The 56,184-nt window shown below is 63.2% G+C and carries 52 protein-coding genes, 1 tRNA gene and 1 pseudogene (1 of these 54 only partly in view); 28 read left to right on the top strand and 26 right to left on the bottom strand.

The features are described 5' to 3' along the window. Positions 1–247: 247 nt before the first annotated feature. On the top strand, positions 248–598 hold the full coding sequence (locus tag QZY01_RS17710; protein ID WP_294539844.1) for a copper-binding protein: 351 nt from the start codon (positions 248–250) through the stop codon (positions 596–598). A 111-nt stretch (positions 599–709) separates the two neighbouring features. Here the strand turns inward: QZY01_RS17710 and QZY01_RS17715 are convergent, their stop codons facing one another. Beyond that, on the bottom strand, positions 710–1,144 hold the full coding sequence (locus tag QZY01_RS17715; RefSeq protein WP_294539846.1) for a four-helix bundle copper-binding protein: 435 nt from the start codon (positions 1,142–1,144) through the stop codon (positions 710–712). Positions 1,145–1,238: 94 nt separating this feature from the next. Then, positions 1,239–2,054: a DUF1295 domain-containing protein gene (locus tag QZY01_RS17720; RefSeq protein WP_294539848.1), complete on the bottom strand. Its 816-nt coding sequence runs from the start codon at positions 2,052–2,054 to the stop codon at positions 1,239–1,241. 136 nt (positions 2,055–2,190) lie between these two features. On the opposite strand from QZY01_RS17720, the gene QZY01_RS17725 reads away from it, so the two are divergent. The 4 genes from QZY01_RS17725 to QZY01_RS17740 are packed head-to-tail and all read left to right on the top strand — an operon-like array spanning position 2,191 to position 6,093. Beyond that, positions 2,191–3,564, top strand: a complete 1,374-nt coding sequence (locus tag QZY01_RS17725; protein WP_294539850.1) for an FAD-dependent oxidoreductase — start codon at positions 2,191–2,193, stop codon at positions 3,562–3,564. Beyond that, positions 3,561–4,457 carry a DUF1365 family protein gene (locus QZY01_RS17730; protein ID WP_294539852.1) on the top strand — a complete coding sequence of 299 codons (897 nt, stop codon included), beginning with the start codon at positions 3,561–3,563 and terminating at the stop codon, positions 4,455–4,457. Before QZY01_RS17725 ends, QZY01_RS17730 begins: the two co-directional genes overlap by 4 nt. Further along, on the top strand, positions 4,454–5,701 hold the full coding sequence (locus QZY01_RS17735) for a cyclopropane-fatty-acyl-phospholipid synthase family protein (protein ID WP_294539854.1): 1,248 nt from the start codon (positions 4,454–4,456) through the stop codon (positions 5,699–5,701). Before QZY01_RS17730 ends, QZY01_RS17735 begins: the two co-directional genes overlap by 4 nt. Next, a complete protein-coding gene (locus QZY01_RS17740) occupies positions 5,698–6,093 on the top strand; it encodes a DUF2177 family protein (RefSeq protein ID WP_294539856.1) in 396 nt (131 codons plus the stop codon). The genes QZY01_RS17735 and QZY01_RS17740 overlap by 4 nt, the downstream gene beginning before the upstream one ends. 56 nt (positions 6,094–6,149) lie before the next feature. Here the strand turns inward: QZY01_RS17740 and QZY01_RS17745 are convergent, their stop codons facing one another. From QZY01_RS17745 to QZY01_RS17755, 3 genes are all read right to left on the bottom strand, one after another. After that, positions 6,150–6,473 (bottom strand): hypothetical protein, encoded by a 324-nt coding sequence (locus QZY01_RS17745; RefSeq protein ID WP_294539858.1) that lies wholly within the window; start codon positions 6,471–6,473, stop codon positions 6,150–6,152. A gap of 337 nt (positions 6,474–6,810) precedes the next feature. After that, on the bottom strand, positions 6,811–7,470 hold the full coding sequence (locus tag QZY01_RS17750; protein ID WP_294539860.1) for a ChrR family anti-sigma-E factor: 660 nt from the start codon (positions 7,468–7,470) through the stop codon (positions 6,811–6,813). Continuing rightward, positions 7,467–8,213 carry a sigma-70 family RNA polymerase sigma factor gene (locus QZY01_RS17755; RefSeq protein WP_294539862.1) on the bottom strand — a complete coding sequence of 249 codons (747 nt, stop codon included), beginning with the start codon at positions 8,211–8,213 and terminating at the stop codon, positions 7,467–7,469. The genes QZY01_RS17750 and QZY01_RS17755 overlap by 4 nt, the downstream gene beginning before the upstream one ends. Positions 8,214–8,466: 253 nt before the next feature. Here QZY01_RS17755 and QZY01_RS17760 point away from each other — a divergent pair, with 253 nt between their 5' ends. Both QZY01_RS17760 and QZY01_RS17765 read left to right on the top strand, forming a co-directional pair. Next, entirely contained in the window at positions 8,467–9,609 is a 1,143-nt protein-coding gene (locus tag QZY01_RS17760; RefSeq protein ID WP_294539864.1) for an efflux RND transporter periplasmic adaptor subunit, read from the top strand. Positions 9,610–9,613: 4 nt separating this feature from the next. Further along, positions 9,614–12,781 (top strand): multidrug efflux RND transporter permease subunit, encoded by a 3,168-nt coding sequence (locus tag QZY01_RS17765; RefSeq protein WP_294539866.1) that lies wholly within the window; start codon positions 9,614–9,616, stop codon positions 12,779–12,781. A gap of 7 nt (positions 12,782–12,788) precedes the next feature. Here the strand turns inward: QZY01_RS17765 and QZY01_RS17770 are convergent, their stop codons facing one another. Together QZY01_RS17770 and QZY01_RS17775 are read right to left on the bottom strand one after the other, a co-directional pair. Beyond that, complete coding sequence (locus tag QZY01_RS17770) at positions 12,789–13,685, bottom strand: radical SAM protein (RefSeq protein ID WP_294539868.1); 897 nt, start codon at positions 13,683–13,685, stop codon at positions 12,789–12,791. Positions 13,686–13,773: 88 nt separating this feature from the next. Continuing rightward, on the bottom strand, positions 13,774–14,136 hold the full coding sequence (locus QZY01_RS17775) for a cupin domain-containing protein (RefSeq protein WP_294539870.1): 363 nt from the start codon (positions 14,134–14,136) through the stop codon (positions 13,774–13,776). Between the two features lie 143 nt (positions 14,137–14,279). Between QZY01_RS17775 and QZY01_RS17780 the strand changes: the two genes are divergently transcribed. The 3 genes from QZY01_RS17780 (at position 14,280) to QZY01_RS17790 (ending at position 18,882) form a co-directional block, all read left to right on the top strand. After that, positions 14,280–15,191: a transglutaminase family protein gene (locus tag QZY01_RS17780; RefSeq protein ID WP_294539872.1), complete on the top strand. Its 912-nt coding sequence runs from the start codon at positions 14,280–14,282 to the stop codon at positions 15,189–15,191. Between the two features lie 229 nt (positions 15,192–15,420). Further along, positions 15,421–16,305, top strand: a complete 885-nt coding sequence (locus QZY01_RS17785) for a transporter substrate-binding domain-containing protein (RefSeq protein WP_294539873.1) — start codon at positions 15,421–15,423, stop codon at positions 16,303–16,305. Positions 16,306–16,329: 24 nt separating this feature from the next. Beyond that, entirely contained in the window at positions 16,330–18,882 is a 2,553-nt protein-coding gene (locus QZY01_RS17790; protein WP_294539874.1) for an ATP-binding protein, read from the top strand. A gap of 752 nt (positions 18,883–19,634) precedes the next feature. Here QZY01_RS17790 and QZY01_RS17795 read toward each other — a convergent pair. The 3 genes from QZY01_RS17795 to QZY01_RS17805 all read right to left on the bottom strand — a co-directional run bounded on the left by QZY01_RS17795 (position 19,635) and on the right by QZY01_RS17805 (position 24,336). After that, positions 19,635–20,222, bottom strand: a complete 588-nt coding sequence (locus tag QZY01_RS17795; RefSeq protein ID WP_294539876.1) for a GNAT family N-acetyltransferase — start codon at positions 20,220–20,222, stop codon at positions 19,635–19,637. 440 nt (positions 20,223–20,662) lie between these two features. Next, positions 20,663–22,873 (bottom strand): hybrid sensor histidine kinase/response regulator, encoded by a 2,211-nt coding sequence (locus QZY01_RS17800; protein WP_294539878.1) that lies wholly within the window; start codon positions 22,871–22,873, stop codon positions 20,663–20,665. A gap of 884 nt (positions 22,874–23,757) precedes the next feature. Beyond that, positions 23,758–24,336 carry a hypothetical protein gene (locus QZY01_RS17805; protein WP_294539880.1) on the bottom strand — a complete coding sequence of 193 codons (579 nt, stop codon included), beginning with the start codon at positions 24,334–24,336 and terminating at the stop codon, positions 23,758–23,760. Positions 24,337–24,909: 573 nt separating this feature from the next. On the opposite strand from QZY01_RS17805, the gene QZY01_RS17810 reads away from it, so the two are divergent. From QZY01_RS17810 to QZY01_RS17820, 3 genes and pseudogenes are all read left to right on the top strand, one after another. Next, positions 24,910–25,071: a light-harvesting protein gene (locus QZY01_RS17810; RefSeq protein ID WP_294539882.1), complete on the top strand. Its 162-nt coding sequence runs from the start codon at positions 24,910–24,912 to the stop codon at positions 25,069–25,071. Between the two features lie 12 nt (positions 25,072–25,083). Further along, positions 25,084–25,248, top strand: a pseudogene (locus QZY01_RS17815) (light-harvesting protein); the annotation flags it as partial. Between the two features lie 403 nt (positions 25,249–25,651). Continuing rightward, a complete protein-coding gene (locus tag QZY01_RS17820; protein WP_294539884.1) occupies positions 25,652–27,058 on the top strand; it encodes a PucC family protein in 1,407 nt (468 codons plus the stop codon). 226 nt (positions 27,059–27,284) lie between these two features. Here the strand turns inward: QZY01_RS17820 and QZY01_RS17825 are convergent. Beyond that, positions 27,285–27,361: transfer RNA gene (locus QZY01_RS17825), tRNA-Arg, on the bottom strand. Positions 27,362–27,778: 417 nt separating this feature from the next. Between QZY01_RS17825 and rpmH the strand changes: the two genes are divergently transcribed. The 10 genes from rpmH (at position 27,779) to QZY01_RS17875 (ending at position 36,254) form a co-directional block, all read left to right on the top strand. Further along, on the top strand, positions 27,779–27,913 hold the full coding sequence (gene rpmH, locus QZY01_RS17830) for a 50S ribosomal protein L34 (protein WP_010300405.1): 135 nt from the start codon (positions 27,779–27,781) through the stop codon (positions 27,911–27,913). A 32-nt stretch (positions 27,914–27,945) separates the two neighbouring features. Continuing rightward, a complete protein-coding gene (gene rnpA, locus QZY01_RS17835) occupies positions 27,946–28,443 on the top strand; it encodes a ribonuclease P protein component (RefSeq protein ID WP_294539909.1) in 498 nt (165 codons plus the stop codon). 2 nt (positions 28,444–28,445) lie between these two features. Continuing rightward, positions 28,446–30,287, top strand: coding sequence for a membrane protein insertase YidC (gene yidC / locus QZY01_RS17840; RefSeq protein WP_294539911.1), 1,842 nt, complete (start codon positions 28,446–28,448; stop codon positions 30,285–30,287). A 64-nt stretch (positions 30,288–30,351) separates the two neighbouring features. After that, a complete protein-coding gene (gene yihA / locus QZY01_RS17845) occupies positions 30,352–31,035 on the top strand; it encodes a ribosome biogenesis GTP-binding protein YihA/YsxC (RefSeq protein WP_294539912.1) in 684 nt (227 codons plus the stop codon). A gap of 39 nt (positions 31,036–31,074) precedes the next feature. Beyond that, entirely contained in the window at positions 31,075–31,980 is a 906-nt protein-coding gene (gene argB, locus QZY01_RS17850; protein WP_294539914.1) for an acetylglutamate kinase, read from the top strand. After that, complete coding sequence (locus QZY01_RS17855) at positions 31,977–32,699, top strand: pyrimidine 5'-nucleotidase (protein WP_294539915.1); 723 nt, start codon at positions 31,977–31,979, stop codon at positions 32,697–32,699. Before argB ends, QZY01_RS17855 begins: the two co-directional genes overlap by 4 nt. Before the next feature lie 71 nt (positions 32,700–32,770). Further along, positions 32,771–33,625 (top strand): 2,3,4,5-tetrahydropyridine-2,6-dicarboxylate N-succinyltransferase, encoded by an 855-nt coding sequence (dapD, locus tag QZY01_RS17860; protein ID WP_294539918.1) that lies wholly within the window; start codon positions 32,771–32,773, stop codon positions 33,623–33,625. Beyond that, on the top strand, positions 33,622–34,083 hold the full coding sequence (locus QZY01_RS17865; protein WP_294539920.1) for a hypothetical protein: 462 nt from the start codon (positions 33,622–33,624) through the stop codon (positions 34,081–34,083). The genes dapD and QZY01_RS17865 overlap by 4 nt, the downstream gene beginning before the upstream one ends. A gap of 17 nt (positions 34,084–34,100) precedes the next feature. After that, positions 34,101–35,255 (top strand): succinyl-diaminopimelate desuccinylase, encoded by a 1,155-nt coding sequence (dapE, locus tag QZY01_RS17870; protein ID WP_294539921.1) that lies wholly within the window; start codon positions 34,101–34,103, stop codon positions 35,253–35,255. A 171-nt stretch (positions 35,256–35,426) separates the two neighbouring features. After that, on the top strand, positions 35,427–36,254 hold the full coding sequence (locus tag QZY01_RS17875; RefSeq protein ID WP_294539923.1) for a helix-turn-helix transcriptional regulator: 828 nt from the start codon (positions 35,427–35,429) through the stop codon (positions 36,252–36,254). A gap of 59 nt (positions 36,255–36,313) precedes the next feature. Here QZY01_RS17875 and QZY01_RS17880 read toward each other — a convergent pair whose 3' ends face one another. Further along, positions 36,314–37,051, bottom strand: a complete 738-nt coding sequence (locus tag QZY01_RS17880; RefSeq protein WP_294539977.1) for an SDR family NAD(P)-dependent oxidoreductase — start codon at positions 37,049–37,051, stop codon at positions 36,314–36,316. A 136-nt stretch (positions 37,052–37,187) separates the two neighbouring features. Here QZY01_RS17880 and rpiA point away from each other — a divergent pair, with 136 nt between their 5' ends. Genes rpiA through QZY01_RS17900 form a run of 4 tightly spaced genes read left to right on the top strand, consistent with a single transcriptional unit; the run spans position 37,188 to position 40,524 of the window. Further along, entirely contained in the window at positions 37,188–37,901 is a 714-nt protein-coding gene (rpiA, locus tag QZY01_RS17885) for a ribose-5-phosphate isomerase RpiA (RefSeq protein WP_294539925.1), read from the top strand. A gap of 13 nt (positions 37,902–37,914) precedes the next feature. Continuing rightward, entirely contained in the window at positions 37,915–38,427 is a 513-nt protein-coding gene (locus tag QZY01_RS17890; RefSeq protein ID WP_294539928.1) for a DUF2059 domain-containing protein, read from the top strand. Between the two features lie 25 nt (positions 38,428–38,452). Continuing rightward, entirely contained in the window at positions 38,453–39,838 is a 1,386-nt protein-coding gene (gene gorA / locus QZY01_RS17895) for a glutathione-disulfide reductase (RefSeq protein WP_294539930.1), read from the top strand. Positions 39,839–39,843: 5 nt separating this feature from the next. After that, positions 39,844–40,524 carry an SOS response-associated peptidase gene (locus QZY01_RS17900; RefSeq protein WP_294539980.1) on the top strand — a complete coding sequence of 227 codons (681 nt, stop codon included), beginning with the start codon at positions 39,844–39,846 and terminating at the stop codon, positions 40,522–40,524. Positions 40,525–40,633: 109 nt separating this feature from the next. On the opposite strand, the gene QZY01_RS17905 is transcribed toward QZY01_RS17900, so the two are convergent. From QZY01_RS17905 to QZY01_RS17925, 5 genes are all read right to left on the bottom strand, one after another. Continuing rightward, on the bottom strand, positions 40,634–40,966 hold the full coding sequence (locus QZY01_RS17905) for an SH3 domain-containing protein (protein ID WP_294539936.1): 333 nt from the start codon (positions 40,964–40,966) through the stop codon (positions 40,634–40,636). Between the two features lie 18 nt (positions 40,967–40,984). Continuing rightward, entirely contained in the window at positions 40,985–41,890 is a 906-nt protein-coding gene (locus QZY01_RS17910; RefSeq protein ID WP_294539938.1) for a PhzF family phenazine biosynthesis protein, read from the bottom strand. Between the two features lie 7 nt (positions 41,891–41,897). Beyond that, positions 41,898–42,701 carry a phosphatidylcholine/phosphatidylserine synthase gene (locus QZY01_RS17915; protein WP_294539982.1) on the bottom strand — a complete coding sequence of 268 codons (804 nt, stop codon included), beginning with the start codon at positions 42,699–42,701 and terminating at the stop codon, positions 41,898–41,900. 49 nt (positions 42,702–42,750) lie between these two features. Then, complete coding sequence (locus QZY01_RS17920) at positions 42,751–43,449, bottom strand: phosphatidylserine decarboxylase (protein ID WP_294539940.1); 699 nt, start codon at positions 43,447–43,449, stop codon at positions 42,751–42,753. A 110-nt stretch (positions 43,450–43,559) separates the two neighbouring features. Then, entirely contained in the window at positions 43,560–43,766 is a 207-nt protein-coding gene (locus QZY01_RS17925; RefSeq protein ID WP_294539942.1) for a SlyX family protein, read from the bottom strand. Between the two features lie 153 nt (positions 43,767–43,919). Here QZY01_RS17925 and QZY01_RS17930 point away from each other — a divergent pair, with 153 nt between their 5' ends. Continuing rightward, complete coding sequence (locus QZY01_RS17930; RefSeq protein WP_294539944.1) at positions 43,920–44,882, top strand: ATP-binding protein; 963 nt, start codon at positions 43,920–43,922, stop codon at positions 44,880–44,882. A gap of 27 nt (positions 44,883–44,909) precedes the next feature. Here QZY01_RS17930 and mutL read toward each other — a convergent pair whose 3' ends face one another. The 9 genes from mutL to QZY01_RS17975 all read right to left on the bottom strand — a co-directional run. Continuing rightward, positions 44,910–46,718 carry a DNA mismatch repair endonuclease MutL gene (mutL, locus tag QZY01_RS17935; protein WP_294539946.1) on the bottom strand — a complete coding sequence of 603 codons (1,809 nt, stop codon included), beginning with the start codon at positions 46,716–46,718 and terminating at the stop codon, positions 44,910–44,912. A 3-nt stretch (positions 46,719–46,721) separates the two neighbouring features. Further along, entirely contained in the window at positions 46,722–48,014 is a 1,293-nt protein-coding gene (locus tag QZY01_RS17940) for a pitrilysin family protein (protein WP_294539948.1), read from the bottom strand. 21 nt (positions 48,015–48,035) lie between these two features. Further along, positions 48,036–49,382: a pitrilysin family protein gene (locus tag QZY01_RS17945; protein WP_294539950.1), complete on the bottom strand. Its 1,347-nt coding sequence runs from the start codon at positions 49,380–49,382 to the stop codon at positions 48,036–48,038. Positions 49,383–49,492: 110 nt separating this feature from the next. Beyond that, positions 49,493–50,188 carry a hypothetical protein gene (locus QZY01_RS17950; protein ID WP_294539952.1) on the bottom strand — a complete coding sequence of 232 codons (696 nt, stop codon included), beginning with the start codon at positions 50,186–50,188 and terminating at the stop codon, positions 49,493–49,495. 77 nt (positions 50,189–50,265) lie between these two features. After that, positions 50,266–50,784 carry a signal peptidase II gene (gene lspA / locus QZY01_RS17955; RefSeq protein WP_294539954.1) on the bottom strand — a complete coding sequence of 173 codons (519 nt, stop codon included), beginning with the start codon at positions 50,782–50,784 and terminating at the stop codon, positions 50,266–50,268. After that, complete coding sequence (gene ileS, locus QZY01_RS17960) at positions 50,781–53,723, bottom strand: isoleucine--tRNA ligase (protein ID WP_294539956.1); 2,943 nt, start codon at positions 53,721–53,723, stop codon at positions 50,781–50,783. Before ileS ends, lspA begins: the two co-directional genes overlap by 4 nt. A gap of 346 nt (positions 53,724–54,069) precedes the next feature. Beyond that, positions 54,070–55,470, bottom strand: coding sequence for an NAD(P)(+) transhydrogenase (Re/Si-specific) subunit beta (locus QZY01_RS17965; protein ID WP_294539958.1), 1,401 nt, complete (start codon positions 55,468–55,470; stop codon positions 54,070–54,072). A gap of 5 nt (positions 55,471–55,475) precedes the next feature. Then, on the bottom strand, positions 55,476–55,943 hold the full coding sequence (locus tag QZY01_RS17970) for a proton-translocating transhydrogenase family protein (protein ID WP_294539960.1): 468 nt from the start codon (positions 55,941–55,943) through the stop codon (positions 55,476–55,478). 65 nt (positions 55,944–56,008) lie between these two features. Next, a protein-coding gene (locus tag QZY01_RS17975) for a Re/Si-specific NAD(P)(+) transhydrogenase subunit alpha (protein WP_294539962.1) crosses the window boundary here: on the bottom strand, positions 56,009–56,184 show its final stretch. Its footprint extends 961 nt past the window's final position; only the last 176 of its 1,137 coding nucleotides appear in the window; its start codon lies off the right edge, out of view; the stop codon is at positions 56,009–56,011.

Genomic DNA, 56,184 nt, shown 5'->3' on the forward strand with positions numbered 1-56,184 from the left:
TCACACGCTCACGCAGATCAAAGGAATAGCCTCGCGACATCCTGCGCCTCCCGATTCAGAGGGAAACCAAGATTCGCCCATTTCCACGCCCAAGGGAATCCCCCAAATCATTCCGATTCACGCCAAGCGGGGACTGCTCTAGCCCCCCAAACTGGCGTGAGGCCTGCGTCGAGGTTGCCGACAGGCCCGGCTTCGTGCGATGGGGTTCGCGGCTGGATTTTGCAATTCGCGGCAAGGGATCCGACGCATGGAATGGATGATTCGTCCCTCGGGACGCCGGGCTTTTCTCGGGCTTTCGCTGCTTTTCATCGCCGCATCCGGATTGCCGGCGCTGGCGCAGGCTGACAAGAGCCCGCAGGCCTCGCTCCCGAAAATCTTTCATGGCGTCGGCGCGATCACGGGAATTGACGCAGGCGCCGGCGAGGTCAGCATCGACCACGAGGAAATTCCGGGCCTGATGAGCGCCATGGAAATGGCATATCAGGCGCGTCCGCCCAAGGTCCTCGAAGGACTGAAGGCCGGCGACAGGGTCGAGTTCGACGTCGACGGCAAGACGCTGACGATTCTCGCGATCAGGAAACGCGATTCCGGCGGATAGGCTTGTCGCGCGCGGGCGAGCCGACCCGACGGCGCGCCCGCGCGCGCATTTCATTCGGAGGGACGGACTTCGGCTCGCCAGAACCCTCATCCGCTTTGCTTCGGCTAAGAATCATGCGCCGATCTTGCGGCATTCGTCGCCGCAGGCCTTGCAGGATTCGGCGCAGGCCTTGCACTCGGCGACTTCGGGATATTTTTCACATTCCCGCTGGCAGGCGGCGCAGATTTCGGCAGTGGCCTTCGCGAAAGCCGGCGTCTGGCGCGAATTGACTGCAGCGAGCGCCTGAAGCGCGCCGCAGGCGACGACGACCTGATAGGCGGTGTTGATGCATCCCGTCATCGAATGATCGTTCATCGCCAGCATCCCGATGCAATGGCGCAGGCAGTCGTTGGCTGTGCCGACGCAATGGCCGGACAATTCCTGGAGAGCCTTGTATTTTGGCGGATGCATCGTTCCCATGCGCATTTCGCCGGTTTGCGCGCGGGCGTCGGTCGTCGAGAGCAACGCGGCGGCGCCGGCGGCGGCGAGGAATGCACGGCGTTCCATGAAGCGGGTTCCTTGTCGGTCCATCCCGGCGGAAGGGTTCGGTCCCGCGGCCGCCGGCATTGCTCCCAGCATAATCCACTCCTGTCTTCGACGCCTATAAAATTTTTGTCTCGCGCGCCGGCCCAGGGAAGAACACATTGACCCTTCGACAATAGTCCTCGAAAGCCGCGCCGCGCGAGGCCTGCATGTGGCGCTCCAGCGGCGGCACGCCGCTGACATGGACCAGCAGGACATAGATCAGCGCCGGCGCTGCAAACGCGATCAGGCCCAACGGATAGGCGCCCGAGAAATCGAGAGCGATCAGCGGCCAGGCGCACCAGAACAGAAATTCGAAAAAATAATTCGGATGGCGCGAATGGGCCCAGAGTCCGATGTCGCAGATGCTTCCCCGCGACGCCGTGCGGCGGAATCGCGTCAACTGGGCGTCGGCGAGCCCTTCGCCGAACAGCGCGCCGATGGCGAGGAGCGCGCCCGCGACGTCGGTCGCGGCGGGAAAAGCCTGCGGCGCCCTCGCCGCGATGGCGACCGCCACGATCAGCGGCAGGGCCGCCGCCGCCTGAATCTGCAAAAAAATGAACAATTGCCTGCGGAAATCCGCACCCCATTCGCGCGCCAGCGCCGCATAGCGCGGATCGTCGCCGCCGCCGCGCGTGCGCGCGACGATATGGGTCGCAAGCCGTCCCGACCAGATCAGGACGAGCGTCGCCGCCAGAAGTTTTCGCCCGAAAGGCGTTTCGGAAGACGGGAAAAAAATCGCGGCAAGGCTCGCGAGGCCGGTGGCGGCCGACCAGATGGCGTCGATCCAGCCGCTGTTTCCGGTCCTGAGGCGCACGGCCCAGGCGAGGCTCATCGCCAAAACCATGAAAACAGCGGTAAAGGGGACAAGAACAGACATGGCGGGAATAGACATGACGCGATTCCGATGATGTATTGCTTCAACGCAAGCGGCGACGCTTTGGATTGCAACCGTCGAAGGCGGCGGGTGGTGAACCATTGCCGCAGCGGCAACGTAACAGCTATTCGACGCTTTTCATCAAGAGGATTGGATGGACCGTTTTTCTCCCCCGGGCCCGCTCCGCCAGAAAATTGCGGTGGTCGGCTCCGGCGTGTCCGGCCTCGCCTGCGCCTGGCTGTTGTCGGCTAACCATGATGTCGTTCTCTATGAGGCCGACGCGCGCCTCGGTGGCCATTCGAATACCGTCGAGGTATTGGCCAGAGCGGGCGCCGCCAAGGGCCGGACAATCCCCGTCGATACCGGCTTCATCGTCTATAACGAGCCGACCTATCCCAATCTGACCGCACTGTTCGCCCATATCGGCGTCAAGACGGCGGAAACCGAAATGTCCTTCGCGGTTTCTCTCGACCGGGGCGGGTTCGAATATGCCGGCAAGGATTTGCGCGGACTGTTCGCTCAGCCCGCCAATATTCTGAAAACCCGCTTCTGGTCGATGATCGTCGACCTGTTGCGCTTTTACCGGTCGGCGCCGCGCGACCTCGCCTCGCTCGGCGAAATGAGCCTCGACGATTATCTGAAGCGTGGAAATTACGGCGAGGCTTTCATCCGCGACCATCTCTATCCGATGGCCGCCGCGATCTGGTCGACTCCGGCGGCCAGCGTCGGCGATTATCCGGCCGCCTCCTTCATCCGCTTCTGTGAAAATCATGGCCTGTTGAAAATTTTGGGAAGGCCGGTCTGGCGGACCATTCCCGGCGGCTCCCGAACCTATGTCCAGCGTCTGGCTCAGGATATCGGCGAGATCCGGCGCGGCGCGCTGGTCGCGCAAATCCGGCGGCGCGCCGATGGCGTCGAAGTCGTCGATGCGCGCGGCGGCTCCGATCGTTTCGACCAGGTCGTCCTCGCCGCTCATGCCGACGACGCGCTCGCCCTGCTGGAACAGCCGAGCGAGGCGGAAAGCCGCATTCTCGGAGCCTTCCGCTATGCCGACAATCAGGCATGGCTGCACGACGACCCCGCTTTCATGCCGCGCCGCAAGGCCGCCTGGGCAAGCTGGAATTATCTTTCGGAGGGCGGCGCCGATCCTGCGCTATCGGTCACCTACTGGATGAACCGCCTGCAGCCGCTCGGCGCGGCGCCGGAACTTTTCGTCACCCTCAATCCCGCCCGCCCGCCGCGCGAAGAGAGGGTCTATCGCTGCGAGACCTATCGCCATCCGCAGTTCGACCTCGCCGCGATGCGGGCGCAGAAATTGCTTTGGTCGTTGCAGGGACAGGATCGGGTCTGGTATTGCGGCGCCTATTTCGGCGCCGGTTTTCATGAGGACGGCTTGCAGGCGGGGCTTGCAGTCGCCGAACAGCTCGGCGGCGTGAAGCGTCCCTGGCGCGTCGAAAACGAGAGCGGACGCATTTCCATCGGCCCCGCCCCGGAAACGGCGGCGAGGGAGAAATTGCTGACGCCATGACGACGATAGCCGAAAATGCGACCGCCAAGAACACGGGGACGACGGAGACGAAGGCCACGGAGTTCTCGTCCCTCGGCGCGCCCGCACTTTATGTCGGCGCCGTCACCCATCGCCGTCTGCGGCCGCGCGAGCACAAGCTCGCCTATCGCATCTATTCGCTGCTGCTGGATCTCGACCGTCTGGACGAGCTCGACGCCCGGCTGAAACTGTTTTCGCTCGACCGTTTCAACCTGTTTTCCTTCTACCGCGCCGATCGCGGCGACAAATCGGCGCCTCCCAAATCCTCGGCTAAACTGCGCCAAAGGATCGAGACCTCGATGCGCGGCGCCGGAATCGAGCCCGACGGCGGCCCGATCTGGCTGCTCACCATGCCGCGCCTGCTGGGCTGGGCCTTCAATCCGATCAGCGTGTTCTATTGCTTCGCCCGGTCGGGCAAGCTGGCGGCGGTGCTGTGGGAAGTCGACAATACGTTCGGCGAGCGCCACGCCTACATGATTCCGGTGGACGGCGACCCGGAGGACGAAATCCGGCAGGCCTGCCCGAAGGATTTCCATGTCTCGCCCTTCATGAACATGACGCTCGACTACGCCTTCCGGCTGCGGGTTCCCGGCGAGCGGCTCAACCTCGCCATCGACGTGTCGGACCTTTCCGGCCTGCTGCTCACCACCCATTATCGCGCCCATCGCCATGAGCTGACCGACGCCAATCTGCTGCGGGTGTTCTTCAGCGTGCCCCTTTTGACCCTGCGGGTGGTCGGGGGCATCCATTGGGAGGCGCTCAAGCTCTGGCGCAAGGGCATCGGGCTGCGGCCCAAGCCACCGCCGCCTCTGGCTCCTGTCACTTTCATCAAAACCGCCAGCCCTCATGCGATCCGCAAAGGCCTTTCCGAATGAGCAGCCTCGATTCTTCCTCGCAGCGAACACTGGAACGGACGCGAAAGGGCCGGTTCCTCGTCAGTCCCGGCGCCCATGTGCTGCGGCGGCTGCTGAGCCGCCTGCACGTCGGCCGGTTGGTCGTGCAATTGCCGTCGGGAGAAAGCTGCGAAGGGCGCGGACCGGTTCCGGGGCCGGAGGCCTCGCTGCGCATCGTCCATCACCGGGCGTTGCGGCGGCTGTTTTCGCGCGGCGACGTCGGTCTGGCCGAAGGCTTCATCGAGGGCGACTGGACCAGTCCCGACCTCGTCGCGCTGATGCGCCTGGCCGCCGCCAATTCGCCGCATATCGGAGCCTTCGTCTCGGGCTCGCCGATCTTCCGCCTGCTCAACCGGATGCAGCTGCGTTTCAAGTCCAATTCCCGGCGCGGCAGCCGCAGCAACATCATGAGCCATTACGACCTCGGCAATGAATTCTTCCAGCTCTGGCTCGATCCGACCCTGCTCTATTCCTCGGCCGTCTGGCATGAGGACACGCCGGATCTCGAAAGCGCGCAGCAGAACAAGCTGGCGCGCATCGTCGAAAGCCTCGGAATTCGCGGCGGCGAGCATGTGCTCGAAATCGGTTGCGGCTGGGGCGCTTTGGCGCGGCGTCTCGTCGAAGCGGGAGCGGGACGCGTAACCGGCCTCACCCTGTCGCCGTCGCAACTGGCCTTCGCGCAAAAATCCCTTGCCGGCGTCGAGGCCGGTGAAAAAGTCGATCTGCGGCTGCAGGATTATCGCGACGTGTCCGGACAGTTCGACCGCGTCGTCTCCATCGAGATGATCGAGGCGGTGGGAGAGGCCTATTGGCCGGCCTATTTCGGCAAGATCGCGCAGGTGCTCAAATCCGGTGGGCGGGCGCTGATCCAGGCCATCACCATCGAGGACGAGCGTTTCGACGATTACCGCGCCCGGCCGGACTTCATCCAGCGCCACATTTTCCCCGGCGGCTTCCTGCCCTGCCCCACGGCGATGGCGCAACAGGCCGAGCGCGCCGGGCTGCGCCTCGTGTCCGTGGAGAATTTCGGCCTGTCCTATGCGAAAACCCTGGCCGAATGGCGCCGGCGTTTCGAGGCGCGCCGCGACGAGGTCGCGGCGCAGGGCTTCGATGAGCGCTTCCAGCGCCTGTGGACCTATTACCTGTGCTATTGCGAAGCCGCCTTCCGCGAAAAGGCGACCGACGTCGGCTTCTACCTGCTTGAAAAAACCGGAGCGAGCGCATGAAAATCCTGGCTGTCTATGTCGCGACCCTCGTGGTTTTTCTCGGCGTGGATTTCATCTGGCTCGGCCGCATGGGCGACGCCTTCTATCGTCCGGCCATGGGCGACATGGCGCTGACCGACTTCCGGCTCGCGCCGGCGATCGTCTTCTATCTGCTCTATGCCTTTGGCGTGGTGTTTTTCGCGGTCAATCCCGCCTTGGCCTCGGGCGACTGGAAGACCGCGCTGCTGAACGGCTTTTTGCTCGGCCTCGTCGGCTATGGCGTCTACGATCTGACCAATCAGGCGACGCTCAAGTCCTGGCCGGTGGCGCTGACCCTCGTCGATATGACCTGGGGCGCTTTTCTCACCGGAATCGCAGCGCTGGGCGGCTATGGCGCCGGACGGCTGGTGTAAGAAAAACCGGGCCGCGCAGCGGCCCGGGCAAGATCGAAAAAAACCGCTCGGGGCGGTCAGCGCCAGCGGCAGATGCGTCGTCCATGGCTCCACCAGCAAACCTGGTGGCGGCGATGGTGGTGATGGACGACCACCGGGCGACGATGGTGATGGTGATGAACGACGACCGGACGGCGATGGTGGTGGCGGACAGCCGGACGGCGATGGTGGACGACGACCTGGGCCTTTTCGATCGGCGCTTCGATCGGTCCGGACCGGATTGACGCCGGCGCGATGGGCGCGGCGTCGGCGGCGCCCGCGATCAGGCCGACCGTCAGCGCGAAGGCGACGGCGGCCCTTTGCAGACCCGTCAGTATGCTGTTGTTATCGACCAATGCCATGGCGAAGCTCCTTGCGTCCCGCTTCATTGCTACATCCCGCTTCGGCGGCGGTCAAACCCGCATTGGCCGCGCGGCGGCCGGGCGTCTCCGGCTGCCGCGCCCGATCCCGCGGTCTTTGCCGGTTTGCACGTCCGGCTTCGCGCGAGAGACCCGGCTGAGGCGCTATAGTCCATTGCACGCGGGACGAGGAGCGTCAGGGTCAAGGGGCTTGCAAGCTTTGGAAAAATGCGGGCGCCCGGCTCCCGTGGTTCGAGACGCGCCTGTCCATGGCACAGGGAACGAATTTCATGAGGGCGGCCTCCCGGCGAGGAGGCCCGGCACAGGCGCCGAAAACCGGCTAAATCCCCATCAGCGGCTGAAACATCCGCCCCATCAGGGAATTGATGAGCAGGGGCTGTTCGACCGCGGCGATGCACAGACATTCTCCCCCGTCGGTCACCCGGGGTTCGTGGTCGCAAAGCTCCTCGTCCGCCTCGATCAGGTCGCCGGGACCGTAAAGGCCTCGCGAGTCGCTGAATCGACCGTAGAGCACCTGCGTCAGTTCGAGCCCGCGATGGGCATGGGCCGGCGCCTTGTGACCGGCGGCGATCTTGAGCAGCACCACGCGTTCGTCGGGCGCGTCGGCCAGACGCACGCGCGCCCAGCGTAGATTGGGGTTGATGAAGCGCCACGGGCCGATCTCGCTGCCCGCAAGCGCCGCCGGCAGGGCGAAGCCATTCGGCAGGACGGGCGCCTGTTTTCGCCATCGCCGTCTTTCGGGCGGGACGGGACCAGCGTCGATAGTCAGGAAAATCCTTTCCAGTTGCGACGACGAAACCGGGGCCGGCGGGAGGTTTTCGAGCAGCGCGCCGCCCATGGCCTCGAACAACTTGACCCGGTCGCGGCAATGAGGACAGGATTCGAGATGAATGGAGACCACAAGGCGCGGTCCCGCCCCGAGATTTCCTGCGGCGAGTCGCATCAGGGTTTGGTCGCTTGGATGCCGGAAAGCGGTCACGGCGCTTCCTCCATCAGGGTTTTGAGCCGCGCCAGCGCCAGCCGCACCCGCGACTTGACAGTGCCAAGCGGCACGCCGAGGTCGCGCGCGATGGCCGATTGCGGCTTCTCGGCGAAATAGGCCTGTTCGAGAACCATCGCCTGTTCGCGGCTCAGTTGCGACAGGGCCCTGCGCAGCTTCGTCTCGCGTTCGGCGGTCAGCAGGAGGTCCTCCGCTGTCGGACTGTCGTCGATTTTATCCCAGTCTTCGAGCGGCGACAGCTCGCGATTGGCCTTGCGGCGCTGGTAATCGGTGCGCAGGTTGCGCGCGATGACGAAAATCCAGGTGGAGGCGCCGCCAAGCGCCGGACTGTAAAGTCCCGCCTTGCGCCAGACCGAGACCATGGTTTCCTGCACGACGTCCTCCGCCTGCGCCGGGGTCATGCCGGAACGCGTCAGCCAGGCGGCGAGGCGCGGCGCGAAATAGGTGTGCAGGCGGGCGAAGGCGTCGCGATCCTGCCTTTGCGCCACGGCCTGCAGCCATGCCGCCAGATTTTCGGGAGTCGAACCCGTTTCGACGCTATCGACCTTCACCCGCAGCGCTTGGCTTTCCTTCGGACCTGTTTGCTCATTCGCATCGACGCGAAACGATGGTCCGAAAGGATCGCCGCGCCGCCGATGCGGCATGAGTAGCCCGAATCGCGCCTCGGGGTCCAGCGGAACCCCGGCGGGACCGATCGACGAAACGGCGAAAGCTATGGTCATGCGCTCCCTTCCTTTCAAGCGGCCCTCATAGCGCGCCTGATTTTTACGAAGGAAAGCGATCGACGGTTCACCCATCGAGCGAGGGTGCGAATTGGCTCGGGGCGCCGGGCGCCTCGCAGCCCTCCGGCTTTGTCGGAGCGCTTGCGGCGGATCCCATATAGAGCCGCAGCGCGGGCTTGGGCTTTGTGATGCTGGACAACAGCCGGCAAAGCATGGAAGGTTATGACAAGATTTGGAGGTGGGGGGGATTTCGGTGCGCATCTCGATTCTCGCCGCTCTGGTTTTCGGCGGTCTCGCCGTTCCCGCTGTCGCCCAGAAGCAGGCGCCGGCCACCCAGCAGCAGGCGCAGCCCGCCTTCCCCGTCGGCATTGTCCTCGCCAAACGCGCCCCCATCGCGAAAACCGCCGAATTCGTCGGGCGCGTCGAGGCCATCGAGCGGGTCGAGATCCGGGCGCGCGTCACCGGCTTTCTCGAATCGGTCAATTTCAGGGAAGGCGAAGACGTCAAGCAGGGCGCGCCGCTCTATAGCATCGAAAAGGACCAGTTCAAGGCGGCGGTCGAACAGGCGCGCGGCGCGCTGGAGCGCGACAAGGCGGCGAAAACCCTGGCGGAAATCGATCTGAAGCGCGCCCAGGAATTGATGAACAAGGGCAGCGGCACGGTGGTGGCGCGCGACAAGGCGCGCGCGGCGGACGAACAGTCGCAGGGCTCGCTGACCGCCGATCTGGCCAATCTGGAGACCGCGCAGATCAACCTGCGCTATACCGACATCATCGCCCCGATTGCCGGAAAAGTCGGCAAGACCAATGTCACCAAAGGCAATGTCGTCGGGCCGGACAGCGGCGTCCTGACCACGATCGTCAGCCAGGACCCGATGCGGGTCGCCTTCCCGGTCAGCCAGCGCGAATTTTTGCGCGCCAAGTCCGGAGCAGCCAAGTCCGGAGAAAACGGCGGAAAGCGGGAGACGGTCAAGGTCCAGCTGCGTTTCTCCGACGGCCAGGCCTATGACCAGTCTGGAACCGTCGATTTCATCGATGTCACCGTGGACCGCAAGACCGACACCGTGCTGGTGCGCGCCACGTTCCCCAATCCGGACGAAATTCTCGTCGACGGCCAGCTGGTGCGCGTCAATCTGGAAAGCGACCGGCCCGAAGAAAAAGTAATCGTCCCGCAGGCGTCGATCATCGCCGATCAGGAAGGCGTCTATGTCTTCATCGTCGAGGACGGCAAGGCTGCGGTCCGGCGCGTCACGGTGGGCGCCGAGATCGGCGCCGGCGTCGTCATCGAACAGGGACTTTCCGGCGGCGAACAGGTGATCGTGCAGGGCCTGCAGGGCGTGCGCCCCGGCGTCGCGGTGCGCGCCAATCCCTTGCCGCAGACGCTGGTGGGAGACTGACAACATGTTCTCCGCGCTTTTCGTCGACCGGCCCCGGCTGGCGATCGTCATCGCCATCGTCACCACCATCGCCGGCGTGCTGGCGCTGCTGGCGATTCCGATCGCCCAATATCCCGACATTGTGCCGCCGCAGGTTTCCGTCACCACCTTCTATCCCGGCGCCAACGCCAAGGTCGTCGAGGAATCGATCGCCCAGCCGATCGAGGCGCAGGTGGTCGGCGTCGACAAGATGATCTACATGAAGAGCGTCAGCGGCGACGACGGCTCCTACACGCTCACCGCCTCGTTCGAACTGGGCACGAACCCCGACATCAACACCGTCAATATCAACAATCGCGTCCAGACCGCCATGGCCAGCCTGCCGCCCGACGTGCAGCGCCAGGGCGTGACGGTGAAGAACAAGTCCTCCGCCCTGCTCGGCGTCATCGCGGTCTTTGCCCCCAAGGGCACGCATGATCCTCTGTTCCTGTCGAATTACGCCACCATCAACCTCATCGACCGGATCAAGAGCACGCCCGGCGTCGGCGACGCCTCGCTGTGGGGCCCACAGGATTACGCCATGCGCGCCTGGGTGCGCACCGACCGGCTGACCGGCCTCGGCCTGACCACCGGCGACATCATCGACGCCATCAAGGCGCAGAACGTGCAGGCGGCGGTCGGCCGCATCGGCGCGCGCCCGGCCTCCAACGATCAGCAATTGCAGCTCAACATCCAGACGACGGGCCGCCTCCACACGGTCAAGGAATTCGAAGAGATCATCATCCGCTCCAATCCCGACGGCTCGATGTTGCGGCTTGGCGACGTGGCGCGGCTGGAGCTCGGCGCCGCCAATCTCGACCGCGACACAAGGTTCAACGGCGGGCCGGCCTCGGTGGTGGCGATCTTCCAGTCGCCGGGCGCCAATGCCATCTCGACGTTCGAAGAAGTGCGCCGGCGGATGGCCGAGGCGCAGCAGCGCTTTCCCGACGATCTCGAATGGAAGGTGGTCTACGACCCGACCTTGTTCGTCACCGACACCATCCATGAGGTGCAGAAGACGCTGATCGAGGCGTTTGTCCTCGTGGTTCTCGTGGTCTTTCTGTTTCTGGGGAGTTTGCGCGCCACGTTGATCCCGACTCTGGCGGTGCCGGTCAGCCTGATCGGCACGTTCGTCGCCTTGCTCGCCGTCGGCTATTCGGCCAATACGGTGTCGCTGCTGGCCATCGTGCTGGCCATCGGCATCGTCGTCGACGACGCCATCGTCGTGGTCGAGAATGTCGAGCGCGTGATGGAGGAACATCCCGAACTGACGCCCGCCGAGGCGACCAAGAAGGCGATGGCCGAAATCACCGCGCCGATCATCGCCATCACCCTCGTCTTGCTCTCGGTGTTCGTGCCGGTCGCCTTCATTCCCGGCATTTCCGGCGAATTGTTCCGCCAATTCGCGGTGACGGTGGCGGTCGCCATGCTGTTGTCGGCGATCAACGCCCTGACCCTGTCGCCGGCCCTGTGCAGCATCCTGCTCAAGCCCCATCACGGCCCGAGGAAAGGCCCGATCGGCTGGGTCATGAACGGAATCGACAAGGTGCGCGATTCCTATGGCGCCGTTGTCGCCCGTCTCGTGCGCATCGCCGTCATCGGCCTCGTCATGGTCGGCGTCGCCATGCTCGGCATCGTCGGCCTGTCGAAAATCACCCCTACGGGGTTTTTGCCGGAGGACGACCAGGGCGCTTTTTTCGTCATCGTGCAATTGCCGGGCGGCGCTTCGGTGGCGCGCACCACCGACGCCATCGCGCAAGCCGAGGCGATCCTCAAGGACGAGCCCGCGGTCGAGGACGTCACCTCCGTCGTCGGCCTCAATTTCATCGATTCCTATTCCGAGCCCAACGCCGCCTTCATCGTCGTCACGCTCAAGGAATTCGAACATCGCAAGGCGGCTTCGCTCGGCGCCAAGCAGGTCATCGCGCGGGTCGGTGAAAAATTCCGGCAGATTCAGGGCGCCAATGTGCTGCCGCTGGCGCCGCCGCCGGTCATCGGGCTCGGCACGGGGGGAGGATTCACCTATGTGCTGGAGGATCTGCGCGGCGGCGACAGCAAGGCCATGGCGCAGGCCCTGCGCGGCCTGCTCGTCGCGGCCAACCAGGACCCGCAGCTCGCCCGCGTGTTCAGCACGTTTTCCGCGACCAACCCCTCGATCTTCCTCGATATCGACCGCGAAAAGGCGCAAATCCTCGGCGTCGGCCTGAGCAATGTGTTCCAGGCCCTGCAGGCGTCGCTCGGCGGCTATTTCGTCAACAACATGAACCTCTATGGACGCACCTGGCAGGTGCAGGTGCAGGCCGAGGCCGCCGACCGCGCAAGACTGGACGACATCTACCGCATCAATGTGCGCAGCAAGGATGGCGCGATGATCCCGCTGCGCAGCCTCGTCGAGACCAAGGTCGTCGTCGGCCCCTCGGCGCTGATCCGCTACAATAACCTGCGCGCGGTGACGATCCAGGGCGCGCCCGCCCCCGGCGTTTCCTCCGGACAGGCGCTCAACGCCATGGCGGCGGTGGCGGCGCGCACCCTGCCGCCGGGCTATGCCGGAGAATGGACCGACACCGCTTTTCAGGAGAAGAAGGCGGAAGGCAAGACCGCGATCATTCTCGGATTCGCGCTGCTGTTCGCCTATCTGTTCCTCGTCGCGCTTTACGAAAGCTGGTCGATCCCGGTTCCGGTCCTGCTGTCGGTCGCCATCGGCGTGCTCGGCTCCTACGCGGCAATCGCGCTGGCGGGCCTGACGCTCGATCTCTATGCCCAGATCGGCATGGTCGTGCTGATCGGCCTCGCCGCCAAGAACGGGATTCTGATCGTGGAATTCGCCAAGGAGAAACGCGAACAGGGCGTTCCGCTGCTGGAGGCGGCGGCGGAGGGCGCGCGGTTGCGCTTCCGGCCGGTGATGATGACCTCTTTCGCCTTCATCCTCGGGCTTTATCCGCTCGTCGTCGCCACCGGCGCCTCGCAACTGGCGCGGCGCAATGTCGGCACCCCCGTGTTCGGCGGCATGATTCTGGCGTCTTTCATCGGCATTTTCGCCATCCCGCCGCTTTATGTCACCTTCCAGGCGATCCGCGAAAAGCTTCGGCCCGGCGCGCGTCCGAAGCCCAAGGGCGATCCCGATAAGCCCGAGCGCGGCGCGCCCGCCGAATGAACAGGTTCTAAAGCCCGCGCGCCCAGGCCGGCCGCAGCGGGGCTGCCTCGGGCGCCGCGATGGCGGCGCGCAATTCCCGCAACAATCGCGGCTTGTCCGCCCCGAGCGTCCCTCTTAGAACCAGCCAGTTCGAGGCGTGGTCGCTGCGAAACACCGTCCTTTCCAGTTCCAGCGCCGAAAGCAACAGTTCCATTTCCTGCATCAGGCCCGGCACGTCGAGCGGCTCCCAGCCGGGGAATTTTTCGAGGAAGCGCGTCTCGCCTTGTGGAAAGCTGACCACCAGCGTCGAAAGAAATTCGGGCTGTGTGGCGTTCATCAGCGCCGCCGAATTCAAGGCATGCTGGCGCGACAGGGCGCGGCCGCCGAGGCCGTTCAAAATCATCACCGAGCGCTTGATCCCGGCCTCGCCCAGTTTTTCCAGCGCCTCGCGGCTGCTCTCGAAGGTCTCGCCCTTGTCCACCGCCGCCAGCACTTCGTCGTCGCCCGATTCCGCGCCGACATAGACCAGCGACAGCCCAAGCTCGGCCAGTTCGCGCAATTCGGCGGCGGTTTTCTTGCGCAGATTGCGCGGCAGGCAATAGCTCGACACCCGCCTTACGCCGGGCAGGTCGCGGCGGATGGCTTCGAGAATGGCGGCGAGACGGCGCACCGAAAGCGTCATCGCGTCGCCGTCGGACAAGAAAACGCGACGCACGCTCTGGCCCATTTGCTCGCCGCAGCGCCGGATGCTGTCGAAGACCTCTTCCTCGCCGCGCGGACGGAAGCGCTTCTGCGGCGCCGTGTACATTTCGCAGAACGTACACTTGTTCCAGGAGCAGCCGTCGGTCACCGGCAGAATCAGCGATTCCGCCTCGCTTGGCGGACGATAAACGGGTTCGACATAACGGATCGGGGCGATGGTCATGCGCGGGCGGCCTGTCCTGTAGTGAAAACGCTTCGTAGTTTAGCGCAAAGGCGGCGACGGACGAAATTTTTAACCGGCGAGGGACCTGTCATTTCGGCGCGTAACCTGCCGGCGCCAGATGCACCGCAAGCCAGACGGTCGCCCGGTCCGGATCGGTCCAGGCGACCCGATGGCGGCGATGCGCGGGGATTTCGACGTAATCGCCCGGGGCCAGCACTTTCGGCTCCGCGTCGCCCTCGAACAGCAGACCCGCCGAACCCGCGACCAGAAAAACCCATTCGGTCGCGTCCTGATCGTACCAGAAACCCGGCGGGCTCGCCTGTCCGGTCGAGACGATGCGCTCGATCCGCGCGCCGGACAGGTTCGCGAGCACGCAAACTTCCTCCGCGTCGCGTTCCTGCTCAAGTCCGGCGAAGAGATTGCCCGCCAGAATATCGCCAGAATGACTCATCGACATTCTCCCGGTCGTCGCGCCGGAAACCACCCTGACGCCTTGCGACACGAATCCGGCTTTTGTTGTGATAGGATAAAAACCGACCGGAACAACCCATCCGTTCGCGCCGCCAGCAGCGCCCGCGGTGGGGAGGAAGATAAATGCCACGCATCCGCATCGTCCACACCACCGAATATGCCTACCGCAACCCGGTGGCACTGACCCGGCACCGCATGATGATCCGGCCGGACGACAGCCATGATCTGCGCCTGCATCGCGCGAAGCTGAACGTCGATCCGGCGCCCGCCAGAATTCTCTGGAAACATGATGTTTTCAACAACTCGATCTGCTTTCTCGAATGGCCCGAAACGTTGCGCACGCAGCATCTGCGCATCGTCTCGACGCTCGACCTGACGCATCATCCCGCCGGCGCGACCTTGCCTGCCTGCACGCTGGAGCCCTGGGCCGAACTTTTCCCCTTTGCCTATGCGGCGGAAGAGATCCCGGAACTTGCCGGTCTCGTCGAGCGCCAGTCGCCCGATCCGGACGGGCTGGTGGAGATCTGGGCGCGTCGCTTCCTCGCGACCGAGGGACCGACAGACACATTGAAAATGCTGGCGGCGATGACCCATGCGATCAAGGCCGATTTCCGCTATGGGGCGCGGCACGAGGAAGGCACGCAGACCCCCGTCGAGACGCTGAACCTCCGGTCGGGGACGTGCCGCGATTTCGCGGTGCTGATGATGGAAGCCCTGCGCAGCCTCGGCCTCGCCGCGCGTTTCGTCACCGGATATCTTTACGACGACAGCACGGGGACGACCCAGGGCGGCGGCAGCACCCATGCCTGGTGCAGTGTTTACCTGCCCGGGGCGGGCTGGACGGAATATGATCCGACCAATGGGCTCGTCGCCGGCGCCAATCTCGTTCGCGTCGGCGTCACGCGCACCGCAGGGCAAGCGCTCCCGATCTCCGGCGGTTTTGTCGGCGCCGCCGATGATTCCCTTGGTCTCAACGTCTGCGTCGCGGTAACCGCCGCGCCAATCGAGAAACGCACCGCGCGTGTTGCGGTTTAGTCGTCTATTCGTGTTGTGGACAAGCTTGAAGACAACAGAGCGGAACATCCTCTTTCCAGTCGATTCGAGCGAACAAACCTTCAGGCACGCTTCTTGTTAGTAAAGGGAGTGGTTTTGCAAAATGCAAAAATTTTGCGTGCAAGCCACGAGGACGGACCATGTCCTGAGTTTGGCGGCCCGGACGGCGGCGCCGCCTTTCGGCGGGCGATCAATGCGAGGTTTTCTAGAAATGTCGATCAGCAAATTCTTCGTCGCCTCGGCATTGCTCGCCGCCGCGATTTTGACGGCGCCGGCGAGAGCAGACGATCTCGACGAAATTCGGGCGCGCGGCGAACTGCGGCACCTCGGGATTCATTACGCCAATTTCGTCACCGGCGCCGGCGACGGCTTCGATGTTGAACTGGCTCGGGGTTTCGCCAAGGATCTGGGCGTGGCTTACAAATTCGTGCAGACCGATTTCTATTCGGTCATGCGCGATCTGCTGGGCAAGAACGTCGTGCGTCACGGCGACGAAGTGACGCTCGAAGGCGACTTTCCGATCCGTGGCGACATTATCGCGACCGGCTTCACCATGCTGGGCTGGCGCGAAAAGGCCGTTCTCTACTCCAAGCCGACCTTCCCTTCGCAGGTCTGGCTCGTCGCCCGCGCCGACGCGCCCTATTCGCCGATCAAGGAAAGCGGCTCGCTCGCCAGCGATATCGACGAAACCAAGGCGCTGATCGGCGGCAAAAGCCTCCTCGTCATGGAAAAAACCTGCCTCGACCCCGCCAATTACGGGCTCAAAGGCAAGGGAATCGACCTTCGCGCCTTTACCAAAAACACCAATCTGAACGAAATGGTCCCCGCCCTGTTGAACGGAGACGCCGAATTCACCCTGCTCGACGTGCCAGACGCGCTGCTCGACCTGCAAAAATGGGCGGGCAAAATCAAAGTGATCGGTCCAATTTCCGAAGAGCAGAAGCTGGCCGCCGCCTTCCGCCAATCCGGCGGCAGGTTGCGCGACGCCTTTGACGACTACCTCCGCAAGATCAGGGCGGACGGCTCCTATGACGCCCTGGTGGACAAATATTATCCCGGCATTCGCAAATATCTTCCGGACTTTTTTGCAAATTAGGAATCGCGAAAGGCGAAATGCAAAATGCGAAAGTCGATCCGGCGAAATGTCGGTTGGCCGCTGATCGGCGCGATCGCCTTCTGCCTTTACGCTGCGGCATTGCTTTGGATCGGCTTTAATTCCGAGCGCCAGCTCCGGTCGGCGGCCGACGTGCGCCTGTTGCTCGAAAGCGAACGGCGCGCGGCGGCGGTCGGCGACTTTTTCACGCTCTTGCGCGAGGACGCCAGCGCCTTCGCCGAACTCCCGCCTATTGCCGGGTACAACGCCAACAAGGCGTTGGGCATGTCGCAGCGCTATGGGCTCGGCGCCAACCTCGACGCCATCGCCGAAGCCTTCCGGATCAGGCTTGGGCAAATCACGATTCGCGGCCAGGCCGTTTTCGATCGCGTAACGCTTTTCGATGAAACCGGCGCCGTGCTGGCGGAAGCCGCGACCGCCGCCGATACTCCCCAGCCAGGGCCAAAGTCCGCGCCGGAAAGCGCCGAAGTCGTCCTCAACATGGCGGATGGCGTTCTGACGTCGCGCGCGCCGGTGTTCTTTCGCGGCCGTCCCGCCGGATGGATCGCCGCGCAGGCGCCGATGGCGCAGTTGTCGCGTTATCTGATCCAGGCCGACGCCGGTTCCGGCTTTTTCGAGGTTCTCTTGACCTCGGACGGACGCCCCCTTCCCACCGGCGGGAACGTGCCGCAAACCTTCGCGGACGCGCTGGCCGCCGGCTTGCGGCAGGCGCCGGGAATTGTCGAGCCGCACCCCGCGCCCGGCGAGAAAGAGGTCTGGCTCTCGGTGCGCACACCCATTGCGGATTCGGGGATCGAACTGATCACGCTGATGTCGCAAAAGGCCGCCTATGGCCATATCGCCTCGAATCTCGTTCTTTACACCGCCAGCATTTTTCCGCCGCTCGTCCTGCTGGCGGCGATCCTGTTTCAGCGCATGCGCCGCAAAGCCGAGGCGCTTCAGGCGTCGGTGGCGGAATCGAACCGGCGCCGGTTCGAGCTACAGAACCGCAACGACTCCTTGCTGCGCGAGATAGCCCGCCGCGAGGAAGTGGAGCGGGAGTTGCTGGAAAAAGGCGAGCAGCTCGAGACCATGGCCCGCGACCGGAAGGCCAGCCTGCTGCGCGCGGAGGAAGGAAGCCGCGCCAAATCGGAATTTCTGGCGACGATGAGCCATGAAATCCGCACGCCGATGAATGGCGTGATCGGCATGATCTCGCTGCTCGAAGACACGACGCTGACGGGTGAACAGAAACATTACGTCCATACCATCAACCAGTCGGGCAAGGCGCTGCTCAGCCTGATCGACGACATACTCGACTTTTCCAAACTCGAAGCGGGGCGAATCGAAATCGAACGGCGCGTGTTTTCCCCGGTGACGATCGTCGAGAATGTTCTGGACATTCTGGAGCCCATCGCGACCGGCAAGGGCCTGCGCATGGAGATGGACCTGGGTGGCGACCTTTCCGGAACTTGCCTGGGCGACCCGACGCGCCTGCGCCAGATCCTGCTCAATCTCGTTGGCAATGCGATCAAGTTCACCGAAAGCGGCCGGGTTCTGATCCGGCTGGCCGCCCTTTCCCATGAGCGTTTGCGGTTCGAGGTCCATGACACCGGCATAGGCGTCGCGGCGAACAATCGCGATCGATTGTTCCAGGTGTTCGGCCAGGTCGATGCGTCCATCACCCGCAAATACGGTGGCGCCGGCCTCGGACTGGCGATCTGCAAGCGCATGGTCGAGGCGATGGGCGGCCAGATCGATTTCGAGAGCCCGGAAGGAGGCGGCAGCCTGTTCTGGTTCGAGACGCCCGTAGGCGCCGGCGCCCCGGCGGCGCCCGCGACCCAATGCCGGAAGGCCGCCTTGATCTGCGCCCCCGAACGCGGGCGTGCTTGCGCCGAACACGTCCTCGCGCAATGCGGGTTCGAATCGGTCGATCCGTCGGCGGCGGAGATCGTCTTCGTCGAGGCCGAACAGGCGGGCGCGGCCTCGGTCCGAACGCTCAGGGAAAACGGCAAGACCCTGTTTGTCTTCGGAATTCATGACTCGGCCAATGAGGCCGCTTTCGCATTCGCCGTCGCGGGCGCGCTGACGCCGGGCCGAATCGCCCGGACCCTCGACGCCGAAGATCCCGCGACGAAGCCGCCAAAGGACGGCTCTCCGGCCTGCGCCCCCGCCCTGCCGCCCCTCGTCATCCTGATCGTCGAGGACACGCCGGCCAACCAGGCGGTTCTTGGCGGCCTGTTGCGCCGCCTCGGGCATCGAGTCGAAATTGCCGAAAACGGCCTGCAGGCTTTGCAAATGATCGAGGCGCGCGATTACGACCTCGTCTTCATGGATGTTCAGATGCCGGTGATGGATGGACTTGAAGCCACAAGGCGCATCCGCGCGCTGAATTCGCCGCGCGCGGCGCTGCCAATCGTCGCCATGACCGCCAGCGCTTTTCCGTCCGATATCGAGGCCTGTCTCAATGCGGGCATGGACGAGTATTTGTCCAAACCGGTCGACCGCAGGAAGCTGGCGGCGGTATTGGGCAAGATCCCCACCCGAGGTAGCGACGCCCTCGTTCGCGCGCGGCAGTGACGGCGATATCGCGATAGATTCGCGCCCGGATTTTTGGGACGCACGATGCGATCGGTTGCGCCGAAGGCTTTGCATGCCGCATCTTCCGCCGACGGCGTTTAAGATAAACTATCTAAAAATCATATAGTTAGATTGAAATCTACCAAATCCCGCGCACCGCGCCCGGCTTGCTCAATGAAAATCGCGACGTCGTTTCGCGCTCCTCTGCTTTCTCGGGGTTGAGTCGCATCGGGGTTGGTCAATCGGGGCGCGACGGGAGGCGTTGGCCAAGCGCGAAAGAAATCGACGGATTTTTCGGTTTTTGCTGGTTCCGGGGCTCAGGGCCGGTCTCGCCGGACAGGCCGCTCGGCCTGAAAAGCTCATCGTCCGGACTAAAAAGGCGCGACCTATCCCGGCCGTCCGGGTGAGAGCGATCGAAAGCGCGGCTGCGGAGCACTGTCTGACGGCCATGCGCGACAACGGCGGGTCCGCCAAAACGCAATTCGCCTGCGGCCGATTCTTGCCGTCGCGCGAATCGCGTCATCGGAAGCCCGGTTCTGTCGCCACAACCGCTCCGACGAGCGGTTGAAGCAAAAAAACGGCGCGCCGTTGTTCCCGGCGCGCCACGTTCGAGTTTTGAGGCAAGGCCGCCGGAGCGGACGGGGAATTTCCTGGAGTCGATTGCGATTCGGCTGAATCGCGATCGACTCCATATTTATTTGTTTTCGCGATGTTTTTGCGAAAAACCGGCGTCCACTTTTTCGCACATTGCTCTAAGCGCGGGGCTGGAGGGAGAACACCCGGGTCTGCAAGTCCAGCATGGCCGTGGCGAAACTCGTCGCATTATCGGCGAATTCGCCCCAGAACGAGGCGGCAGAGGGTCCGCGCGCCACAAACCGGCCGGTCAGGTCGTCGGTCTCGAAAAGCAGGTCGGCCTCGAACTTGCGCGCCAGCGCCTGCATGGCGACATTGCGCGCAAGGCACGACATGTAGAGCCCGTCGGCGCGACGGTTGCGGGCCGCCCGCACGATGCGGTCCATCAACTCCGTGCCGACGCCGCGACGCCTCCAGGCCAGTTCGACGCTGAACGCCGCTTCGACCGAACCGCCGATGATGTTGTTGCCCACCGCCCGCAATTCGCCGGCGCCACGCATCGTCCCATCGACATAATAACCATAGATGACGTCGTCTATGCCGAAACAACGTTCCGCGTAGCGAATTAGAAAGGCGTCATTGACCGCCATCGCAAAGCGGTCGAACCGGCTTTGAGTGTCGAGTCGGAGCAGATGCTCCCGAAAGGCGGGAAGATCGGCCGGCCATAATCTGCGGATGACGCCGCCATGGATCATTGAATGTTCCATGAAGATATTCCCTGTCTTTCCGCGGCGCGACGCCGCTGTTGAACTCTGCCTCCCGAACGTTTCTCCACTACCTGTATATATTGCACCGCAGCGAAATTTTGAGCCCTGATTTTGCACTGCGAAATCAATTTTTCGGTTGCTCCGAAAAGCGACCTGCGCGGGATAAGGCGACTCGAAAACCCGTCTTCTCGCTGTTGCAGCAAGTCATGGGCCAACTAACATGAATGTCATTAATTATCAATGAATTAGCTTGTTGTTCAGGCAGGTTCCGCTTCCTTCGGCCGCGGAAATTTCCCAAAATGCAATGCCGCATCCAGGCGACTCGCCTTACGCAAAGGAAACCTTGCCAGATTGCAAAGCCATTGCGCCGTCGGCGCGCGGACGCCGGGTCGAGACCGGCGTCGCGCGATATTTTTCAATTCAGATCGCGGCGACTGGCGTTAATGGCGTTCCGGCGAAACCGTCTCGTGACGAAGCCAGGGCGTCAGTGTCGCAACCATTTCTCTGAGTCGGAACGGCTTGGCGATGAAACTGTTCATCCCCGCCGCCATGGCCTGCTGGCGCTGACTTTCCATCGCGCCCGCCGTGAGCGCGATCACCGGCAACTCGCTGAGCCCGAGATCGTGGCGGATCGCCCGCGTCGCCTCAAGGCCATCCATTTCCGGCATCTGGACGTCCATCAACACGAGATCGAACCCTTGCGGATTCGCGCGGAGCCGTTCGACCGCGGCGCGGCCATTCTCGACCGCTTCGCAAATCGCGCCTTCCGACGTCAGCAGCTTGGTTACGATGTCCCGGTTGGTCACGATATCGTCCACGATCAGGATGCGAACCCCGAAAAGTTGTTTTTCGGGCAGGCGTACCGCCGTGCGCGGGTTCGGCGCCTCAGCCGGCGGCGCGACCTTGAACGGAACGACGAACCAGAACTCGCTGCCCCGACCCAGAACGCTGGTCACGCCGACCTCGCCGCCCATCAACTCGATGAGCCGTTTGCTGATGGCCAGTCCGAGCCCGGTCCCGCCAAACTCGCGATAGGTCGATCTCTCGGCCTGAACGAAAGATTCGAACAGTTTTCCGAGATTCTCCGGGGCAATGCCGATCCCGGAGTCGCGCACCGCGAATCGGAGGCGAAGCGCTCCGTCTGAGCGTTCGAGCGTCTCCACCGAGATGACGACGGCGCCCTGCGAGGTGAACTTGATCGCATTTCCCACGAAATTGTTCAGCACCTGCCCCAGTCTCATGACGTCGCCGACAAGCGCGGGGAGCTCGCCGGGCGGCAGATCGACCCGCAGGGCCAGGCCCTTGCTTTTCGCCGGCGCCGCAAACGTGTCCGCGACATTCTCGACGACCTCGCGGAGATCGAACGCGGAAATGTTCAGTTCGAGCTGTCCCGCTTCGATCTTGGACAGGTCCAGCACGTCGCTGAGCAGGACGAGCATGTTCTGTCCCGCCGAATCGAGGGTCCGGACACATTCCTTTTGCTCTGCGTCCAGCGCGCTGCGCGCAAGCAACTGGGTCGTTCCCATGATGGCGTTCAGAGGCGTGCGGATTTCATGGCTCATGGTCGCGAGGAATTCGGACTTGGCCTTGTTGGCGGCTTCGGCCAGCGCCTCGCTGGCGACGAGGTCGCGATTCTTCAGTTCAAGTTCCTTCGTCCGTTCCGCGACGCGCCGCGCCAGAAGTCCCTTTTCCTCGATCAGCGATACGGCCGAGGTATGAAGACGACGGGCGATCCATAGCGAAGCGAGGATCGTCCCGAGCGAAAACAGCAAGAATTCGAATGCCAGCGGCCGCCAGGATCGATCGAGAACGTCCGTCGGCTGCCCGACCAACATGAAAAACGGAGCGCGGCTGAGCCTTTGATAGGCGTAAAGCCGCTCGACCCCGTCTTGCGGCGCAATCGTCTCGTAAAAGTCGTGGTCCCGTGCGGGATTCGCCTGCAGAATGGCCTTCAGCTTCGCGGAAATCACCCCGTCGCCGGTCGGGCTGCGCTCGGAGGGGTCCAGGGAATAGCGCGCAATCAGCACACCTTTGGCGTTCCTGAAGACAAGGACTCCATGGAGGAAGAGATCGACCGTCGAGAGCCGCTGTTCGAACGACTCCACCGGGATGCTGGCGACCGCGACGCCAACGAACTCGCCGTTCTTGTTCTCCAGCCTTCTCGACAGGACGACGATCCACCCATCGCCGAATTTGGCCTTCAGCGGGCCTTCGAAAATCAATCCGCGTTCGCCTTCGGCCGCCCGCGTGAAATAGGGACGCTCCGATATTTCCGCCCCCTGTAGCCCCCCTTTGAACGTGCCGCCGCCGACCCGGATCCGTCCGGCCGCATCCGCGATATAGAGGCGTGCGAGGAAAGGATAGTCAGCGATATCCCGTTCCACGTGGCTGGCCAGCAGCGATTTTTTATCTTGGCCGCCGTCAATGCCCTCGACATATAGCCGCCCGATCGACACGAGCTGAGCATCGACCTGATCGAAGGTGTTCTCGAAATTGCTGGCGATGAGTTTCGCCATATTGAGCGCCGTCGTGCGGCCGGTCGCGTAATCCGTCGTCCGGACCTGCCAGACCAGATAGCCGGAAAGCAGAGCAGGCAGAAGCGAGGCCGCAAGCGCCGTCAGGTAAAATATCGAGGCGCGAGGGCGATCCATCTGACATTCGTTCTCCTGATGTCAGCTCCGATGGCTCGAAGTCTGCATCCTGTGGCTGAATTTTTTCGAGCCGCAAGCCTTGCCTTCGGCCCGGACCATGTCTGCGTCGTTGCGACCCGTCGCCCGGCCAAGATACCGGGGGCAAGATACCGGCGCCAAGACCCGCGCGACAATGCGCCCCGGTTGACGCCCGCGCATCGCGTGGCAGAGTGGAAGGCCGCGCATCGCCCGAATAACACGACTGACCTCTATATTATTGAATTATTTATCGATTTCCAGCCTTTCCAGCTTATGCCGGCTTTTTTGTTTCAGCGGCGCCTTGTTCGCCGCCGGCTGGCGCGAATGGCCGGGCTTTGGCGAAAGGCCGGGCTTTAGCTCCGAATCTGGAAATTCGCGTGAACGGGATGAGGAGCGATATGGCCTCAGTCGAAGGCTTGCCCGTCCTGTCGAACGAGCGGCGGGTGCGCGCTCCAGAAAATAAACGGCGCCAATTCATCGACCGGACGAGGCGAGCTTGCTGCAGCGCGCCGGCGGTAGACAGAGGCCCGCTCGCCGCGCGGGAGGCGCCCGTTTTCCCTGCCGGCAAGCGCCCGCCGCCATGCGTCGGATCGGCCCTCGTCACGCAATCGGGCGCTGCGCGCCAGTGGGGGCTGCGCTCGGGATCACGCCGCTCATGCCGCCCTTCCGGGCAAATTCAACGCCCGGCGGCAACTTTGACCCGTTCAGCAGCCGGGAACGAGCAAGCCGGGCCTGACCTTCATGGCCAGCCCGGCACTTCGGCAAAGCCGCAAATTTGCGGCCTGAATCGGCGAATTGCTGCGCCCCCGCTTCGAAATCCAGCCGTCGGGAAGACCCGACGGATGAAGAAGCCGAAGGGTCGCGCCCTAAACCAGAGTGACGCCGGACCTATCGTCCGCCACCAGGGAAGAAAACGGCTTCGCCCGGCTGATCGTCGGCAGACCCGCAAGCGCGGACAAGGGCGCCGCGTTGTCCTGAAGCGGGGTGCGCGATTTCGAATTCGAAAGCGTGGGGAACCCGAAAGAGGACGTCAAAGACTTGTTTTCCGGCAATTTGATGGAAGATTTCGACTTTGCCAGCACCGTCTGTTTGATGAGATCCGAGAACGGCGACGGGTCGCGCGTAGAAGCCGTAGTATAATGAAAGTCAGGGTTTTTGATGCCGGAGTCGACCGGTCCATGACTGTTGAGCGCATGCAAGGCGCTTTTCCCAAAACCCCATGGCGCGCTAACGCTCACAAGCGCATGTCCCTGGCGAATTTTGTCGGCATAGATGGCGGCGTGGGACGGGTGGACGCCGCCCTTGATGACTTGAGCTGCGGGGTCCTGACCGCTTGATCGCGTGACCAGGTTGATATGCTCCGAACGGAATCTTTCCTTGAGCGCGTTCGCAGCGGCGACAGCGTGTTCTTCTGCGGCATAAAGCCGCGTAATGATCGTGGTCATGACTTCATTCCTTCGTTGCTCAACATGCTCATTAGGCATCTCGCGAACAGGCGCGTCCTTTTGTCACACCCCTTACTATTCAGGCGGTTGCGCTATCCAGAACGGTCTGACCACCCCCCCTTATACCACAGGCTTTTGCTTCAGACACCTTGGAAGCCTCAACACCCGCCACTCAAAAACCCACCGTGACGGTCTCCGTCCGCTTGCGCCGCCTTGACCGTCCTAAATGGGCATCCCTCTTGAAATCAGATACTTGCCTCGGCCCAATCCGATGCCTTGCCCGTCTCCGCCTCCGAACCCGGCGCACTGGCGGGCCTGCGAATCCAGCGCACCAACCGAAAGCCGCTGAAGCGACGCGCCTTTAGCCTCGCGCAGGCGGTTTCGAAGTGACGCCCTATTCCGAGCAAATTTATGTCACATCGAATTGACAGTTTCAAGCGTAAATGCAAAGTTACAGATGGTTCCACGCTGAATGGCTTTGGCGATGCCGGGGGGCCCGTCCAAATTGGGCGATCGCTACCTGCGTGCAGGTGGAGCACGAGAGCAATCTGCTGAAATCAATGAGGTTGGCAAATGGCTGATCAAGACGACCCGAACAGGGTATGGCCGACAGGCTTGACGTTGCCGGAATCGGAAGAACTGCACAGGCACGTGATCGACGGAGCGAGGGTTTTCTTCGTCATCGCGCTGTTCGCGCATATCCTCGCCTATTCCTTTTCACCTTGGCTGCATTAGGGAGGTCCGACCATGAACCAAGCTAGAATATGGCTGGTGGTCAATCCCACCGTCGGTCTGCCGCTGTTTTTGGGCTCGGTAGCCACAATCGCCTTGCTGGTGCACTACTCGGTGCTCAGCCACACGACGTGGTTCTCCGGCTATTGGCAGGGTGGCAAGGGCGTCAAGGCCGCCGCCGAGACCGCTCCGCTTCCGCAAGTCGGCGAAGTTGTCTTGCCGAACGGCGCGAAGGTCACGTTCTCGGTCGACAACTCGACGACCTGGCAGCCCGGAACGGCTGTTCTCGCCGCCAATGTCGTACATGATTCGGCGCCACCAGCGACGAAATGAGCTTTTCGAAGCCCTCTTGGCGGCCGGCGTCCTCGGATGTCGACCGCCATGTTATCGCAGGAGCGGGAATCGGCGGTTACGCGCGCTGAAAGACCCTTGCGCATACAGCCGCCTCGCAGGGCGCCTGTTCGATCGAACCGGAACTCCGGATCGCCCAAAACCTTAGATCGCTCGCGAACTTTGGATCGCCCGAGAAACTTGGATCGCCCAAGAACTTTGGATCGCCCAAGAACTTTGGATCGCCAATGTCATGAATCGATTTAGCCAGAAAGCGATGCGGGCATGGGCGGGCCTCGGAACCCGCTTTCTTCCATTCGCCGATTCGGCCACTCCGGAATTGCCGCTCCCGAGGCTGTTGCGGCTGTCGCTGTTTCAGGTTTCGGTCGGGATGGCGCTGGTCCTGCTCGTCGGCACGCTCAACCGCGTGATGATCGTCGAGCTTGGGGTTCCCGCCTCGCTGGTCGGGATCATGATTTCGCTGCCGCTCATTTTCGCGCCGTTGCGCGCCGTGATTGGTTTCCGCTCCGACAACCATCATTCGGCGCTGGGCTGGAGGCGCGTGCCCTTCATCTGGAAGGGCGCGCTGTTGCAATTTGGCGGGCTCTCGATCATGCCTTTCGCGCTGCTGGTGCTGGCAGGCGCGGGTAATGCGAGCCAGGCGCCGGCATGGCTCGGCTATGCCGGAGCAGGCGCGGCGTTTTTGCTCGTCGGCGCCGGCCTGCACACGATTCAGACCGTGGGTCTCGCCCTCGCCACCGATCTGGCGCCGACCCAGGCCCAGCCTAAAGTCGTCGGCTTGATGTATGTGATGCTGCTTGTCGGCATGATCGTCTGCGCGCAGCTGTTTGGCGCCCTGCTGGCGGATTTCACGCCCGGGCGCCTCGTCCAGGTGATCCAGGGCGCGGCCGTGGCGACCATGGTTCTCAATTCCATCGCGCTGTGGAAGCAGGAGGCGCGAAAGCCCTCGCGAGCTCAGAACACGGTCCGCCCGCCTTCGTTCCGGGAATCCTGGGCGAGCTTCACCTCGGGCGAGAACGCCATCCGCCGGCTGGTCGCCATTGGCCTTGGAACCATGGCCTTCAGCATGGAGGATATCCTGCTGGAGCCCTATGGCGGACAGGTTCTGGGCCTTACCGTCGGCCAGACGACAAGATTGACGGCGGCGCTCGCCATCGGCGGCCTGTTCGGCTTCGCTCTCGCCTCCCGCGTGCTGAGCCGCGGGGCCGATCCCTTCCGCATGGCCTGCTATGGCGCCCTGGCCGGAATTCCGGCTTTCGCCGCCGTCATTCTCGCGGCGCCGTTCGATTCGACCCTGCTGTTTGGCTTCGGCACGATGATGATCGGGTTCGGGGCGGGCCTGTTCGGCCATGGCACCTTGACGGCGACGATGAATCTGGCGCCCGAGAACCAGACGGGCCTGGCGCTCGGCGCCTGGGGCGCGGTGCAGGCCTCGGCGGCGGGACTGGCGATCGCCATGGGCGGCGTCATCCGCGATGTCGTCGCCGGACTGCCGATCCAGCAGCCATTCGGACCCGCGACCTCCTACGACGCCGTTTACGGCCTCGAAATGCTGCTGCTGCTGGCGGCCATCGCCGTCATGGCCCCGCTGCTTCGCCGCTCTCCGGAATCAGCCCCGGCGGCTCAGACTTCCGCCTGAAGCGGCTTTTGCGCCGGCTGTCGTCAGTTTGACACAAGCGCGGGCTATCAATCTCGCAATTCCAGGGCGCGCTCGGATGAACAGCCGCCAGGGATCAAGGCCCCGCACGGTGAAAACCGGATGCGGGGTCTTTCGTTCAAGCGCGGATTGTTATCCGGAAGCTTGACCCCGAGAACAGCCGGAAGCGAGACGCTCCGGCTTTTTCGTCTTGAGTTTTTGATTTTGATGGCGCGCCCGAAAGGATTCGAACCTCTGACCCCTAGATTCGTAGTCTAGTGCTCTATCCAGCTGAGCTACGGGCGCCTTTTGCGGCGCTTCACTCGGCGCCGCAGGTGTGGCGCGGTGTTTAGCCGCTCCCTTCCGCCTTGGCAATAGGGACAGGCGCACAAAATCTCCCACGCCGGCGGGCGCCCGCCGGCGCGGGAACGGGCGGCGCGGCTCAACCTTGGCGCGCCGCCGGTTCCTGCGCGGGAGATAAGGTTTCGCGGCGCCGCGATCGCGTTGACTTTTCGTCGCCCTTGCCCTTATAAGGCCGCTCGCTATTTCGGCTTCGCGCCGACGTGGTTTCCGGCTGTTGGCGTCTCTTGATATTGCCGTCTCTTGATATTGCCGTCTCTTGGCCGCAGGCGGGAAACCAAAAAACGAAGCGCGAAGCCTTTTGCATTCAGACCGCGTCCAGTCCTGTTTGGCCGACGCGCCCAGATAAACCGGAGCAGACCCGTGAAGCGGACCTATCAACCTTCCAAACTCGTGCGCAAGCGCCGTCACGGCTTTCGCGCCCGCATGGCCACCGTGGGAGGCCGCAAGGTGATCGCCGCCCGCCGGGCGCGCGGCCGCAAGCGCCTTTCGGCCTGAAGACACCAACGCGCCGCGCGCGCGGCCCCGCCATGACCCGTCCATCCGACGGCGAAACTTTTTCTCCCCGCGAGGCTGACGCCCAGCGGCCCCTTTGTTTGCGACTGAAGAAACGCGCCGATTTCCTTGGCGCCGCCAAGGGCCGGCGGCAGCATCAACGCTGTTTCGTGTTGCAGGCCCGTCGGCGGCAAGGGGCTGGTCCGGAGTCCGGCGAACGGGTCGGCGAAATGGCGCTGGAGTCCGAAATCGCGCAGAGCCCACGTTTCGGCTTCACCGTCACCAAGAAAGTTGGCAACGCCGTCATCCGCAACCGCATTCGCCGCCGCCTGCGCGAAGCCGTGCGGCTGGCGGATTTTTCGCTGTCGAAAGCCGGACACGATTATGTGCTGGTGGCGCGGATCGAGGCGCTCACCGCCCCCTTCGAAGAATTGCGCGGCGAAATCGCCCGCGCCCTGACCCGAATTCACCAGACCGGCCCAGATCGCCGGCCTCCCGCCTCCCCGGCCGCCGATCGCAAGCAAGACGTTTGAACATGCAGGATCAAAAAAATCTCATCCTCGCCATGGCCTTGTCGCTCCTGGTCATCATTGGCTGGAATCATTTTTTCGGCGCGCCGAAAATGCAGGCTGCGCGCCAGACGCAAGAGCAGCTTCAGCAGCTTGACGCCTCGGGCCAGCCCAAGGCGGCCAATGCCGAGGCCAACAACCCCGCCGCAGGGCCGTCAAGCGCCCTGGGGCCGTCAAGCGCTTTCCCGCCGGAAGCCGCCCAGCCGCTGACCCGCGCCGAGGCGCTGGCGCAAAGCCCGCGCATCGCCATCGACACTGCCAACATGTTCGGCACCCTCGCCCTCAAGGGCGCGCGTTTCGACGACATCGCCTTGAAGAAATACCGCGAGACCGTGGACCCGCGCAGCCCGAACATCGTGCTGCTGTCGCCCTCGGGCGCGCCCGACGGCTATTTCATCGATCTCAATTATGTCGCCCCGCGCGGCGTCGCCCTCGATGTCCCCAAGGCCGACACATTGTGGAAGGCCGATGGCGACCGGCTGACCGAGGCGACGCCCGTCACCCTGAGCTGGGACAATGGCAAGGGGCTGGTTTTCAGGCGCAAGATTACGGTGGACCAATTCTATATGTTCACCGTCGCCGACAGCGTCGAAAACCAGGGCAAGGAGCCGGTCACGCTCTATCCCAATGCTTCGGCGACGCGCCAGGGCATGCCGACGACGTCCGGCTTCGCCGTGCTGCACGAAGGGTTCATCGGCGTCGTCGGCGCCGACGCGCCCTCGACCGAAATCACCTATGCCGCCATCGCCAAGGAGCCCAACGGCGCCAAGGTCCTGCCGGGCGAGGGCTACGCCCAGGGCGGATGGCTCGGCTTCACCGACAAATATTGGGCGGCGGCGATCGTGCCCGACCAGACCCAGAATTTCAAAGGCTGGTTTCGCGAGTTTCCCGGCCTGAAGCCGCAGTTCCAGGCCGATGTCTTCGCCGAGGCGCAAACCATCCAGCCCGGCGCCCGGTTCGAAACCAGCGCCCGCGTGTTCGCCGGCGCCAAGGAGAGCCGCGTTCTGGATTATTATCAGAACGTCCAGGGCATCCGAAAATTCGACATGCTGATCGACTGGGGCTATTTCCATTTCATCACCCGGCCGATGTTCTGGCTCTTGGAGACGATCTACGGCATCGTCGGCAATTTCGGCGTCGCCATCCTGGTCATCACGCTGTTGGTCAAGGGCCTGTTTTTCCCGCTGGCCAACAAATCTTATTTGTCCATGGCCAAGATGAAGATGGTCCAGCCCAAGCTCAAGGCGCTGCAAGAGCAATATCCCGACGACAAGGCCAAGCAGCAACAGGAAATCATGGAGCTTTACAAGCGGGAGAAGATCAATCCCGTCTCCGGCTGCTTGCCGGTGCTGTTGCAGATCCCGGTGTTTTTCTCGCTCTACAAGGTGCTGTTCGTGGCCATCGAAATGCGCCATGCGCCGTTCTTCGGCTGGATCAGGGATCTGTCCTCGCCCGACCCAACCAATGTCTTCACCCTGTTCGGGCTGCTGCATTTCGATCCGACCCAGGCGCCGATGATCGGGCACCTGCTGCATCTCGGCGTCTGGCCGCTGATCATGGGCGTCTCGATGTGGGTTCAGATGAAGATGAACCCAGAGCCGGCCGATCCGGTCCAGAAAACCATGTTCGCCTGGATGCCGGTGATCTTCACCTTCATGCTCGGCTCATTCCCGGCCGGCCTCGTCATCTACTGGACCTGGAACAACACGCTGTCGGTGGCGCAGCAGATGCTGATCATGAAAAAAGCCGGCGTTAAGGTCGAATTATTCGACAATCTGAAAAAGACTTTTTCACGCAAGCCGGCGTGAGGGCGGCCCCGCCGCGCTTCCCCGTCGTCATTGCGCAGGCTGCAGATAACAAAAGGCTGTACCCTTGACCGACGCCGACATCGAACCGGATTTCGCGGAAATCGGGCGAAAGCTGTTCGCCCAGAACTGCGATTTCATCTGGGCGGCGGACAGGATCGACGGCCTGCCGCCGATGGGGCCGCTCGAAATCGCCTTCGCCGGGCGCTCCAATGTCGGCAAGTCCTCGCTGCTCAACGCCCTGACCGGACGCAAGGCGCTGGCGCGCACCTCGCATACGCCGGGCCGCACCCAGCAGCTCAACTTCTTCAACCTCGGTCCCAACCCCGACGCGCCTCTGCTGCGCCTCGTCGATATGCCCGGCTATGGCTATGCTGCGGTGTCCAAGGAAAAAATCGCCAACTGGACCCGGCTGATGACGGACTTTTTACGCGGCCGGGCGACGCTTGCCCGCGTTTTCGTACTCATCGACGGACGTCACGGCCTCAAGCCGCTCGATCACGACATGCTCGACCAGCTCGACCAGGCCGCGCTGTCCTATCAATTGGTGCTGACCAAGCGCGACGAAGTCAAAGCGTCACAGATCGAACATACGATTCTTGAGGCGAAGGCTGGCCTGCGCCGTCACTCGGCGGCGCATCCGGAGGTCATCTTTTTGTCCTCGCACGAGGACGAAGGGGTTGGCGAACTGCGCGCGGCCATCGCCCTGTTGATGTTCGAGCGCGACAGACACGTTTTCGACCGGGCCTGAACAGGCTAAACAAGCCCATCCCCAAGAGAGGCGCCCGCAATGACCGACACGCCGGCCACCCGCCCCCCGATCGACCAGGCCGCCGCCATAGATCAGGCCAAGATCCTGATGCAGGCGCTGCCGCACATGCTGCGCTACGACGAAGCCATCATCGTGGTGAAATATGGCGGCCACGCCATGGGCGACGAGGAGGGGGCCCGCGATTTCGCCCGCGACATGGTGCTGCTCGAACAGTCGGGCGTCAATCCGGTGGTCGTACATGGCGGCGGACCGCAGATCGGCGCCATGCTGACCAAGCTCGGCATCAAGTCCGAATTCGCCGACGGATTGCGCGTCACCGACAAGGCCACGGTCGAAGTGGTCGAAATGGTGCTGGCCGGCGCGATCAACAAACAGATCGTCGGCCTGATCAACAGCGAGGGCGGACGCGCCATCGGCCTGTGCGGCAAGGACGGCAACATGGTCACCGCGCAAAAGGTGGTCAAGGTCGAGCAGCCGGGCAAGCCGCCTGTCGATCTCGGCTTTGTCGGCGAACCCTCGAAAGTCGATTCGACCGTGCTCGAACAGATTCTGGGCCGCGAACTGATTCCGGTCCTCGCCCCGATCGCGCAAGGGTCCGAAGGCGAGACCTTCAACGTCAATGCCGACACTTTCGCCGGCGCCATCGCCGGGGCGCTGGGCGCCAAGCGCCTGTTGCTGCTGACCGACGTGCCCGGCGTGCTCGACAAGGACAAGAACCTGATCAAGCAATTGCGGATCGGCGAAATCCCCGGCCTGATCGCCGATGGCACGATCACTGGCGGCATGATCCCGAAAGTCGAGACCTGCATCTACGCCATCGAGAAAGGCGTCGAGGGCGTGGTCATTCTCGACGGCAAGATTCCCCATGCGGTGCTGATCGAACTCCTGACCGATCACGGCGCCGGGACGCTGATCACCCGGTGAACGCCCCGAGCGGAAAAATAACCCACGATCTCGCGGCCTTTCGCCGGGTCGATACCTGGGTGTTCGACCTCGACAACACGCTTTATCCGCCCGACAGCGATCTGTGGCCGCGCATCGACGCGCGCATCACCGCCTACATGATCGGGCTGTTCGGCATGGACGGCCTTTCGGCGCGGGCGCTGCAAAAACATTATTACCGCGCCTATGGCACGACGCTCGCCGGCCTGATCCGCGAGCATGACATCAAGCCGGAAGAATTCCTGCATTTCGTCCATGACATCGACCGCACTTCGCTCAAGCCCAATCCGGAGCTCGAACAGGCGATCGAAGCCTTGCCGGGACGCAAGCTCGTGCTGACCAACGGCTCCCACGCCCATGCGCTGGCGACCGTCAAACAGCTCGGCATCGAGCGCCTGTTCGAGGATTTCTTCGCCATCGAACAGGCCGATTACCTGCCAAAGCCCGCGCTTTCGACCTACCAGCGGTTTTTCGAGCGTCATGCCGTCGATCCGGCAAAAAGCGCGATGTTCGAGGACATGGTGCATAATCTCGAAGCGCCGCACGCGAGCGGCATGTTGACGGTGCTGGTGCGCCAGAAGCACGGCGCCCTCGATCACCGCGAGGATTGGGAAAAGACCAGCGGCAAACCGCCGCATGTCGATTTCGTCACCGACGATCTGGAGGGGTTTCTGCGGACGGTGATGACGCCGTCACCTTGACTTCTCCGCCTCAAAACCCGAAACCAGCGCCAAGAATAGCCAGCCTCAAGAACTGCAAACAGGAAACGCCCATGCCGCACGCGCTCGCGACCATCATCGACGCCGCTTTCGAGGACCGCGCCAATATCACCCCGAAAACCACCGGCGACATTCGCCAGGCGGTCGAGTCGGCGCTGCATCTGCTCGACTCCGGCAAGCTGCGCGTGGCCGAAAAAATCCCCGGCAAGACCGGCCCGGAAAGCTGGAGAGTCAATGAATGGCTCAAAAAGGCCGTGCTGCTGTCGTTCCGGCTCAATGACATGCATGTCATTCCCGGCGGCGCATATGGCGCGACCTGGTTCGACAAGGTCGCTTCCAAGTTCGATGGCTGGGGCTCCAAGGATCACCTCGCCGCCGGCTTCCGCTCAGTTCCCGGCAGCATCGTGCGCCAGTCCGCCTATATCGCCCCCGGCGTCATACTGATGCCGTCCTTCGTCAATCTCGGCGCCTATGTCGATACCGGAACCATGGTGGACACCTGGGCCACCGTCGGCTCCTGCGCCCAGATCGGCAAGAACGTCCATCTGTCCGGCGGCGTCGGCATTGGCGGCGTTTTGGAGCCCCTGCAGGCCAGCCCGACCGTCATCGAGGATAATTGCTTTATTGGCGCGCGTTCGGAAGTGGTCGAGGGCGTGGTGGTCGGCGAAGGCGCGGTGCTCGCCATGGGCGTATTCATCGGCGCCTCGACCAAAATCGTCGATCGCGCCACCGGCAAGATTCACGTCGGCTATGTGCCGCCCTTCTCGGTGGTGGTTTCCGGCAACCTGCCCGGCAAACCCCTGCCCGACGGCCAGCCCGGCCCATCGACCTATTGCGCCGTCATCGTCAAAACCGTGGACGCCCAGACGCGCTCCAAGACCGCCATCAACGAATTATTGCGCGAATGATGCAAAACGGCGAGTTCCGCTTCCTCTTCCGCCAGAGCGACGGAACCATTTCCGCCCCGCTCTGGCGGCGCTGGACGCTCGCCCTCACCGGCCTCTGCCTTGCGCTGGCCTTGCTGTGGCGGCTCGTAAGTCCCTGGACCGAGCGCGACCTTTCGACGCAGGGTCTGTTCGACCTCAAGGCTTTTCTCGCCTTCGTCTATCTTCTGGTGTTCGCCGGCGTCCTGCTGCTGGCGCAGGTCAGCCAGTATAATCTCTCGGCCAAGCGCTTTCGCGCCAAAAGCCTCGACCCCGGCTGGGCCGCCGTCTGGCCGCTCTCGGGCTTCGTCGCCGGGGCCGCTTTTTGGGCGCAACCCAATTTCTTCGGGCTGCTGCCGGAGTTTCTGCCATGGCTGTTCCTGCTGGCGGCGGTCGCGGTCTTCCTGGTGCAATTTTTCGAACTGGGCCTGCGAGCCGAATAGACGAGGATGGCACGACAATGGCGCCGAGTCCCGCCGTGGCGCTGACGCGCGAATTGATCAAGAAACCGTCCGTCACCCCCGCCGACGCCGGGGCGCTCGACCTTCTGGAAACGCGCCTGCGCGACGCGGGTTTTGTCACCCATCGCCTGCCGTTTTCGCAAGTAGGCACGCCGGATATCGACAATCTTTACGCGCGCATCGGCGATAGCGCGCCGTTCCTGCTGTTTGCCGGCCATACCGATGTCGTGCCGCCGGGCGACAGGGCCAAATGGCGCGTCGATCCCTTCGCCGGCGACATCATCGACGGCGAAATTTTCGGACGCGGCGCCGCCGACATGAAGGGCGCCATCGCCGCTTTCGCCGCCGCCGTCTTTGCCTATCTCGCAAAGCATGGGCGCCCGAAGGGCTCGATCGGCTTTCTGATCACCGGCGACGAGGAAGGCCCGGCAATCAACGGCACGGTCAAGATGCTCGAATGGCTGGCGCAAAGGGGTGAGCGTTTCGATCACGCCATCGTCGGCGAGCCGACCAATGCGCAGGAACTCGGCGACATGATCAAGATCGGCCGGCGCGGCTCGCTCAATGGCCGGCTGCTGGTGCGCGGCGTTCAGGGGCACGTGGCCTATCCGCAGCGCGCCGATAATCCGGTCGCGCATCTGCTGGCCTTATGCGCGGCGCTCAAGGACCAGCCGCTCGATGCCGGAACCGACTGGTTCGACGCCTCCAATCTCGAAATCACCTCGATCGACATCGGCAACGAGGCGACCAATGTCATCCCCGGCGAGGCGCGGCTGCGCTTCAACATCCGCTTCAACGATCTATGGACGCCGGACAGCCTGAAGGCGGAAATCCGGAGCCGGCTGCTGTCGGCGCGCGGGCCGGAAAATTTCGAGCTGGAATTCGATCCCTGCAACGCCGTGTCCTTCATCACCGAGCCCGGCCCCTTCACCGAACTGGCGGCGCAGGCGATAGAGGCCGAGACCGGACGGCGGCCGGAATTTTCCACCTCCGGCGGCACGTCGGACGCGCGTTTCATCGCCCAATATGGCCCGGCGGTGGAATTCGGGCTGGTCGGCAAGACCATGCACCAGATCGACGAGCGCGTCGCGGTCGCCGACATCGACAGGCTGACGGCGATTTACGCGCGGATTCTGGAAAGCTATTTCGCCTAAACGCTACCATTTTCGTGGATGGTCCGTGGCCGCAAAAGTGGTCATCGAATGCAAAAATTAATCAGCGGTGAGCAGTTTTAAAACTCTATTTTCTACATTGTAGTGCAACAAATAGAGCTTGTAACAGGGCAGCATTTCGAACAAACTCTGGCTATCGAAAGGATTACATCGATGGCAAAGACAATGCTCACTCCTGAAATTGGTGCTCTGGACAAGGTGCTGAAGGCGCACAACAAAAGCCGAGTGGACTTGGCAGGCGCTTTGGGTATGTCGCGTGGTACGCTGAAAAAGATCGCCGATGGCGTGTCAACGAAAGATCAAACTCTAAAAAGAGTTGCGATGCATCTCAAAATTCCAGTGGATCATTTGATTATGACTCCCAAGTTGGAAGTCGTTCCCTCCGAAAACCCCAGCGGTATTCAGTGCGGTATCAATGATTCCGGGTTCGAGCAACTCGAAATGAGGCAGCTTGATGCATTTCAATTCGCAATTTTACTGGATTCAGGGCCAGAACTTATATGGAATCTAAACGTAAACAATATCGATGCAACGGTCTCCGACCTTTTGAAAAAACTTGAAGAAAACGTAAATATTGTTAATTGCCGACAAAGAGATAATTTCCAATCTGAAAAAAATAAATGCGAGGCTATGCCGCCGCTCGCATTACAGATAGAAGAAAAACAATCTCTAAATAAAATTGAAATCATCATAAATGAATTAAAATTGAAAGGCATATATATCTATGGTAACAACTATATGTATTGGAGCCGAGACCAGGAACGCGAATTTTCCTGTCTCGGCGAAGGAGCAATGGTTTATAAGTTCCATTCAGATTACAAATTTTTGATATTTATAGATAATCGAAATGTTAATGTGTTTCACAGGGAAGTATATATTGGAAGCGCTCCCCCAAAAAAGGTCCCCTGGGACGGTGGTCGTGTAATGATAAACGGAAAGCATGCGGAACTAGTTGAACAAGATGATAACTTCCCGTTTTGATGCCGTTGTGATATTTGGTCAAAAAAGCCGGGCGCGCCGGGCGCAAGGGGGGAAGAAAATCAATACGCCAGCCTGTCGTTGAATTCCTCGACGAAGGCCCATTCGTTCGGGCCGGGATTGTCGCGCAAGGCCTTCACCCTTTCGACCAGAACCTCATCGGAGCCGCTGGCGAAGCTGCGCAGGGTCTCGTCGATGAAATCCTGCAAGGGCATGGCGCGGGGCTCGTCGCGGGCGCCCATCAGATCGGTCTGCACCCAGGGCGGCGCCACTTCGAGCACCCGCACCGACGTTCCGCGCAGCCGGTAGCGCAGCGACAAGGTCCATGAATGCAGCGCCGCCTTGGTCGCCGAATAGACCGCCGCATGGGCGAGCGGCGTGAAGGCCAGCCCCGAGGTCACATTGGCCAGAACCGCGTCGGGACGGGTTTTGAGATGTTCGATCAGGGCCGAGGTCAGGCGCATCGGGCCGAGCAGGTTGGTTTCGATGGTGGCCACCGTCAGGTCGTCGTCCATGAAGCCGCCGGTCTTGTCGCCGGCCATGATGCCCGCGTTGTTGATCAGCACATTGACTTCCGGGTGGGTCATCACCAACCAGTCGGCGACCTCGACGATGTTTTGCGCGTCGCGCATGTCGATGATGCGAAAATCAATGCCGGGAAAGGCTTTCGCCATTTCTTCGAGCGGCCCCCGGCGACGCCCGGCGACGATCACCTTGTTGCCCATGGTGTGGAAGGCGATGGCGAGCGCCCGGCCAATCCCCGAGCCGCCGCCGGTGATGAACATCGTGTTGCCAATCATTTTCAAGGTGAAACTCCCGGGCCATTTCGATCCCTTCAACATTGGGAGGGACGCGACCACTGGCAAGCGGCGAAGACGACATTGCCTTTCCGCGCCAATGCGGCTATCGCCGAAGTGGATACTTGCGGAGCGCGACATGAATCTGACGCCCATCGAATTGCTGAAACGCCAGGCCGCCGAACAGGCCGCCGATCTGGTGCGTTCGGGCATGCGGCTTGGGCTCGGCACCGGCTCGACCGCCGCCCATTTCGTCCAGTGCCTTGGCGAGCGCGCGCGCGAAGGGCTTACCGTGATCTGCGTGCCGACGTCCGAGCGCACCCGCCTGCAGGCCGAGGGCTGCGGCCTGCGGCTCTCGACGCTCGACGAGACGCCGCAACTCGACCTGACCGTGGACGGCGCCGACGAATTCGACGATCAACTGCGTCTGATCAAGGGCGGCGGCGGCGCCCTGCTGCGCGAAAAGATCGTCGCGGCGGCCTCGCAGCGCATGGTGGTCATCACGGATTCGAGCAAGCAGGTTTCGCGGCTCGGCAAATTCAAACTGCCGGTCGAGGCGGATCGTTTCGGTCTGGTCGCGACCCGCCGCCATATCGAGGACGCCGCGCGCGTCAGCGGCTGCTTCGGCCCGGTGACCTTGCGCAAGGACTTGGAGAACAAGGATTTCCTGACCGATGGCGGCCATGCCATCTTCGATTGCGATTTCGGCGCGATTCCCGATCCGGAGGCGCTCGCGGCGGCGCTCAACGCCATTCCCGGCGTGGTCGAACATGGGCTGTTCATCGGCCTCGCCAGCGCGGTGATCGTCGCCGATCCCGAAGGCATCCGAATCTTGGGCGATCTCGACGGCTGAAGGAGGGTTTCAAATGCTCCGCCCGGTGGCGCGCCTCTTCTTTTGCGGCCTTTTTTTCGCGGCCGCCGGTCCCGCCCGCGCGCAGGAGACGCAAGCTTCGCAAGCGCCGGAACCCGACAGCCTCAGGCTGGCGCGGCTGGTGGTCGTCGATTCCGGCCTCGCCCGCTCGTTTCGCGGGCTGGTCGAACAGATGAGCCAGGATTTGCGCAACCGGGCGGCGGCGACGCGGCCCGAAGCCGTCGCCGATCTGAACGCGGCGCTGGCTGAATTGCAGCCGGAATTCGACGCCCTCGCGGAGACGATGACAGACCGCGCGGCGGCGCTTTACGCGGCCCGCCTGTCGCGGCGGGAACTGGCCGATGTCGCGGTGTTTTTCGCCGGTCCCTCGGGCAAGGCCTATGTCGCGGCGCAACCGGCGCTGATCGGCGATCTCGCCGCCGCACTGGCCGAATGGCGCCGGGACGCCTCGGTCACGACGATGACGCGGGTGCGCGAGAAGATGCGCGAAAAGGGCCGCGAATTCTAACCCCCTTAAAAGGAGCGCCGCTTCGATGACCGACTATCAAGCCGACCTGTTCGTCATCGGCGCCGGTTCGGGCGGCGTGCGCGCCGCGCGCATCGCCGCAAACCTTGGCGCGCGCAGCATGATCGCCGAGGAGTTCCGCATCGGCGGAACCTGCGTCATTCGCGGCTGCGTGCCGAAAAAACTCTATGTCTACGCCTCGCGCTTCGCCGAAGAATTCGAACAGGCGCGGGCCTTCGGCTGGAAACTTCCGCAACAGCCGGAATTCGACTGGCCCAAACTCGTCGCCGCCAAGGAGGCGGAGATTTCGCGGCTGTCGAACATCTACGAGACCAATCTGCGCAAGGCCGGCGTCGAGATTTTCGAGGAGCGCGCCGAAATTCTCGGTCCGCATGAAGTGCGGCTCATCCGCTCGGGCCGCGTCATTTCGGCAAGGCATATTCTCGTCGCCACCGGCGGCGGTCCGACTTTTTTGCGCGATATTGAGGGAATCGAACACGCCATCGGCTCCAACGAGATTTTCGACCTCGAAACCTTTCCCCGTCGACTCGCCGTCGTCGGCTCCGGCTATATCGCGGTGGAATTCGCCAGCATTTTCGCGCGGCTCGGCGCCCAGGTCACGCTGCTGTTTCGCGCCAGCAACGTGCTGCGCGGCTTCGACGGGGCTTTGCGCGAGGGCCTGCGCGAGGCTTTTGTCGCCGCCGGGATCGACCAGCGGCCCGGCGTGCTGCCGACCGCGATCGCCCGGACCGGATCGTCCTTTCGCCTGCGGCTCTCGGATGGCGGCGATCTCGATGTGGACCGGGTGTTGTTCGCCACCGGCCGCGCGCCGCACACCCAGGGGCTTGGGCTGGAACAGGCGGGCGTCGCGCTCGACGCCGCCGGCGCGGTGAAGGTGGATGGGTATGGGGCCAGCACGGTCGCCTCGATCCATGCGGTCGGCGACGTCACCAATCGCGTCAATCTCACCCCGGTCGCCATCCGCGAGGGTCACCTGCTCGCCGAAAGACTTTTTGGCGGCGGCGTGGCGCAGGTCGATTACGATCTCATTCCCACCGCCGTCTTCACCACGCCGGAACTCGGCACGGTCGGGCTCGGCGAGGCGCAGGCGCGCGAAAAATTCCGCTGCGTCGATATTTACCAGACCAGCTTTCGCCCGATGAAGGCGACGCTGGCGGGCGGGCCGGACCGCATCGTCATGAAGATCGTCGTCGATGGCGACAGCGACCGCGTGCTCGGCGTGCATGTGCTTGGCGACGACGCCGGCGAAATGGCGCAACTGCTGGCGATTTCGCTGCGGCTAGGAGCCAAGAAGGCCGATTTCGACGCCACCATGGCGCTGCACCCCTCGGCGGCGGAAGAACTCGTCACCCTGCGAACGCGGACCGCACGCTTTGTGCGCGAGGACGTTTGAACCCGATGTGCGGGCGTTTCGCCATCACCTCGCCGCCCGAAGCCGTTCGCGCCTTTTTCGGCTATGCGGAACATCCCAATTTCCCGCCGCGCTATAATATCGCGCCGACTCAACCGATCCCGATCATTTGCGCGCGCCGCGAAGCGGAGGGAGCGACGCGGCATTTTCAGCTCGCGCGCTGGGGATTTCTGCCCGGCTTCGTCAAGGACGTGCAGAAATTCCCGCTGATTCTCAACGCCCGCGCCGAAACCCTGGCGGAGAAGCCGAGTTTTCGAGCCGCCTTGCGGCGCCGGCGCTGCCTTGTGCCCGCCGATGGCTGGTATGAATGGCGGGCCAATCTCAAGGGACCGAAAACGCCGTTTCTGTTTCGCCGGGCCGGCGGCGGCCTCCTTGCCTTCGCCGGGCTGTGGGAGACGTTCATCGACCCTTCGGGCGCCGAAATCGACACTGCCTGCATCGTCACCACCATGGCCAATGGCGCCACGGCGGCGATTCACGACCGCATGCCGGCATTGATCGAAAGGGAAGATTTCGACGCCTGGCTCGACCCCGACGAGACCCGCCCGCCGCGCCTGAACCTGCTGCGCCCGGCGGCCGAAGGCGCCATCGAATTTTTCGCCATCGGCGCGGCGGTCAATCGCGTCGCCAATGACGGGCCGGAAATCCAGACGCCGGCCGACTGCTGATGCCCGAAGCGGCATGGCAAAAAATGGACGCCGGCTTTTCGCAAGAATACCGCGCGAATCGACGAGTCCGGAGTCTCTTGCGATTCGACCGAATCGCAAGAGACTTTTCTCAGGGACAAGTCTGGTAAATCCCGGCCAGCGGCGCCTTCGAGCACATGATGCCGCCCCATTGGTAGCCGATTTTTTCGCCGTAGCGGATCCTGAACCAGTCATAGCCATTCATTGAGGTTCCCGCGTTTTCGAGAATCTCGATGTCGCTTCCCTCGTTGAGGGCGGTCAGGCGGGCGCTGGCCATGGCGGGCGCCGCGCGCACGACGCCTCCGAGCGATTTGCCTCGCATCGGCAGGCCCGCGGCAGGCTGCTGCGCCCACGCCTGTCCCGCCACGATAAGGCCGGCGAGCGCGACGATCATCAAGAACCGGCCTGGTTGGCGCCCCGTCATCTTGTCTTCCTCAAACAACTATATCGTCAAAAACCCCTCGCCGACCTGGACGCAGGCGCCGCCGACGCTGGTTTGGGTCAATGCGCCGCCTGCGACCTGCAAAGTCAGGGCGATAAGGCTCGGGCGCCCGACAGCGAAACCCTGCTCGATGACCAGCGCATGCTCGCCATCCTCGGGCCGTTCGAAAGCGCAGGCGACGGAGGCGAAAGCGCAGGCTGCGGAGCCGGTCGCCGGGTCTTCCCCGACTCCCATGCCCGGTGCGAAAACCCGCGCCTGGACATGGTTGGCCGGGTCGTTCGTCTCGCGCGTATAGACAAAGGCGGCGGGACAATCCAGTCCGAAGGCCGCGCCAAAAATCTCGAACTTCGGCGCCAGCCGGTTCAGCACATTCAGGCCGGCGACGGGGATGAACGCGAAATCGAGACCCGCCGAGGCGATCACCGGTCGATGGGCGTCAAAGCCCAGATCTTCCGCCGCCAGCCCGAGCGCGGCGGCGATTTTTTCGCGCTCCGCCAAAACGCCGAGAATTTTCGGCGGTTGCGGCGCGGCGAATCGCGCCCGAATCGCGCCGTTATGACGCCAGACCTCGCAGGCGACCGGACCGATCTCCTCTTCGAGAACGAGGCCCAGAGGCTGGCGGGCGATCATTTCAGGGGCGCGCAACAGCGCGATGAGCGCGGCGGCGCCGACGGTCGGATGGCCGGCAAAAGGCAACTCCCGGATGGGCGTGAAAATCCTCAGCCGCGCCGCGTGGAGGGAATTGCGCGGCCTCAATACGAAAACCGTCTCCGACAGGTTGAATTCACGCGCAATGGCCTGCATCTGGTCCGAACCTAGGCCATCCGCCTCGGGCAGGACGGCGAGCGGATTGCCGGCCAGCGGCTTTTCGGTGAAAACATCGAGCAGATGATAGGCGAGGCGCATCGCCGGCTCAGGTCCGGTTGGCGGCGGCGTCGCGTTCGCTCAATCGGCCAAAGGCGCGGATCGACACGGGAATCATCGCCAGATAGGCGAGGCTGAGGAAAATCAGCATTTCCATCGGGAAAGACGCCAACAGCACGAGAATGGCGACGGTGGCGAACAGCACGAAAATGAATTTGTCGCGCGGAACGCGTCCGATGCTCTTGCCGGAAAAATGCGGGATGCGGCTCGCCATCAACAGCGCGATGACGACGACATAGGCCAGTTCCAGCCAGGCGAAGCCCCGGGAAGCCGGCAGGTCGAGCGCCATGTGGACATAGAGCGGCAGCAGCACGACGATGGCGCCCGCCGGCGCCGGCATGCCGGTGAAAAAACGCCCCATCCAGGCCGGCTTGTTCGGGTCGTCGATCATCACATTGAAACGCGCGAGCCGCAGCGCGGCGGCGATGGCGAAGAACAGCACCGCCACCCAGCCCGGGGTTTTCAGCTGGTGCAGCGACCAGAGATAGAGCACCAGCCCCGGCGCGACGCCGAAATCCATGAAATCGGCCAGCGAATCGAGTTCCGCGCCAAAGCGCGACGAGCCTTTGAGCGCCCGGGCGATGCGCCCGTCGATGCCATCGAGCACGGCGGCGACGACAATCGCCAGCACCGCGAATTCGAACTTGCTCTCGATGGCGAAGCGGATCGCCGTCAGGCCGGCGCAAAGCGCCAGCAAGGTCACCACATTGGGAACGACAAAACGCAGCGGCAGGCCGCGCAGGCCCGGCGGCTTGTAGGTCGCGTGGGCGGGCCCGCTGGATTCGACCGGGATGCCGTTGGCGTCGGCGGCCAAGTCGTCTCCCAAGTCGTCGCCCGTCATGTCATCCGACCTTGAAATGGCGTTCGGGCTCGCCGGGGCGGAAATCGGCGATGACGGTTTCGCCGGCTATGGTCTTCGCGCCGACGCCGACCAGAATGCGCGAGCCGGGCGGCATATAGAGATCGACGCGCGAACCGAAGCGAATCAGTCCGAAACGCTCGCCGACGCCGAGACTCTGGCCTTCCTGCACGAAGGAGACGATGCGCCGCGCGATCAGGCCGGCGATCTGCACCACGCCGAAACGCCCCAGCGGCGAATCGATAATCAGGCCATTGCGTTCATTATCCTCGCTCGCCTTGTTGAGATCGGCGTTGACGAACAGGCCGGGCTTGTAGGCGATGCGCGAGATGCGTCCGGTGACGGGCGCACGGTTCACATGGCAGTCGAAAACGCTCATGAAAATGCTGAGGCGCTGCATCGGCTCCGGCCCGAGGCCAAGTTCCGGCGGCGGCGCGAATTGTCCGATCGAACAGATCGTTCCATCAGCGGGCGCGACCACCAGCCCTTCGAGCACCGGGGTGACGCGCGCCGGATCACGAAAGAAATAGGCGCACCAGAGCGTGGCGAGACCGGCGAGCCAACCCAGCGGGGCCCATAGCCAATGCAGGATCAGGGCGACAATGCCGAACAGGGCGACGAAAATATAGCCCTCGGGGTGGATCGGGGCGATCTGCTTGCGGACGGAATCGAGGATCGACATGGGCGCTCCAACTCAATGAGAAGAGAAGAGGTTCGCGGCGCTGTTGTCGCATCAAAACACGGCAAAGTCACGCTGCGCCGGGGGAGGAATTTCATGCTTCCACTGCGTTTTCAATAATGCGGCGGCGGCTTTTCCGGGGCGCTGGTCTGGCTCATGCCGCGCAATTCCTCGCGCAGCCGCAGCACTTCGCGGGTCAGTGCGTCGATCCGTGTCCATTGTGCGGCGACGGCGTCGCTGAGTTCGGCCACGGCGCGATCCTGATGCGCGCTATGCGCCTCCAGCGCATCGATGCGGGCGAGTTGCTGTGCGGCGGTCATGGTACATCTCCCTCGATTCTAATTCTTTCCGTCGGTAAGCGCCATTCGATTTGTGATAGGTCGCGGCGACCGGATCCATTTTTTAAATTAGCGAATCTTGTGGTAGGTATTTTTTTATTGAGTCGCGGTCACTGCCGCCGACTGGAGGGCAAATTGAAGCACATCACCGATTGGGAAATGTCCGATCTGCAAGCGCTTATCGACAACAAGATTCAAGAAAACCTTAACTTGGATTACAAACGTTCGGCAAAACTTGCAAATATAGATAGCAATAAGGTCAACGAATTAACTGTCGACGTGTCCGCGTTTGCCAACTCAGCTGGAGGGCAGATAATTTATGGAATAATTGAGGACAAACATATTCCAATAAGCATTGATACGGGGATCAATCCAGAGATAATGACAAAAGAGCGAATTGAGCAATTAATTAATTCAAATATAAACCCCCGAATTTCCGGAATAATTATCAAACAAATTCAACTTCCGTCCGGTTATGCTGCGTTCATTATTGATATCCCTCAAGCTACAAGTTTAGCGCCACACATGGCGAAAGATAATAAATATTATAAGCGATATAATTTTCAGTCGATTCCTATGGAGAACTACGAAGTAAGAGATATACTCCGCCGTTCGACCACGCCACATCCCGTAATTAAGTTTAGCATCGAAGAATTTAAAAATGAGCCCGATGGAACGGTTATCGCAAATCTGACTGCCGCATTAACAAATCTATCCTCCGAACCTGTTCTATACGCCTCGATAACCATCGCTATAGATACGAGAATAATTCAAGAATTATCGAATTTCGGACAATATACGCGCAAATCGTCGGTCGAATTAAAAAATGAAGATAACGATATATTAAAAACGGTTTCTGTCCATCTGTACGAAGGAAATCATAGCGTTCCTGGAAAAATGCCCATATTTAAAGAAGTTTCATATAAAGCTGGTTCGGCAGAAATAAAAATACAAAAAAACAAGATATACGGTCTCGGATATGCAATAGCATGTCCCGGCTTTAGTTTCAATCAGATGGGACATTTTGTATTGACGGAGGAAGGCACTTATCAAATTGGCGACAATTTTTTAGGGTTTCCAAGACTCGCAAATTTATAAAAACTGATATTCAAAACGCCTGTAGAATTACCGCCGGCCGAATAGTTTTTCGATGTCGGCGAGCTTGAGTTCGACATAGGTCGGGCGGCCGTGGTTGCATTGGCCCGCGCCCGGCGTGCGCTCCATTTCGCGCAGCAGCGCATTCATTTCTTCCGGCGCCAACCGCCGCCCGGCGCGCACCGAATGATGGCAGGCCATGGTCGCCAGCACATGGTCGAGCCTTTTTTCGAGCGGCGCCGCCTGCCCGTCCTCCGCGAGCGAATCGGCGAGGTCGCGCAGCAAGGGCTCGATGGCCGAAAGTTTCATCCCGGCGGGCGCCTCATGCGCCGCCACCGCGCCGGGACCGAAAGATTCCACGACGAGACCGAGCGAGGCCAGAAGGTCGCCGGCTTCGACGAGACGCGCCGCGTCGGCCTCGTCGAAATCGACCACCAGCGGCGACAGCAGCGCCTGACGCGCCACGCCCTGTTCGGCGCGCGCGCGTTTGAGCCGTTCGTAGACCAGCCGTTCATGGGCGGCGTGCTGATCGACCAGCACGAGGCCGTCGCGGGTCTGGGCCAGAATATAAGTCTCGTGAATTTGGGCCCGCGCCGCGCCGAGCGGCGCCGCGAGATCGTCGGGCGATGGCGCGGCCTCATGCGCCCGCGCGTCGGCCATAGGCGCGGCGTCGTCGAAGCCTTTCGGCGTCTCGTCGAACCCCGGCGAATCGGGCGCGGCCGGCGAATCGCGCCAGTCCCAATGGCGCGCCGAAGGCGCCAAGAGTCCGCTGTTTGAGCGGGCTGGCGGCAGGCCGGCGAATTTGCGCAGGGCCGCCGGCGCATGGCTCGGCGTCGCGCGATGCAGGGCGCCGGCCAGGCTCTGCCTGAGCGAGCCGATGACGAGGCCCCGGATCAGTCCCGGATCGGCGAAACGCACCTCCGCCTTGGCCGGATGGACATTGACGTCGACCATCGCGGGCGGCGATTCGAGGAACAGCGCGAGGCTCGGATGACGGTCGGCGGCAAGATAATCCCTATAGGCGGCGCGGATGGCCCCGGCGATCTGGCGGTCGCGCACCGGACGGCCGTTGACGAAGACATATTGCGCCAGCGCGTTGGCGCGGTGCCAGGTCGGCAGGCCGGCGTAGCCCCACAGCCGGACGCCCTCGCGCTCCGAGTCGACGGCCAGCGCATTGTCGCGGAAATCGCGGCCGAGAACCTGGGTCAGCCGCGCCAGCAGGCCCTCGACGCCGGGCGCGCAGGCCGGATGGTCGAAGCCGGAAAGACCTTCGCCGCCGAGCGAGAAGCGCACCTGCGGATGGGCCATGGCCAGTCTCTTGACCGCATCGGCCACGGCCAACGCCTCGGCGCGCGGGCTTTTCAGGAATTTGAGCCGCGCCGGAACAGCGGCGAACAGGTCGCGCACCTCGACGCGCGCGCCCTGCGAAAGCGCGGCGGGCGCGAGCGCGCCGACCTCGCCGAATTCGACGCGCAGGCCCCAGCCATGTTCGGCGCCCCGGGCGCGCGTTAAAATCTCCAGCCGCGCCACCGAGGCGATCGAAGGCAGCGCCTCGCCGCGAAAACCGAGCGTGTCGATGTTGGTCAGGTCGCCGTCGGGGATTTTGGAAGTGGCGTGGCGTTCGACGCACCAGGCGAGATCCGCGGCGTCCATGCCGGCGCCGTCGTCGATGACGCGAATCAGTTTCTGGCCGCCGCCTTCAATCGTAACGTCGATGCGGCTCGCGCCGGCGTCGAGGGCGTTTTCGACGAGTTCCTTGACGGCGGCGCTCGGCCGCTCGACCACCTCGCCGGCGGCGATGCGGTCGGCGAGGATGGAATCGAGCCGGCGGATGGTCATGTTTCAGGCGGCGTCGTTCTCGACAAGGCCTTCGGGCCGTCCGACGATGGCCACCAGCAGCCTGGCGTCGCCGATCAGCCTTTTGGCGACGCGATTCGCGTCTTCGAGCGTCACCGCCTCGACTTCCGAATTGCGGCGGTCGAGATAGCCGGCGTCGAACCCCTCGCGTTGCAGATGCAAAAGATGGCCGGCGATCTTGGTCGAGGTGTCGAAACGCAGGGCATAGGAGCCGGTGAGGAATTTCTTGGCTTTTTCCAATTCGTCCGCCGTCGGTCCCTCTGCGGCGAGCCGCGCGCATTCGGCCTCGATCACGCCGAGCGACTCGCCGGCGCGCTCGTTCTTGGTCGAGGTGGCGCCGATCAGCGACGGGCTGCTTTCGGCGGTGGTCAGCGAGGAATAGACCGAATAGGTGAGGCCGCGCTTTTCGCGCACTTCCTGAAACAGCCGCGAGGTGAAGGAGCCGCCGCCCAGAATATGGTTGACCACCATGGCTGCGATATAATCCTTGTCGGCGCGGGCGATGCCCGGCCGGCCGAAGCGGATATTGGCCTGCGGCACGTCGAAATCGACGACGATTCGCCGCCCCAGCCCATGAACCTCGATCGCCGGGACCGGCGCGAGATCGGCCCTGGCCGGCAGGCCGGCGAAAACCGCGTCGACATGGGCGGCGAGCCGTGCCGCGTCGATGGCGCCGACCACGGCGATTTTCAGCGTGTCGCGCGCCAGAATCCGGCGCCGCAGTTCGACCAGATCGTCGCGGGTGACGGCGTCGATTTCACCCAACTCGCCGCGCGGCGAGCGCGCATAGGGATGATCGGGCCAGGCGGCCCGCCGCCAGGCCTGCGCCGCCATGGCGTCGGGCTCTTTCGACTCGCGCTTGAGCATGGCGTTGACCTGCCCGCGCACCCGCTCCAGCGGCGCGGCGTCGAGACGCGGCGCATTGACCGCCAGCGCCAGCAATTCGAAGGCCTTGTCGATATGGCGCGAGAGCGTCTGCAAACGTCCGCCGAATTCGTCGCGCTCGACATTGAAGCTGAGGCGGATGGCGTGATCGTCGAGGGCGCGATGAAAGGCTTCCGCATCGAGATCGCCCGCGCCTTCGTCGAGCAGGGCGGCGAGCAGGGCGCCGGCGCCCGCCTTGCCGGGCGGGTCCTGCGACGCGCCGCCGGCGAAGGAAAACTCCACCGCCGCCAGCGGCACGGCGTAATCCTCGACCAGCCAGGCTTTGACGCCGCCCGGGCTGACGACATGCTGGACGCGCTCGGCGCGGGAAACGGCAGGGACGGGAACGTTCATGGGACTCGTTTCTTTGAAATTTCAGACTTCTTCCTTGAGCAGATAGCCGCTGACGGCGCGCTTGCGGTCCAGCCACTGGAACGCTTTCGCCACGTCCTCGACGCTGACCGCCTCGATGCGGCCGCTCCAGCCCAGCACGTCCTCGACGGTCTCGCCATTGGACAGCGCCGCGCCGAACCAGCGCGCGAGACTCGCCTGATTGTCCTGCGCATAGACGGCGTCGGCGACGAGCCGCGTCGCGGCGCGGGCGACATCGGCGGCGCTGACGCCCTCGCGCGCGGCCTCGCTCAGCACTTCGTCGATGGCGCTTTCCAGTTCCTCCAGCGACACGCCTTCGGCAGGCATGGCGAAGACAAAGAACCGGCTATCGTCGAGCGCGTCGGCGAAATAATAGGCCCCGGCCATGACCGCCTTTTTCTGCTCAAGCACCAGCCGGCGATAGAACAGGCTGGTCTGGCCGCCGCCCAGATGATGCGCGAGCACGTCCAGAGCTTCCGATTCGCCCTTTTTCGCGGTGCGGGCCGAGGGGACGAGATAGATGCGCTCGAACGCGGGCTGCTCGACTTTGGGGTCGGCGAGTTTCACCAGCCTTTGCGCGCGGGGCTGGGGTTCGCGCGGACGGTCGCGCACCGGCGCCTCGCCGCGCGCCGGGGTCTTGCCATAGGTCTCTCGCGCGAGCAGCTCGACCTCGGGCGCCTCGACATCGCCGGCGACGACGAGAATGGCGTTTTCCGGCGTGTAGAACCGGCGGTAATAGTCGAGCGCGTCCTGGCGCGACAGGGTCTCGATCTCATGGCCCCAGCCGATCACCGGCACGCCATAGGAATGATGGGTGTAGAGCGCGGCGTTCATCGCCTCGTCGAGTTGCGAGGCGGGATCGGTGTCGGAGCGCATCCGCCGCTCTTCCAGCACCACATCGCGTTCGGGCGCGACGATCTCGTCGGTCAGGGTCAGGCCGGTCATGCGGTCGGCTTCGAATTCCATCACCGTGCGCAGATGTTCGCGCGCCACGCGCTGGAAATAGGCGGTGTAATCGTATGAAGTGAAGGCGTTTTCCTGGCCGCCCAGTTCCGCCACCACATGGGAGAATTCGCCCTGCTTGTGGACGTGGGTGCCCTTGAACATCAGATGTTCGAGGAAATGGGCGATGCCGCTCTTGCCGCGCGGATCGTCGGCCGAACCGTTGCGATACCAGACCATGTGGGTGACAACGGGCGCGCGGTGGTCGGGAATAACCACCACTTTCATGCCGTTGTCGAGGGTGAAATGGTCTACGCGAGGGCCGGAGTGGCGGTCGCGGCCCTCTCCGTTGCCCGGCGGCTGCTCTTTCGCCGCGCTTGAGGGGAAAGCCGAGACAGGGTTAACCAATGCGCGCGTCCTTGTGGTCGAGGTAACGGGATCTATCAACCAATATAGAACGCGAAAGCCGGAACCACAGCCCCGGCTTGCAAAAAACACCGAACAAACGCGCAGCCGCGTCAGAACAGGCCGAAGAACTTCTTGTCCTTGGAGAAATCGCCGTCCTTCAGGCCGGAAACCTGACCGTCGGCGCCGGGCACCTTTTGCAGATATTCTGCCGGCGGCTTCGTCAAGGCCTCGTTTTCCGGGTTTCGCGCGATGGCGCGCGGTCCGCTCTCGCGCGGCGGCGGCAGCACCCGCTGCTGCGGCACAGCGAGTTTCGGTCGCTCGCTATAGTCGATCGATTCGCTCGGCTTGGGGCCGCCGAGGCCGACCGCCTTCCAGATATTGTCGAACATGCCCGGCTTTTCAGGAGCGACCGCAACCGGCGCCGGGACCAGTGTGGATTGGGCGGGAGCGGCCTGGACCGGGTTGACTGGAGCCGGGTTGCCCCGGACAGGATTGCCTTGGACTGGATTAACTTGGACAGGGTTGGCTTGGACCGGGACGCCCTGGACTGCGCTGCCCTGGACCGGGGTGGTCTGGACCGGATTGATCTGGAGCGAATTGCCGGACGCGGGAGTGGCGGGGGCCTTGTCGGCCGGCTTGGCGCCGAAGCCGACCGTGTTCATGACCTTGTCCCAGATCCCGGCTTCCTCCGCGCAAGCCGGGGCGCCGGAAACGGCGACCGCTCCTCCGATCATCACGCAGGACAAAACAAAAAAGCGGGCGGAGCCCACGATGTTCTTGCAGAATGCGTTTTTCGTCAAATCCATGGTCTAACCTCGAAACGTCTCGCCAAAGCCCGAATTGCGGAGGTCTAACGCGCCTTCAAGGCGATTTCACGGCATTTTCACGCCTTCCGGGTCTTGTCTGGCTCGGGCGTCGCGAGGGAGTCATATAACAACAGCGCCACACCGGCAACAATCGCCGCGTCGGCGAGGTTGAACACGTAATTCGACAAAGGCCCCAGCGAAAATGGCGTGTGAAAATAGAGGAAATCCGCCACCGCGCCGTGAACCAGCCGGTCGGAGGCGTTGCCGAGCGCGCCGCCGATCAGGCAGCCGAACCCCGCCGCCGCCGCCGGCCCGCGCGCGCGCCACAGCCAGACCGCAAGGAAAGCCACAGCGATCAGCGCCACGCCGACGAGCGCGTAGCGGCCGAGATCGCCGTCGGAGCGCAGCATCGTATAGGCGATGCCGCGATTCCAGCTCAGGGTCAAAGCGAGAAACGGCGTCAACGCAATGACCGGACGCTCCGGCCCGCCGAGCAGGCCGATCGCCCAAAACTTGCTCGCCTGATCGAGCGCCAGCACAAGGGCGGCGACGCCGAAGCCAAGCCAGCGGCGGCGCGTTGCGGGCGAAAAGCTCACGACCACAGGCCCAGAGCGCGCAATTCGCGCAAGGCCTGCGCATCGCGCGGCGTCACCTCGGGAAATTCCGGGTCGGCGCCGACCAGCGGCGAAATCCGCCACGAACGCGCGCATTTGCGCCCCTGCGCGCGGCGGCTGACCACGCCGACGCCCGGCGTTTCCGGCAAGGTGAAAGCGTCCGGCGGCGGTTCGCCGGCGACGATCTCCATGGCCGAGGTAATGCAGATATCTGCGAAATCGACCCCTTCGAGCGCCGCGCGCAGATTGGCGTCGGCAATATAAACCTGCGGATCGGCCTCCAGTGACGAACCGATGTTTTTCGCCGAACGCTCGATTTCGAGCGCCCCGGTGACGACGGCGCGGAGGCGACGGATCGTCCGCCATTTCGCCGCCAGCGGCTCGTCGCGCCAGATTTCCAGCCCGGACGGGAACTGGGTCAGGTGGATCGACGCCGCCGCTTGCGGGCGAAACCCCTGCCAGGCTTCCTCGGCCGTAAAGCACAGGATCGGCGCGAGGAATTTCAGCAGCGCGTCGCATAAAAGATCGATCGCCGTCAGCGCCGCCTTGCGCGCCTGGCTCGAAGGCGGGTCGCAGTAGAGGCAATCCTTGCGGATATCGAAGTAAAACGCCGACAGGTCGCCGGTCATGAAGGCCGACAGCAGCGCCACGACTTTCTTGTAATCGAACTGGGCGTAAGATTCGCGGACCTGGGCGTCGATCTCGGCGAGGCGATGCAGGATCGCCCGCTCCAGTTCGGGCATGTCTTCGCGCGTCACGGCCTGCGCGGGGTCGAAATGGGCCAGCGCGCCGAGCATCCAGCGCAGGGTGTTGCGCAGTTTGCGGTAGGTTTCGGAAAAAGTGGCCAGAATTTCTTTGCCGATGCGCAGATCGTCGGAATAATCCGACGCCGCCACCCACAGGCGCAGGATGTCGGCGCCGGAATCCTTGATGACGCTTTGCGGCGCGATGACATTGCCGAGCGATTTCGACATTTTCCGTCCCTTTTCATCGAGGACGAACCCATGGGTCAGGACGGAATCATAGGGCGCGCGGCCGCGCGTGCCGCAGCTTTCCAGCAGCGAGGAGTGGAACCAGCCGCGATGCTGGTCGGAGCCTTCGAGGTACATCACCTCGTCCGGTCCGCCGTCATGGCGGCGGCGGATGCCGGCAAGGCTCGGGAAGTTTGTCGGGTCTTCGAGGGTGAAGGCGTGGGTCGAGCCGGAATCGAACCAGACGTCGAGCACGTCGTCGATCTTTTCATAATCGGCGGGGTCGTGATCGGGCGCGAGAAATTTTTCCGCGGCGCCATCCCTGTACCACGCGTCGGCGCCTTCTTCCGCGAAGGCGGCGACGATGCGGGCATTGACCTTGTCGTCAACCAGGATTTCGTGGCCGCCTTTCTTGACGAAAACCGCGATCGGCACGCCCCAGGCGCGCTGGCGCGACACCACCCAGTCCGGGCGGTTGGCGATCATGCCGGTGATGCGATTCTCGCCCGCCGCCGGCACCCAGCGCGTGCGGGCGATTTCTTCGAGCGCGACTTCGCGCAGCGTCGCGCCATTGGACGGCGCCCCGCCGATGGCGAAAGGCTTGTCCATCGCAATGAACCATTGCGGCGTATTGCGGAAGATCACCGGCTTTTTCGAGCGCCAGCTGTGCGGATATTGATGTTTCAGGCGCCCGCGCGCCAGCAGCGCACCCGCCTCGACCAGCGCCTTGATGACCCGCTCGTTGGCGTCGCCCTTGGCGCCCTTGTCGTCGATGACGCGCGCGCCCGGGAAGCCCGGAACCTCGTCGGTGTAAAAACCGTCGGCATCCACGGTGTAGGGAATACGCGAATCGATGCCGCGCTCGTGCAGCAACCGGCCCGAGGCCATCCAGATGTCGAAATCCTCGCGGCCATGGCCGGGCGCGGTATGGACGAAACCCGTACCCGCGTCGTCGGTGACATGGTCGCCGTCGAGCAAAGGAACATCGAAATCATAGCCGAGCGCGGCGAGCGGATGTGCGCAGGAGAGCGCCGCCAATTCGCTTCCGGGCACCTCGCTAAGCCGCTCGAAAACCTCGACCTTCGCGGCCTGCATCGCGCTTTCCGCAAGCTTGTCGGCGAGCACATAGGTCGCGCCGGCCCTGGCCCAATTGCCTTCGGGCGCGGAGGTCACGCGGTAGAGGCCGTAAGAGATGCGACGCGAAAAGGAGATGGCGCGATTGCCCGGCAAGGTCCATGGCGTCGTCGTCCAGATGACGACGCTCGCCTCCTGCCCCTTCACCGGAAAAGCCACAAACACCCAATCCGAGGTGTGGTCCTCATATTCGACTTCGGCTTCGGCGAGCGCGGTCTTTTCCACCACCGACCACATCACCGGCTTGGAGCCGCGATAAAGCAGGCCATTGGCGGCGAATTTCATGATTTCGCGTGCGATGATGCTTTCGGCCGGGAAATCCATGGTGGCGTAGCGTCCCGCCCAGTCGCCGGCGACGCCGAGGCGGACGAATTCCTCGCGCTGCACATCGAGCCAGCTTTCGGCGAAGGCCCGGCATTCCTGCCGGAACTCCACCACCGGCACGTCGTCCTTGTTGCGGCCCTTGGCGCGATATTGCTCCTCGATCTTCCATTCGATCGGCAGGCCGTGGCAGTCCCAGCCCGGCACGTAATGGGCGTCCTTGCCCAGCATGCGCTGCGACCGGGTCACCAGATCCTTCAAGATCTTGTTGAGCGCATGGCCGATGTGGATGTTGCCATTGGCGTAGGGAGGGCCGTCGTGCAGCACGAATTTCGGTTTGCCCGCGCCGGCTTCGCGCATTTTCTCGGTGAGGCCGATCTCGGCCCAATGGGCCAGCAATTCCGGCTCCTTTTTCGGCAGGCCGGCGCGCATGGGGAAATCGGTGCGCGGCAGATAAAGAGTCGCGGAATAATCGGGGCCGGTTTTTTCGGTCATAAGTCGGAACTCGCGGAAAATGTTATCGGCGACAAGGTCGTGCGGAACCTCCCGGCGCGCGTCTGAAACAGATCAGGCGCGGACCGGGCCGATAATTCGCGGCGAGCGGGAAAGGCAAGAACGGGAAAGGAACATCATGGGGCCTTTAAACAAGAATTTTCGGCCCGGATAAAGGGCGCTTTGGCGCGCAAGGCGCTTTTTGTGGATTTTCCGCCTCGGATTTCAGGCTATCGGGAGTGGTCCCGTCCGAAAAGGCAAGGGGCGCGGCTGGCTGGCCGCGCCCCTTGATCCGTTCACAAAGCGGAGGCCCGATCCCCCTTGCGGGAGAGAAAGGCCCCTCGTCTTTTCAGTGCGCCATCGCCTTGATGATGCTCTCGACCACCTTTTTGGCGTCGCCGAACAGCATCATCGTATTATCCTTGAAGAACAACTCGTTCTCGACGCCGGCATAGCCCGAACTCATGCCGCGCTTGACGAACATCACCGTCTTGGCCTTTTCGACGTCGAGGATCGGCATGCCGTAAATCGCCGAGGTCTTGTCGGTCTTGGCCGCCGGGTTGGTCACGTCATTGGCGCCGATGACGAAGGCCACGTCGGCCTGGGCGAATTCGGAATTGATGTCCTCCAGTTCGAACACGTCGTCATAGGGGACATTGGCTTCCGCCAGCAGCACGTTCATGTGGCCGGGCATGCGGCCGGCCACCGGATGGATGGCGTATTTGACCTCGACGCCTTCCTTCTTGAGGAGATCGCCCATTTCGCGCAGGGCGTGCTGCGCCTGCGCCACCGCCATGCCATAGCCCGGCACGATGATGACTTTCGACGAATTTTCGAGAATATAGGCGGCGTCGTCGGGAGAGCCCTGCTTGACCGGACGGGTTTCCGCCGCGCCGGCCGCTGCCGCCGTCTCGCCTCCGAAACCGCCGAGAATCACCGAGACGAAGGAGCGGTTCATGCCCTTGCACATGATGTAGGACAGGATAGCGCCCGACGAGCCGACCAGCGCGCCGGTGATGATCAGCGCCATATTGCCGAGCGTGAAGCCAATGCCCGCCGCCGCCCAGCCCGAATAGGAATTGAGCATCGAGACGACCACCGGCATGTCGGCGCCGCCGATCGGCACGATCAGCAGGACGCCGAGCGCCAGCGAAATCAGCACGATCAGCAGGAACAGGAAATGCGAGCCGGTCGCGAAGAAGGCGACGGCGAACAGGAACAGCGCCGCCGCCAGCGCGATATTGATCTCATGACGCTTCGGCAACATGATCGGCTTGCCCGACATGCGGCCGTCGAGCTTGAGGAAGGCGATAATCGAGCCGGTGAAGGTCAGCGCGCCGATCGCCGCGCCGAGCGACATTTCGATCAGGCTGGCGCTGTGAATGTCGCCGGGAACGCCAATGCCGAAAGCCTGCGGCGCGAACAGCGCGCCCGCAGCCACCAGCACGGCGGCGAGGCCGACCAGCGAGTGGAAGAAGGCCACGAGTTGCGGCATCTTGGTCATTTCGATCTTGCGCGCCAGATAGGCGCCGAAACCGCCGCCGAGCGCCAGTCCGAAGGCCGCCAGCAGCCAGCCGGAGAACCCGGCGGGCGGGCGCAGGGCCAGCGTGGTGACAATGGCGATCGCCATGCCGATCATGCCGTACTGGTTGCCCTTGCGCGAGGTGGTGGGATGCGACAGGCCGCGCAGCGCGAAGATGAACAGGACGCCGGATACGAGATAAAGCAGGGCCGCGAGATTGACGTTCATGGACCTCAGCCCTTCTTCTTGTACATGGCCAGCATGCGCTCGGTGACGAGGAAGCCGCCGAAAATATTCACCGATGCGAGCACCAAAGCGATGAAGCCGAAGATCCGCGCCCAGGCCGGGCCGCTGTCCGCCGGCCCGGCGGCGGCGGCTGCAGCACCGGAGGCGTCGACGCCGACCGAAAGCAGCGCGCCGACCACGATGACCGAGGAAATGGCGTTGGTGACCGACATCAGCGGCGTATGCAGGGCCGGCGTCACCGACCAGACCACGTAATAGCCGACGAAAATCGCCAGCACGAAGATCGCCAGCCGGAAGATGAAGGGATCGATCGCGCCGCCGGTGGCGGCATGGGCGGCCGCGCCGGCGGCGCCGGCGACCTGATCGGCGTAATTTTGCGCGGCTTCGGCGGCGGCGCGGGCGGCGGCGGCGGCGGATTGCGCCCGATCGACGATGGTTTGCGAGTCAGTAGCCATGGAATTCGCCCCTCTCCTGGGCTGACGAAATTTTCGGGTTGGGCTCTATGAGCGGGTCGAAGGCTTCAGCCTTGCGCGAAAGCGGGATGAACGACGGCGCCGTCGCGCGTCAGCAGCGTCGCCTTGACCAGTTCTTCCTCGGGGTCGATCTTCAGGGCCTTGGTTTCCTTGTCGATCAGGGTTTCGAGGAAAGCATAGAGGTTTTTCGCGTAAAGCTGCGAAGCGGTGGCGGCGAGTCGGC

This window comes from uncultured Rhodoblastus sp. (assembly GCF_903903185.1).
In the GTDB taxonomy this organism is placed as follows: Bacteria; Pseudomonadota; Alphaproteobacteria; order Rhizobiales; family Beijerinckiaceae; genus Rhodoblastus.

What these genes read in the sequence shown, in the direction of transcription:
- QZY01_RS17865 (WP_294539920.1), top strand. Translation starts at nt 33,622, where the DNA reads ATGATGCAAAACGGCGAGTTCCGCTTCCTCTTCCGCCAGAGCGACGGA.
- QZY01_RS17770 (WP_294539868.1), bottom strand. Translation starts at nt 13,685, where the DNA reads ATGACCATCGCCCCGATCCGTTATGTCGAACCCGTTTATCGTCCGCCA.
- QZY01_RS17775 (WP_294539870.1), bottom strand. Translation starts at nt 14,136, where the DNA reads ATGAGTCATTCTGGCGATATTCTGGCGGGCAATCTCTTCGCCGGACTT.
- QZY01_RS17925 (WP_294539942.1), bottom strand. Translation starts at nt 43,766, where the DNA reads ATGACCGCCGCACAGCAACTCGCCCGCATCGATGCGCTGGAGGCGCAT.
- QZY01_RS17785 (WP_294539873.1), top strand. Translation starts at nt 15,421, where the DNA reads ATGTCGATCAGCAAATTCTTCGTCGCCTCGGCATTGCTCGCCGCCGCG.
- QZY01_RS17970 (WP_294539960.1), bottom strand. Translation starts at nt 55,943, where the DNA reads ATGGCTACTGACTCGCAAACCATCGTCGATCGGGCGCAATCCGCCGCC.
- QZY01_RS17730 (WP_294539852.1), top strand. Translation starts at nt 3,561, where the DNA reads ATGACGACGATAGCCGAAAATGCGACCGCCAAGAACACGGGGACGACG.
- QZY01_RS17910 (WP_294539938.1), bottom strand. Translation starts at nt 41,890, where the DNA reads ATGCGCCTCGCCTATCATCTGCTCGATGTTTTCACCGAAAAGCCGCTG.
- QZY01_RS17900 (WP_294539980.1), top strand. Translation starts at nt 39,844, where the DNA reads ATGTGCGGGCGTTTCGCCATCACCTCGCCGCCCGAAGCCGTTCGCGCC.
- QZY01_RS17725 (WP_294539850.1), top strand. Translation starts at nt 2,191, where the DNA reads ATGGACCGTTTTTCTCCCCCGGGCCCGCTCCGCCAGAAAATTGCGGTG.
- QZY01_RS17710 (WP_294539844.1), top strand. Translation starts at nt 248, where the DNA reads ATGGAATGGATGATTCGTCCCTCGGGACGCCGGGCTTTTCTCGGGCTT.
- QZY01_RS17765 (WP_294539866.1), top strand. Translation starts at nt 9,614, where the DNA reads ATGTTCTCCGCGCTTTTCGTCGACCGGCCCCGGCTGGCGATCGTCATC.
- argB (WP_294539914.1), top strand. Translation starts at nt 31,075, where the DNA reads ATGACCGACACGCCGGCCACCCGCCCCCCGATCGACCAGGCCGCCGCC.
- QZY01_RS17820 (WP_294539884.1), top strand. Translation starts at nt 25,652, where the DNA reads ATGAATCGATTTAGCCAGAAAGCGATGCGGGCATGGGCGGGCCTCGGA.
- mutL (WP_294539946.1), bottom strand. Translation starts at nt 46,718, where the DNA reads ATGACCATCCGCCGGCTCGATTCCATCCTCGCCGACCGCATCGCCGCC.
- QZY01_RS17890 (WP_294539928.1), top strand. Translation starts at nt 37,915, where the DNA reads ATGCTCCGCCCGGTGGCGCGCCTCTTCTTTTGCGGCCTTTTTTTCGCG.
- QZY01_RS17745 (WP_294539858.1), bottom strand. Translation starts at nt 6,473, where the DNA reads ATGGCATTGGTCGATAACAACAGCATACTGACGGGTCTGCAAAGGGCC.
- QZY01_RS17875 (WP_294539923.1), top strand. Translation starts at nt 35,427, where the DNA reads ATGGCAAAGACAATGCTCACTCCTGAAATTGGTGCTCTGGACAAGGTG.
- QZY01_RS17755 (WP_294539862.1), bottom strand. Translation starts at nt 8,213, where the DNA reads ATGACCATAGCTTTCGCCGTTTCGTCGATCGGTCCCGCCGGGGTTCCG.
- QZY01_RS17795 (WP_294539876.1), bottom strand. Translation starts at nt 20,222, where the DNA reads ATGGAACATTCAATGATCCATGGCGGCGTCATCCGCAGATTATGGCCG.
- QZY01_RS17800 (WP_294539878.1), bottom strand. Translation starts at nt 22,873, where the DNA reads ATGGATCGCCCTCGCGCCTCGATATTTTACCTGACGGCGCTTGCGGCC.
- ileS (WP_294539956.1), bottom strand. Translation starts at nt 53,723, where the DNA reads ATGACCGAAAAAACCGGCCCCGATTATTCCGCGACTCTTTATCTGCCG.
- QZY01_RS17810 (WP_294539882.1), top strand. Translation starts at nt 24,910, where the DNA reads ATGGCTGATCAAGACGACCCGAACAGGGTATGGCCGACAGGCTTGACG.
- yidC (WP_294539911.1), top strand. Translation starts at nt 28,446, where the DNA reads ATGCAGGATCAAAAAAATCTCATCCTCGCCATGGCCTTGTCGCTCCTG.
- QZY01_RS17880 (WP_294539977.1), bottom strand. Translation starts at nt 37,051, where the DNA reads ATGATTGGCAACACGATGTTCATCACCGGCGGCGGCTCGGGGATTGGC.
- QZY01_RS17740 (WP_294539856.1), top strand. Translation starts at nt 5,698, where the DNA reads ATGAAAATCCTGGCTGTCTATGTCGCGACCCTCGTGGTTTTTCTCGGC.
- QZY01_RS17940 (WP_294539948.1), bottom strand. Translation starts at nt 48,014, where the DNA reads ATGAACGTTCCCGTCCCTGCCGTTTCCCGCGCCGAGCGCGTCCAGCAT.
- rnpA (WP_294539909.1), top strand. Translation starts at nt 27,946, where the DNA reads ATGACCCGTCCATCCGACGGCGAAACTTTTTCTCCCCGCGAGGCTGAC.
- QZY01_RS17965 (WP_294539958.1), bottom strand. Translation starts at nt 55,470, where the DNA reads ATGAACGTCAATCTCGCGGCCCTGCTTTATCTCGTATCCGGCGTCCTG.
- gorA (WP_294539930.1), top strand. Translation starts at nt 38,453, where the DNA reads ATGACCGACTATCAAGCCGACCTGTTCGTCATCGGCGCCGGTTCGGGC.
- QZY01_RS17950 (WP_294539952.1), bottom strand. Translation starts at nt 50,188, where the DNA reads ATGGATTTGACGAAAAACGCATTCTGCAAGAACATCGTGGGCTCCGCC.
- dapE (WP_294539921.1), top strand. Translation starts at nt 34,101, where the DNA reads ATGGCGCCGAGTCCCGCCGTGGCGCTGACGCGCGAATTGATCAAGAAA.
- QZY01_RS17920 (WP_294539940.1), bottom strand. Translation starts at nt 43,449, where the DNA reads ATGTCGATCCTCGATTCCGTCCGCAAGCAGATCGCCCCGATCCACCCC.
- QZY01_RS17805 (WP_294539880.1), bottom strand. Translation starts at nt 24,336, where the DNA reads ATGACCACGATCATTACGCGGCTTTATGCCGCAGAAGAACACGCTGTC.
- rpiA (WP_294539925.1), top strand. Translation starts at nt 37,188, where the DNA reads ATGAATCTGACGCCCATCGAATTGCTGAAACGCCAGGCCGCCGAACAG.
- QZY01_RS17735 (WP_294539854.1), top strand. Translation starts at nt 4,454, where the DNA reads ATGAGCAGCCTCGATTCTTCCTCGCAGCGAACACTGGAACGGACGCGA.
- QZY01_RS17720 (WP_294539848.1), bottom strand. Translation starts at nt 2,054, where the DNA reads ATGTCTATTCCCGCCATGTCTGTTCTTGTCCCCTTTACCGCTGTTTTC.
- QZY01_RS17715 (WP_294539846.1), bottom strand. Translation starts at nt 1,144, where the DNA reads ATGGAACGCCGTGCATTCCTCGCCGCCGCCGGCGCCGCCGCGTTGCTC.
- dapD (WP_294539918.1), top strand. Translation starts at nt 32,771, where the DNA reads ATGCCGCACGCGCTCGCGACCATCATCGACGCCGCTTTCGAGGACCGC.
- QZY01_RS17790 (WP_294539874.1), top strand. Translation starts at nt 16,330, where the DNA reads ATGCGAAAGTCGATCCGGCGAAATGTCGGTTGGCCGCTGATCGGCGCG.
- QZY01_RS17905 (WP_294539936.1), bottom strand. Translation starts at nt 40,966, where the DNA reads ATGACGGGGCGCCAACCAGGCCGGTTCTTGATGATCGTCGCGCTCGCC.
- QZY01_RS17780 (WP_294539872.1), top strand. Translation starts at nt 14,280, where the DNA reads ATGCCACGCATCCGCATCGTCCACACCACCGAATATGCCTACCGCAAC.